Here is a 57,447-nt window from a genome sequence, read left to right as displayed (position 1 = left end):
GCCTGGCCCGCAGATTGCTACGTCCAATGGGGGACAAAGGGACTGGTCTTGCGCCGAGACGGCGGCGAGCCATACATCACAGCCTACTTCGAAGCGTTCCCCGAGACGTTCATCCGAGGAGAAGGCTCCAACGTAGAGGACGCGGAGCGAAACGCATTTGCCAAGTTCGAGCGCTATCAAGCTTGTCCGGGCCACGAGTTCGAGCGCCGGGGGTACACGAACGGTGCAGGGTTCTGCAAGCACTGCGGGATGTTCAAGGGCAAGGCGTTCCTTCCGGCGACCTCGTGCACCGTATGCTCAACGCCAACTGATTACAGCTACGGCGTCGATGCCAACAAGGTTTCCCATTGGTACTGCGAAGACCATGAGCAGCTGCGGCCGCGGGACACGCAACCGAGCTTCGTCGACCGCCTACGTGCCTCCAACGAGGACTAGGCCCCGGGCCAGCCCGCCTTCAAACTTCGATTTCCGAGTCATAGCCCCCAGGAGCACCATGCGCCCAATTGTCCTGCCAGTCATCCACTTTGCTGAAAAGGCCCGTGCCTTCCACAACGCCGCGGTTGCCTTTGACGCCGGGTGCGACGGGGTGTGGCTCATCTCGATGGACGGGCGAGATTCGTTGCTCGAGCCCGCTGCGCTTGAAATCAAGGCTGCCTGGCCGACCAAGCAGGTCGGCATCAATTATCTGACCCTGCCGGCCGTAGAGGCCATTAGGCGCAATGTCGCAGCCGGGCTGGACATGACCTAGGCTGACAATGCGCGCGTGAATACGACGGAGGACGACGCGCTGGGCCTTCCGATTGCCGCCGAGCTACGCAAGTATCCTGGGCACGCGTTTTTTGGAGGGGTGGCGTTCAAGTACCAGGCGGCGGAGCCCAACCCGGGCCTGGCTGCGCAGCGCGCGGTTGAGTTCGGCATGATTCCAACCACGAGCGGGGAGGCGACCGGCAAGGCGGCAGACGTCGAAAAGCTGAAGCTCATGCGCGCGGCGCTGGGTGAGGCCCCGCTCGCTATCGCCAGCGGAATCACCCCGGACAACGTCGACCTGTACGCCCCCTACCTCACGCACATCTTGGTGGCAACGGGGGTCTCGGCGAGCTTCCACGACTTCGATTACGAGTTGCTAGCTCTCCTCATGGGTCGGCTCGAAATGGGGCGTGCAGCATGAGCGCCGGCGCAAGGGCTGTCCGTGGCGGCCTCGAGAGAGTCTCGCTGACAGGCCCGGATGACAACACCTCCGTCGATGCGTTGGCCGAGCTCGGACGCCGCTACCCGTTTGTCGAATGGGCGCTACTTTACCTACCCGAGAAGGAGCGGCTGGCACGCAACCCGACGAGGGCTTGGCGAGAGCGCTTTTTCGATGCGGGGGCCGCCGGCGGTTCGGCCGTTCACCTGTGCGGGCTTCAGGCTTTTGCGGAGCTGAAGGCCGGCGCCCTGCCAACGGACATCCTGCAGGCTGGTCGGCTGCAATTGAACATCAATGCGCGCGGGGTGGTATTCAGCGTGAGCGAGACGCTCGACCTCTACCGGCGCGCGCTGGACCTCGGGCCTGACCTCATCCTCCAGCGCCATGGCGGCACTACCGCGGCAATCGAGCTATTCCTCGGTCACCTCGCCGGCGATGACCGGTCGCGCGTCCACGTGCTGCTCGACGAGTCAAAGGGCCGTGGCGTGAAGCCCGATGCCTGGACCATTCCGAAGGGGCTTGGGAGCGCGTTTCTCGGTTTCGCGGGGGGCATTTCGCCAGGCAACGTCGCGACCGTGGCGCGAGCAGTCGATGAACTGAGCGTAGCTTACTGGCTGGACATGGAGTCCGGTGTGCGCACGGAAAACGAGTTCGACATCAGTAAGGCGAAAGCCGTTCTCGAAACGGTCGCCGAGTTCGTGGCGAGCTAGCAGCTCAACCTGCTATTTCGCTGGCGCCAAGAGCTTCAACAGGAAAGCGGCGACCAGGAAGACAGCCCCGCCGCGCAAGCTCCAGCGGTCTACCCAGGACCATCGTGACAGTTCGGCTTCGAGTACAGCTATTACAACGGGCGCCATCGGGTCCTCGGGGCGTGACTTGGCCTTCGCGTCTGAGACAACCTTTCGAAGGTTGTCGACGAATCCATAGAGCCCGTCGTTGCGCCAAGCCGTCACCACGAGCAGGATGCCGCTGACGAGGCCGCACACGTCAGACCATGTTTCTAGGGACACGTGGCACGCTCAAAGAGATATCACCCGACGCGGCTCGCTGGTTTGGCCTTCCAGGTCTTCCAGGCCAAGGACCAATCGCTTTCCGGCTGCGTGTGCCAATCGGACGAGCGTCAGCAATGAAGGACCGCGCTCCATCTCTCCTGTCTCTAGGCGGCTGATTTCGGCCTGGCCAATCCCGCTGGCTGCCTCTAGCCCCTCCTGCGACAGCGCACCTTCCTTTCGCATCTCCCGGAGGAATGCCCCAATTTGCTTCAGCATTTCGTAGTTGTCGAACCCGAACCGGACTTCTGGGTCTTGAAGCAGGCTTGCTTCAAACTCCTCAGACTCGCGCGCTTGGGCAGCGGCATCGTTTACGTTCATTCGTCCCATGGTCTTCTCTCCTTCAGGTTGACCGCCCCCACGCGCGTGCACGCGCATCCGGCGCGGACTTTGGAAGACCGACTCGTGCGGTAGCCTGCCAGGCGTCGATGGCAAGAAGGGTCACTACGCCAGCCTCGACCTGATAGACGCACTCGACTCGGCCGAACAGGTTGTATGAATACTCCACCCCGTACAGCGTAGCGTAGCCCCCGGCACCGGAGGTCAGGTATTCGCTGGGGGCCAGGGGCTCGAGGCCGAGGTCCATGGCATGGTGGCGAGCAATCATCATCCCAGTACATTGTTTCACCGCCCGGCCGGGCGCCTTGAGGACGTCGAGCAACTCGAGCCGGGCGTCCGGGTGGTAGATGGGCAGCACGTTCAAATTATGGGCTTTTCCACATGGAATGCAAGTCTGCCCGCCAAAGCAATCCTGACCTGCTTTTTTGTGCCGGCTGCGCTCCTAGCCGCGCTCCCCCGGACGCCGGAGGGCTGCTGCTTCACAAGGCTCGGTTTCACGCCCCCGGACGAGCATCCCGACGAGTTGCGCTGGTCAGACCGGATTCGAACACCAAGGCGGAATCCATCTTCCAGTTCCTCGGGGAGCGCTACCCGAGCGATTTCACGCTCGAGACGGTCGAGCTGTATTAGCGGAAGCCTGCCCGGGCCAAAACGGCTCGGTCTTCCTCTACAGCCTTCGCTACCGCAGCGCAAACTGGCTCGTAGTGGCCCTGGAAGAACTCTTTGACCCGGGCGAAGCAGGACAGGGCGCGGTGAGCCGCCTTCTCGACATAGTGGCGGTCGAGCACCTCCCAGCTGGCAACCAACATGAATGCGCCGACCACGGCTTCGTTGTTCAGTTCGGCCAGGCGCTTCTCGGGCGTGCGCCCCGTCTTCCCCACCTTCAGGAAGTCCCGCTGAAGGGGATTCCCGACGACGTAGACGTGCCCTTGCGCCGCTTGGAGGTAGTCCCGCACCGCTTTCGTCGCGAAGTCGCGCCAGTCGTCCTCGAACGGGTGCGCGGTGAACGAGCGCATCACATCGCCCTTTCCCTGCCGTAGGGCCGAAAGAACGAGTTCTGCGGTACGGGGCGCGTCATTGGCGTCGAAGGCGCGCTCGAGGGCGGCGATTGAGACCAGGTGAGGAAGCTGAGGCATCGCCCGTGTAGGCGGTCCGTTTAGCCGCGGCGCCGCTCGGTCGCTACAGGTCTCAGGACCTATTCATCACACAAAGGAAAAGACATGGGATGCTGGAGCTACGCCATCATCGGCTCGGACGACGCGCTCGACTGGGAGTGCGACCTCTTGGAACTCGCCAAGATTGACCTGGAGAACGACGAAGCGAACACACCGCTCACGCGCGCCCGGCTCGAGGCAGCCATTCCGGAATTGTTCGCAAAGCTGGACGGTCGCCTCGGCGAGCGGGACGAAGAACGCGAGCGCTACAACCGCTCCATCGGCTACCAGGTCCTCGGCGTCTTGCTGATGGGCGCGGGTTGCACGCTGACGGAAGAGATGCGCGAAAAGCTTGTTGCCGGCAGTACCAACTGCGGCGAATACAAGATGGCGTCCTTGACGAAGGAAAAGGTCAGGGACCGCCTCGTGGAGGTCGGTTCGACGGAAGATGAAATCGTCAGCTGCCTGAGGGCCTACGACGGTGAACGCCTGCGCGGTCGCAAGGCCGCCATTGATGGCCTGGTCGCAAACCTTCGGGAATACGACATCGCCGGTGGCACTCAGCTGCACGTCGAGTCCCCCAGCCTCTTTGACAAGATGGCCGAGGTGCTCGGCGCATGAAAGTACAAGTTCTCGGTGACATTTCGCTCGTGTCGAGCGTCTATGTGGAACTGACGGCGCAGGGCTTCCTGCATCTGTTGGTCAACACGAAGGACCGGGGCGCCCCTTACCAGGTGTCGGGGGGCTGGTCGTTGTATGCGCAGATTGTGCAAGACGCGCAGATGCCCAAGCATCGGGTCGTCGCGATACACCCTCTCACGGACGACCGAGCCGAACTTGCCGCCATCCTGCGCGATGACGAGGGGGACTACCGGGTTGGCGCCGAAGTGGTGCTGATTGCGGAAGGTGAAGCCGAAGGTGAGCTCGTGCAAGGCGTCGCGTACGAGGCGCAGTGCAAGGACCAAGTCGAGGTTCTGTTCGTTCCCATTCAAGCCAACCTTGCCCCCAAGGAAGTCGCCGCCTGGAAGCCGCCAGGGGCATCAACCTGATTTCCAGCCGCTGACCCTGTGTCAGCGGCTTTATCTTTGGTGCATACCCCACTCCTGCTTGCTACACCAGCCAGGACAACCACCGAGATTCGCAATGACGACCGCTTCCCCCCAAACCCATACCGAGACCATCTACGTCGCACCAGGCCGAGCTCAATGCCGCGTCTATGCGATTCCCCACGGCATGCGGCCCAACCAGGCACCGCGCGACCTGGCTGCCCCGTACCAGGACCTCTGGCGCGAAATTGGCCTCCTGAACCCCAAGCTCGAGCTGGTTTGTATTGAGCCCGCATACGCGGACCTGTCGGACGACATCGCCGGCTTGATGGGCGGCACCTACTTCGAGACCACCCGTCCGGGAGAAGCTCCTGAGCTTCCCAAGGTAAACCTTTGCGCTGCATGAATTCCGAGGCCACCTAAAGGTGGCCTCTTCGCTTTCACAGCTAGACGCCGGCTAAACGCCGGACCTACACGTGCGCAGACCTACTGCTGCCACGTTGCCGTGAATTCTCTCCGACTACGCATGGGCCGGTGCGTTATCGCGCTGGCGCTGCTCTCCCCACTTGCTGCTCTCGCCGCCTGCCCCGAAGTTATCGGGACCTATGAGGTAACCTCCGCCCAGGTCGCGCCTGAGCTCAACAACACGGTCGCCCGCGACGAGCTGACCCGGGTGGCGCAGGCTCAGCGCCCTGGCCCGGCCGACGGCCTTACAGATGTCCAGTTCGGATTCCGCGTCAAGTTTGAGGCTGGCCCTAACCGCGACGGCTGCCCGACCACAAACATCAATGCCCGATTGGTGGCTGATACCGCGGTGGTCTACATCGCGCGCGAGCTGGACGTGAAGGGATGCCGATTCCGCGCGGTGTATGACCATGAACTGCTCCACGTGCAGATTGGCCAGCGCGCCCTTGACCAGGCGGCGTTGGCCCTGCGCGCGAGTCTCAAGCGAGCGCCTGCAGCTTTCGGGACGGAGTACATCGACGGGCTGCCCCCTGAAAGCCAACTTCGACCCTGGCTGCGTCGAGAGCTGGAGCGGGCACTGGAGGTTGCTCGAGCGCAGTACACCAGGCACAACGACGAGCTGGACGTGCCAGAGGAGGCCCACCGCCTGGCCAACATGTGCGACACGACCATCCGGTACCACCTCGGCAGTCAGGTGTACCAGCTAGACCAGTAGTGCACCAATGGCGCTCGGCGCAACGTCGGACGCGCTGCTGCCGGCCTGCAAGGGCCCGAGAATCGCAAGAAAACGACCCGCGCAGGAGAACCTGGCGGGTCGGTTGTGAATCAGTCGACCTGGGGCATCGCGTGGACAGCGCCACAGCGGGTGCAGCTCATTCGGTCAAAGAACTGGTCTCCTCGCTCCACGGTCTCGTAGCTCTCCAGCCCGAAGTCGTGGTCGCAAGCGGGGTCGCCTTCGACCCATGTCTCTACGTCAGCAGGGCGGACGTAGCTTGGAAGCAGCTTTTCGAACTCCCGTAGCTTTCGCCCGGGCTCACCCAAGGGACGAGGGGCAAACCACGCAGGCGCTTCCAAGCCTTCGAGCACAGCGTCGGGAATTTCTCCGTTCACGACCTCGAGAATGTAGTAGCCCTGCTTTTCCAGGCCCAGCCACTCGTCAAAGAAGACGGTAGGCACGAGGCCTTGGCCGGCGTTGTGGGTCAGGTAGCGGTAGAGCGCGCTTCCCAAGTCTTCCTTGTCGAAGCCGAAGTCGAAGGTTCGAGCCTTTGGGTGGCCCACCGGTCCGTAGCCTACGTAAAGGCGGGGAATTGCAATTTTCATGGATGTCCTTTTGAGGACGGCTCACGGCCGTCCGTAGGTCTGGATGGAACCGCAAGCCGTGCATTCGCGCATGCTGCAGGCGTTATCTTCATGGAGCAGCACGGTTTTGCTGCAGGGGCAGGCGACCCGTTGCCACCAGTTAGCAATGGCTTGCCTGAGACCCGCGAAGCGTTGTTCACTGGCTGTCGTTTAGTAATGGATGGCCGCGGGAATGCTGAATACGGAAGCCCATCAGCCGCGCAAACTCGGCAGGCTCGACGGAGAGCTTGAAAGGAACGCGGTCCACGACGCCGCGGCGGTAAATCGCCAGCGCTGTCTCCGCGTCTACAAACTGACCGTTCAGGCTGGAGATTGTGTCGGGCAGGTTCGGGCTATTGGGCGCGTACCAGCCGATTCGCAGCTCGTCGGCCGACGGTGTCGAGGTGTCGAAGCCGCCAACTTCAGTTGCGCCGCAGGCGTAGCAGTGGTACGGACCTGTCTGAACGTATCCCACCCCTACGTCTGTGAAATCAGCTTCGCAGTGAGGGTCGGCGCAGTAGGGGCAGGTTTCTTTGTCGAAAGGCACAGGTCGTCCTAGGTTGTTTCCTGTGACCTGTAGCGAACGACCAAAGGCGCTTGGTTACTTTGAAAACCATTGCTTGCCGCCCCGCGGAGGGAACAACGGGAAGACCAGATTCAGTGAGCCACCGGGGGCGTGCAATGCCGCTGGCGCCACCATTGCCTAGCATTGGGGTCGCTGCTAGCGTAGCGGCGTGCGTACTTCCCTTTGTCCACGATTTCGGCGTGCAAGAACTCGTTCGAAGTCGTTGTCATCGACCTCGTCGATGTCGTCATCATCATCGCCGTCGTCATCGTCGTCATCGTCGTCGTCATCCCCGCCGCCGCCGACCACCCCTCGAACCCGGAGTGGCGCAATTTTGTCGGCAGCCTGGAAGCGCCTTTCCAGTTCCATCAGCTCTCCTGCTGAAGCGCGGATTTTTGGACTTTGGGTCCCGCAGCGATAACTTCGACGCTGCGCCGGATGCTCTCTTAGCTGTCCGCGGCCAAGCGGTGCGCTTCAGCTGTCTTGCCGTAGTTCAGGAAGGAGCTCACGGCAGTGCACAAGGCTCCAAGGAGGCTGAGCCATCCTAGACCGAGCAAGACCATTGGGTCCTTCGAGACCTGAGCAACCAATGAGCTGCCAGCAATGGTGGCGGCAGCTACCGCGACGATGCCAAGCCACATATGTCGTCGCTGGAGTCTCGGCCAGAGACCGGTGCTCCACCTTTAGTGCCGAAGCGCGAGCTCCCCAATTGGAAAGGAGAGTTGACTGGAAACGGGTCGTCATGGCATCCGCGCCGCGCACCTTGGACGGGGCTGGGCAATGTGCAGCAATGGCGGCGGCAGGTGGCCGTTAGACTCGGAAGCCGTCGGGAAAATGGAGGTCATGGGCCACTCCTGCCCCTGGCTGAGGCGTACGGGCGATTATGTAGGACCCACCCGTTCAGGCCAATGGCGCAAGGCAGGGAAAGCGCGTGCGCCCTGCGCTTCGCCAGCGGCTCCCATTACTCGTTGGCTCACCGGCCTTGGCGAGTAGCTGGTCGTTGGGGCGGGCGTGGCACGGGTACGAACGTGCAGAGCTCCCGGACCTTTGGAAAGCAATTTGCCCGCCCGCGAACCCGCCCACTTGGGGCGGTCTTTCTCGCCTGGGGCATTTACAGGGCGGGACGCGGGCGGGAACCGCTCGGCACTCAAGTCACGGCACTGCGCACCAGGCGGCTCTCGTTTGGTGTTCTCCGCGGCGGCCGGCGGGCGGCCGCCCGGCAATGGAACTGCGCGCGTATGGACGTGCCCCTCTATATGCTAAGGGTTAACCCATCATTTTCCGGGGTGCCTATACGCAGTGCGACGGTTGCCTTAGGGCGGCCGTCTAGCTTACGACGATGACCCTTGCGCAAAACCGACGACCGCCTGTACCAGCGACGTGAGACCTTTTAAGGCTCACGATAGTCGGCGCAGCGCGGTCTCTTTTCCTTTCTGCCTCTACCGAAGCGTGTCTCTCAATACGTGGTTTCTTGGTTCCGGGCGGCGCTCTAGTTTTGCGCCCAATGCCGGGACGAGCAGATGTCGTTTTTTCGATTTTGACCCTCGTTCCTGTCAACCATGTACCCCTCTCTCGCTGCTTGGCCAAAGCTGGCCGACCCCGTCGCCCGATGCGATGCCTTTCAATACGGTGCGCCGAACGCTGGGCGGCGCTTCCTCGTCATCCCTGCCCGCATGCTTGCCGCTGCTGGCCTTTCAGGCCGCGCCGCTGTTTTCGTCTCCACCTTCGGGGACGGCGCCCTTGTGACCGCGAGCTCCCGCCACGGTGGCCAGCGCCGTGCGCTTGCCGGAAGCTCGGAGCGCGGCGCCGTGCTGCAGTTGACGATGTCGCGCCTGCCTTCCGTGCTTCACCGAGACTCCATCCTGCTAGCAGGCCCAGGCTTCGTTGCCGTCGTTTCTGGCTCGGAAGCCGCCCGCTACCAGCACCTGCCGGAGTTCGAGAAAAACGAGGGCTTGCTCAAAGAGGAGACCGTGGCCCACGTCGACGCGCCCCTGCCCGCGCGCAAGGGCCTGCTGTGGCGCGAGCTCACCACGGCGGCCTATGGTCGCGCACAGCGGTGCCTGGACGTCACCGGCAATGTGTGGAGCGTCGCAGGCTTCGAGCTTGACTCGCCGCTGCGGGTGACCCGCTACATGGACGGCGTCCTCATCGAGCAGGTCGCCGCAGAGGAAGCCAATAGCCAGCTGCGTTCGAAGATGGCTCGGGGCAAGCGTGCCTACGGCGGCAAACGCTTCGGCCGGGCGGTCTTGTCGACCATCGAAGGTGACACGGTACGGGTTGTCGCCATGGACGGCGCAATCGCATTGGTTGGCGTGGCCAGGTCGCTGCGCGACTTTGCCCTTATCGCCGACGACCGCCGCGACTATGACACTCCGGCGACCGCGGAAGAGGCGCTGCGGGTTTCGCCCGCGAACACAACGGTGGTGCCCCTTGACCGGGAGATGCCCAACCTCATCGTCACGGGTGCGTGGCTGACCAACTACGGCTTCCACCCGGGCCAGCGCTACTCGCTCGAGCAGGACCCGGTTGTCCGCTCTCGAGTCCTCGCCGTCCTGGATAAGGAGGGCGCGTTTCTTGTCGGGGAGACTCCTCTCAACGCCTCGCACGCGGCGCTCGATTTGCCACTGGAGACGGTCTCGCACTTCCGAAGCCCTGCCGTCAAGGTCATTGGTACCCGTGACGGACTGCATATCCAGCAGCACTTCGCGAGTTAGTACCGCGACGTGACGGTCAGCAAGGCGGTGCTATAAGGCGCCGCTTTCGTTTTAGGCAACAGTGGCGGTATTGCTAATGCATCTAAAAGACCCTACAATCCTGCTTTCCAACGGTCAATCCAGAAAGCAAGCCTGTGCGCGCTGTCCCCTATCCCGCCTCTCCGACCTGCCCCGAGCTCACCGCGCCCTTGCTGCAGCACGTGCCCAAGGTCGTGCAGCCTGCCGGCTACAGACAATTGCTCATTCCCAACGCGGCGCTGGCAGCCGCCAGCATGGCCCACGTGCGCGAGGTGTTTGTCACCTCGTTCCAGGACATCGCGCTTGTCACGGCCGGCGGCCCGGAGGCTCTTTGCGGCGATTCCGTAGCCGTCTCGCCCAGGCTTGGTGTGCGTCTGACCAGTTCTCGCCTGCCTGCCGGACTGCAAGAGCAGTCGCTGCTGCTGATTGGTAAGGGGTACCTCCTGTTGATGCCAAGCCGGCGGGGCGTCGCCGACTTCAAGTCCGTTCCGACCCTCCCCCTACCGAACAAGCAGGAACTGGCGACGAGCAAGGCACCTGTGCCTTCTCGCCGCGGGCTTGCCTGGCACATCCTGCTCAAGACGCACGGAGAGCGCAAGCACCTGACGGTCTCCGGCAAGCTGTGGGAAGTCGCCGGGTTCGGACCCCAGTCGCCGACGCGCATCACCCGCCATGCCGACGGCCTCCTCATCGAACGCGTGGAGGAGCAGCGCGCCAACGGTCGGTTGACCTACCGGCCTTCCGCGGGCGGCAAGGCCTATCCCTACTTCCGAATTGGACCCATCGGGGCCGCGTCCGTCGAGGGCGACGCCGTGCGGATGATTGCAATGGACGGTGCCGTTGCCTTGGTAGGCATGTCACGGCCGCTCTCCGACTTCGGGCTAGAGGCGCGCGAGGCCGCAGACAACGTGCCAGTGGCAACGAAGGCGGCTGCCGACGCTGGACCGTTTACGCCAGCTGAGGATAGCGAGGAACCGCCTCACGGTTGGTCGCGGGGCAGCGTTGCGGTCGGCGGTGTGCGCCTGATGTACCCGGCCCTCGCCAGCTGGCCAAGGCTTGCCAAGCCCGAGGCAGTGGTCCTGCGGGCCGATTCGCAGGGGTGCACGTCCCTGCGAGTGCCAATGCGGACGCTCCGTGCGGCCGGGCTCGAACCCCGCCAAGGCCTCAATATCGCTACCTTTGAAGGCAGAGCACTCATCTGGGCCGGCAACCGCGGCGGCATGTTTTCCGTCACCTCGGAAGGAGGCTTTGTGGTCAACCACGTTGGACTGAGCCCTGAAGTCACGCCGGCGAAGCACGCGCTGGTTCAAGGCCCAGGCTACGTCATCCTCACGACCGAAGAAGACGCGCGTAAGCTCGCCCGAGGTCTCGAGCCTACCCGGCTCGAGCGCAACCCTCGCGTAGATGATGACGTCGTTGACCTCGTCAGCGCGCCGTATCCGACCGCTGACGCTGTTGTTCTTGCGTGGAAGGACTGCAAGGTAACGGATGCCACAGGCAACCGCCTAGCCATCCTCGCCGGCCTCATCTGGAAGCTCGCAGGCATCGAGCTCAATGACCCGCTGGCCTTCACGCGATACACCAACGTCACGATGATTCGGCGCGGGAATGAGACGTCGTCGAAGACGCTGCGCCCCTACGACCAAACAAGGTCCGACATGCCCCGTCAATTCGTGGGCACCACGCTGTTCGACGTGGCGAGTACGGAAGTTGTCCGGGCGATTGTGACGCGCGACGGAATCTTGCTCACCACCCCTGACAGCGAGTTGGGCCGGCAGTGCAAGAAGGCACAACGCATCCCGCTCGGTTCCCTGAGAATTCAGCGCTTTGTTTCCAGGCACGAGGGCGCCGCCGTCCAAGGCTCCAAGGCCCCCACGGCTTCCATAGGCGGTCTGACGGTGCCCCTCCACGCACCTTCTGGCAAGAACACGTCGCTGTACGACCTCCCGCCAGGTGAAAGCCGCATTCAGGTTCAGGGCGCATGGCTCGCAGACTACGGCTTCGTGCCAGGGGCGCGATTCGAGCTGGTCCCGCATCCTCTGATGCCCAGCCGTCGATTGGCCAGGCTGAATGCGTGCGGGCCCCACATGGTGACAACCCACACTGGCAACACCCCGAAGCTCTACGTCCCGGCAGCGGCTGTTGCCGATTTCGACAGCGAGAAGGTCAAGGTGTTCGGCGCCGCCGACGGGCTGCACATCCAGCGACACTTCGTGAACCGCCCGCATGTGGGAAGGCCGCGGAAGCGTTCGGAGGCCGCCGTCGCCGCCTAAACAGCGACATTCCAAAAAGGCGCCCTTGGGCGCTTTTTGTGCTTTAGATGTGCAGTGACGGTGTTGATAGTGCATCTAAAAGGCTCTATAATGAACGCCGAAGCCCGCGGGACAGCTCCCGCCTTTCTCCTCTCCCCAGGCGCCTATGAGCCAATCCCCTGCCTATCCCATCCTCACGCCCGAAGAAGTCATCGCGCTACGGCGAAAGACGACTTCAGGGTCCACCGAACCCTGGTCGGACACCCTCGCCTTCGCGGACGCCCTTTTCAAGGCCCTGGCCGCGAAGACGAAGGCGCCGCAGGAGGAGCCTGTCGACTGGGATGCCCTCGATGCTCTAGGCTGGCAACGGATGCAGTGCGACGTTTGCGGTGACTTGGCGCGAGCCGCACCGTACCCGTCCCGAGGCCTTCAGGATAATGCGCTGCGCTACGTCCAGCTGCGCAAGCGGGTGAGGGTCGAAGAGACGGCCGCTGGCCCTGCGTTCAAGTTTGAAGGCCTGCAACCGGCCGCCGGCGCTGGTACTTGCATCGCAAGCGACGAGCTCGACGCGGCAGTTGACGCCTTTAGGAACAGAACCCCGCCTTCGCGTGGCCAACACGAGGGCGAGGAAGCGGAATCGACCGCTGTTGGAGAGCCCAGTGGAGATGCTGTCGCAGCTCGAGAATTCGACAGGCCCACCATCCGTGCTGTGCTCGACCTGTTCGAGGTGGAGGGCAACAGCGATGGCGTCTACTACAACGAGCCAAACGACTACGGCGTTGTGACGCTGCGCTTGCATACGGGTGACGGGGACCCCGCAAAGCTCTACCTTGGCGAGCAGGTCATGGGAGAGTTCGCGACCGGGCAGCGCGGCCTGGAGTGGCGGGGCACCGGCCGGTACAAGCTAAACGATGCCCTCGTCGACCTAGTCTGGGAGCAACTTCAGCTGCGCCAGGAGGAAAGCTGATGGGAGCCCGGCCCTCCTCGCTTGCCGAGCAGGTCGCTCGCGCTCAAGCGACCGTCGCAACCTGGTCGCCCGAGAAGTTGGCGTCTATGCAGCTGCAGGGCACCGACCCGTTCCATGAGCGCCGCCTGCGAGAGAAAGCCGCGGAGGGCCGCCCGGATGCGGCTGTGCAACCGAGGCATGCACTCGCGCCGATTCGAGCTTCAACGGGCAGGCAAGGCGAGCTGGCCTGCTTCGGTAGGCTGGCGTTCGAGCGCATGCAGGAAGTCTCCCCGCCCTTCGGGAAACCGTTGACCTGGAACGACATCAGCGACCGCACCCGTGAAGTGTGGGCGGACGTTGCGGGAACCATTGCAGCGGCCGCGGTTGCAGCGAACAAAACCAAACGAGAGGACCGCGAATGCCGTGCGAACTGACACGACTGCTTATGGCAGTACACCAACTGCCCTCGGACAAGGTGGCAGCTAGTCGGGAGAAGCTATTCTCGCTACTTATGTTCGCGAGCCACGCACTGGGGCTCGTGTTTGCGGCTGGGCTGCTGGCAATTCCTTGGAACGGCTACGAAGCGCCGCCGTCGGCCCTGGTTTTCCTCCCGGTGGGAGTGCTCTTGTCCGTCGGGGTAGGAGCCGTTTTCGGGGAAGCGCTTTCGGCCTGTTCGCCCTTGGCGGAATCGAAGTACTGCACTGACGCCCTCGACCTCGTGCAGCGGAGCAGCTGGGCGCGCCAGATACGCGATTCGGTGATTGCGTCGCATCGGCAGCTATACGTACGGGACTACCTGCTCATGAAGGAGGCCTCCCGGCACGAGGAAGTCGTGGAAGCGGCCTCCCTGCAGCGGCGAGCCTGTGCGGAACTGCATAGCGGGGGCTAGCCCAAGCCCCAATCACCTCAGGAACCGCCCTCATGAACCACCAATCGCAGCCCGACATTTTCGAGTCCTCCCCTGGCAACAAGTTCGCCGGAGTCGAAATGCGGGTCCTTGCCTGGCCACCGCTGCCAAGTCGCACGCGCAGACCCTTCGCTGAACGCAAGGCCGAGCGCGTCGCGGCGCGGTCCGGAAACCCCCAAACCACGGACGCGCCAGCCCTTGGCCTGGCCAACCAGCGATGACGGCGCAAGGAGAGAACACCGGCGCCGGAGGCAGGGCCTCCGGGGTCGAACTGCGTTCTGCACCGGCTGTGACGCCGGCCGTCAGTGACCTGGACATCCTCGTGTGCTTCGCTCGCGCAGTGGGTGAAAACAAGGCCGACTACCTGGTGTCGGTTGGCCGCGCGATTCTCGACCTGGGCGACCTCGCTGCCGGCCGCCAGACGCCGCCAAACAGGCCGGTGCAGGGGAGCGTATCTGCCGCTGTTGATGGCCTGGTCGACGCTTTGGCTGTCTCCAAGGGCTGGATGCGCGACTACGCGCGTGCCATCGTCGAGGACGCGGTGGACCGCGTCCAGCTCAGCCGGGTGACCCTGGCCACATCGGAGCGTGCCGCATTGATTCGCGCTGCGCAATGGATGGACATTCCGGCGGATGGTTCGACAGCCGCAATGGAAGCGGCGCAAGATATCGGAGTTCTGCGCGCCCTTGCCGCCCGTCTACTGGTTGATTTCGAAGGCGCTTAAGCCCGTCTTTCGGCTCTCGTTCGGTTTGTCCAGAACGAGAAACATTGCATGAAATGAGAAACGCTTTAGGCCGCGTCAGGCGCCTGCGAGCGACGTCTCCGCCAGATAAAGGTTCGTCATCAGCCCGAGCAGCTTCTGCTCTTCCGACTCCTTGCAGGCGACGACACCAGGTACAAGGTGCGGCAAATCGTGTTCGGCCTGGTAGTCGTAGGTTTCCTCGAAGACCTGAAAGGCAGTGCCCTCCCCCTTCAGCCCCGTGGCACGTAGGAGCTCAAAGGCCTTCACCATGCAGTTCAGGACCGCGGGATGGATGTCCAGGACGGGCCCCCACTGACGAAATGCCTTAAACACCGCCCGCTTCGCGCATATCCGGTGCGCCGCCCCGACATTCAGCAGCGCCGCGTGGCAATCGGTCCTCGATACCAGGCAAGCTTGGCCAATCTCTGACTCAAGCGGCGTGCCGAGCAGCGAGCGCAGTCTGATGACGTTGCGCGCATCCCCGACATACCTGGCGTGGTCCAGAAGCGCGTTTAGGGCTTGATACTCTGGGAACGCCAGAAAGGTATTGCGATTCGCGGTGAGAGCCAGGGTCTCGTCGAGCATCTTCAGCTCGGCCAGCAGTTCCAACAGCGCCGCCTCCGTCGGAGCGGTGCTGTATGCGAGATAGGCCGAAAAGGCCTTGTCGATGACGAGGGTTGCAGGTGTTGCGGACATGTGTTGGGTCGCGCGGTGCGCGTCGCGGCACGAGCTGCGCGGGCTTTGGGTTCCCCTCAGCGAGGGGGACGAGAGAATGAATCTTATCAAGGTCAGCTTTAGGTACTATGGGCTACATCCGTTTTAGTTAACACCCCATAAGCATCAGCCGGCTATCCGGAAGCAAATCCACGACGCTACACAGCTCACATCCGCTCAGAAATCGACACCATGGACCTCATCGACATCGGAGTCAACTTCCACACCAGCCAGCTCGCCGGCCACACCTCGGACATCCTCGCTCGGGCCAGGGAGGCGGGCTTGGTCTCAGTGATGGCTACAGGCACTTCCCATAAGTCCAGCGTGCAAGCGCTGCACCTCGCACGTGCGGAGCGCGGCTTCGTGTTTGCAACCGCCGGCGTGCACCCTCATTCTGCAGACAACTGGAGCCCTTCGGACCTCGAGCGTTTTGCACTCTTGTGGGAAAGCCCAGAGGTCGTCGCCATAGGAGAGTGTGGCCTTGACTACAACCGGAACTTCTCCTCCCGGGAGAACCAGCGCAAGGCCTTCTCAGCGCAGCTGCGCGCCGCGGCTGCGTTCAAGAAGCCGCTCTTCTTGCACTGCAGGGACGCGTTCGAGGAGTTCCACGCCCTGGTCACCGAGCCAGGCGTGGGTGCCGTGCGCGGGGTCGTGCACTGCTTCACGGGGACATATGACGAAGCGCTGGCCTTTCTCGCCATGGGGCTCGACATCGGCATCACAGGCTGGGTGACTGACCTTAACCGTGGTGGCGCCCTGCGCGAGGCGGTGAAGGGCATCCCGCTGGAGCGCCTTCACCTGGAAACGGATGCGCCCTACCTCAGCCCGAAGAACCTCAAACGCCGACGCACGTACAACGAGCCCGCCAACCTCCGGTGGGTGGCGCACGAGGTCGCGTTGCTCAAGGGCCTGCCCCTCGAGGAGGTGGCGCGACGCTGCACCGAGAACTCGGGGCGCCTGTTCTCCCTCAAGACGACTCGTCCAGAAATGAGATGACCCCAGCTTGCTGCCGGGGTCAAGAAATGAGTTTTTTACTCAGATGTAAAGGACGTCACGCGCTTGGCGCTCTTGCGCCTCACGGGTGTCGATTGCAGCCCAGTCGACCTTGTTCGCAACCGGCGGAAGGTCCTCCAAGCCCTCGTTCTCGACGAGGTACTTGGCGGCAAACATGCCCCAGTTGTTGGCAGCGTAGTCCTCGGGGTCGAGGTAGCTGCTGCTGGTCGCAAAGGCGAGCGCAAGCTCGTGCCCCTTTGTGCGCAGCTCTGGGAGGCGGTCAGCGCCGACGGGGAGGTAGCGCAGGTTGCGCAGGGCGGCGTAGACGTCGTGCTTGCCCACAATGCGGTGTTCGCGCGGTAGCGCTTCTGCAAAGCCGAGGCCGAGGTAGTGGCCAGCATCGCCTTGCTCGTCGGTGAAGAAGACGGTCGTTTCGGGATGGCCGTGGTCGACAGCTGCTCCCGTCACCGCGACGGTTACGATATTCTTGATGTCTTCGTATTCTCCCAGCGACGGGTGCAGCCGGAACAGCTGTGAACCTTCGCGAAAGCGGTTAAGCGGCGGGGTGCCCAGGGATACTGCAATTCCATGTGCCATTGGCATTCCTTCGTGTTGATGACCTACGCCGTGTAGCCATCGCGATGCGGCCGTCGTCCAACGAGGGATAATACGGAATGCCTCACGTGCCCCAGTTCTCCGACGACGACTTTGCCGAAGTCCGCGCGATGCTCACGTCCGACAGTCGCGAGATGGTCGAGCACGTCGCAGCCGATGTTCCCGAACACATCATTCGAATCCTGCCGCATGCACAGGCCGTTGCCGAGGGCAAGGTGGCTGAGATGCGCGCCCGCCTGAAGGCTTTCGAGGCCGAGATTCAGCGCGTGCTGAATGAGGTGCTGCGGCCGTCCCTTTCGCGAAAAGCTCGCATGACGAAGCTGCGCGACTTGGCAACAAAGTTCGGGCAGGCCTTGATGCCAATCACCGCTTGCGCCGCCGGTAGCTGCGCGCATTGTTGCCACATCCCGGTGTCGGTGTCCGAAACAGAGGCCTCCCTCATTGGGGAGGCGATTGGTCGCAAGCCGAAGCGCGTATCTGCCAGCAAGGAGATGTCGACAGAGTATGGCTATCACCGTCCGTGTACGTTCCTCAGGAACAACCGCTGCAGCATCTACGCCAACCGCCCTTTTGCCTGCCGGATGCACCTCTCGTTGGATGAATCCGATAGGCTCTGCGTCCTGATTCCAGGAGTGACCGTTCCAGTTCCCTTGGTGGACACGCGCGAGTTTCAGTTGGTGTACGCGCAAGCAAGCGGCGGCGAGACGATTGCAGACCTCCGGGACTTCTTTCCTGCTTCGTAGTCCTACGCAAGGCCTCGGTCGATACGCAATGAGCACGGCTGACCGAGCGGACGGCCACCTCGCCCAGATATGACTTAAGGAGCCGCCAGTGAAGTTTGGGATGCGAAAGCCCTCGGTACGCAAGATGATTGGCGCGCGTACGTCGCCCAAACGCTTCGTGCGGCACAGCCTGGGCCTGAAGGCTCCCCGAGGATGGGGCTGGCTCATCAACCCAAAGAAGGCCGCCTACAACCGAATCTACTCGCGAACGACTTTCAGCCTTTGGGGGGTCCTCAAGGCGCTGTTCGGAGGAAGGCGCGGGTAGTCCGCTGGCCCCGGGGCCGGCAGGTTTCGGTTGCGCGGCGGGTAGGTCTTCGAATATTCGAAAAGCGGCTGGGTCGAAGTTTGCGACTGCTCTGGCATCACTTGCCTGCCTGCGCTTGAGCGGCGAATTTCTCCGCTTGCAGGCGCTCACGCACCTGGTCCCATCGCATCCGGCGGCCCGAGGGCCCGGTGTTGCCGAACATGTGTCGGTTCACCAGCCGGGCACGGGCCGCGATGTTCGCTTCGCGGAGCAGGTTGTGTCCGGCGGATGAGTTGTAGTTCGAGATGCCTTCTGCTTCTGGCAGGAGGCGGTCGAGCAGCGCCAACTCGCGAGCTTCTGCATCGTCGGCAAATTCGCCAAGCGCGTTCTTCAACTCGTCGGCTGCCGCGGCTTCCGCAACCTGGTCGTACCAGGTGCCAATCCATTGCAGCGTGTGGACGATACCGTTCTTGGCCACATCGGCCAGGAACTTGGCTTGTACTTCCTGCACGTTCGTAACTGTCATGTTGTCCTTTGGTTGGGTTCTACGTGTGTATAGCCAGGCCGCACGATGGCGGGCTTTAAAATGGGAAAGCCGCCGACCTGTGAGGCCAGCGGCTCGAAAGAAGCAGTTTTTAGCAGTAGAGTTCTGCGTCGACCCAGCGGCGCGTGTCGGGGTCGAAGACCTTGATGACAGCCTCGCAGCGACGCAGATGAGCGGAAATCCGCACCCGGGCGCCTTCCCAGAGACTTTCTGAACGGATGAGGCTGTCAGCAGCCTTCGCGATTTTCTCGAAGAGGACCATGCCGACGGTGTAGCCGTCGCACTCAGAGAAGCGTTTCATGGCGCGGCGATAGCCGCGACGAATCCAGGCGACGAATGCGGCCTGCACCGTCGGTGACTTGTACTCGGCAACCTCCTCCTCGCTGAGCGAAGTGTCGGCAAGGATTTCATCCAAGTTGCCAAAGGCGGTCGCCACGCCGCGGACGATGGAGTCCTCGGTGTAGAAGTCCAGCTTTCTGCTGGGGATGAGCTTCGGAAGCTCGAGGTCGTCGTTGACGCAATCGCGCAGCATCCCCTCGATGTTCAGCGCCAGGTCCGCAGCGTTGTCTCGGCCGTAAGAGTGCCGCATGGCCCAGCCGTTCTCCAGGCGCAGCAGCAGAACGGAGCCGAGTGCCTCGCACTCCCCTTCGACCGGGGAGGTCTGGGTCGCGAAGTGCTCCAGCATGTCGTGCGCGCACGCCAGGCCGCTGGCCGGATTGGCGTTCTCAAACCAGGTCGGCTCGAGACCCATGATTCCAACCTCATCCCATTCCTTATAGATGAACTCACGAACGATAGGCACGGCTGCCCTCCTAAAAAGTAGTTGTCCTGAGCGGTATAGCGAGCGAGGCGTAATCCGAAATCGCGTTCGGCGCGTGACTACGCGAGAGGACGGACGCGGGATGAGGGAGCGCCCCTCTGCCTTGGTCGCGCATGACCACGTCTCATGGCACGAGGGGCGTGTCGTGTGGCCGAGAAGCGTGAAGGCGGCTATCTGCGGTGTGACGCACTTCCGAATTTGCGCCGCAGGCGCTTTGAAGCGGAGCGCACGAAGGCCAGGATGTGGGCAGAATGGCCGACTTTGGACTTTTTCGGACCAACTGCCTATGTCTGCTCTAGTCCTTCTCATCGCGCTCGTCCCAGCCGTCGCAGTCTTCGTGGTAGCGAGCACGACCCGAAGCGTCTGGTGGACTACCGTCGCGGCGGTCTTGGCGGCGGGTGTCGGCGTTGTGATGGGGCACCCTGCGTACATGGTGCTGGATGTCCTCGCGGTCGCCGTGCTGTACTGGCTGTCGATGCGGACGCTTCTCAAAACGAAGCGCGAGGTGAAAGCAGCGCGTGCCTCGGCACTTCCTCCAGCGGCACCGCCTCCGCCAGCCCCTTCCGCCGCCAGCGGCGGCCGTGGCAAGGGGCTCCCCGGGCTTGTCCTAGGCGCGCTGGGTGTGCTCGGCTACATCGGCTACCTCGTCCTCAGTTTGGGTCTTCTGGACCGAAGCGCCCCCGTTGCGCCGACGGCGGCCGCGACCCCCGCTGCTTCGTCGCAGCCGGTCGGCCTCCCGCCAGTAGCTCCATCTCAGCGTGTTCAGCCGCCGCGAACGGTCGCTTCGCGGCCCAAAAATCTGCCGCAGAACCGTGGTTCCGTCACGAAGCAGTCGGTGGCAGCCTGCCTCCGCCTTGCTTCTGATGAGAAAATGCGGGACTGCCTGGCGCGCGCCGAATGAAAGCGGTGCGAAGGGCCTCCCCGTCACGCGAGGCTCACCGATGAGCGCGCGTCCGGCGGTGGTTGGCTCATCAAGCCGACCATAGGCTGAGAGAAGGCGCAGGGCCTGCGCCAAGTCTTGTGGAGGTTCGCTGACGGGAAATCCCTGTCATGCAGCGGAAAATCATCGTTGGTAGACTGTGGCCCGCCCCTGGCCCGCCATGTGTTTTCGCCTCAGTGCGGAACCAGGGCATTGCTTTTGCCGATTCAGACAAGGAGAAGTCCCCTCGAGCATTCACGGCTAGTGAACGATTTAAGGTCCGTTGCGTTCGATTTTCCCCACCGAAAGGCGTTGATGTATCTCCACCCGCTCATCGCAGGCATTCCGCAGAGCGAACGGGCCGCTCTCGTGAAGAAGTCTGAGCTTCGTACGTTCAAGCGCAACGAAGTCATCGTTGCCTTCGATGAGAAGACCAGCTACATCTATTGCATTGCCTCGGGGCTGGCCAGGGTGGTGGTGCCGTCGGGCGGCGAGGAGGGGGTGACCACGGAGTTCGTTCGTCAGGACGACTTTTTCATGGGCCCAACGCTCATGGAGCCCTCGTACCATGCAGACGCCTCGTTGGTAGCTGCCTTGCCGACAACGGCATACGTGGTCCCGATAGTGGCCATGAAGGAGCTGTGTCTGAAGTACCCGGAGATATCGCTGGGTCTGTTCGAGCTTGCCCGCAAGCGGTTGGTCGTTCTGCGTGCGCAACTGCGCCGCATCGCATCTCAGTCGTCGGAGAAGTTGGTAAGTCGCATCCTTCACGAGCTGACGCAGCTCGCGCCAACGGCATCAGGCGGCTACGACAAACGCATTACGCAGTCGGTGATTGCTTCGTACTCCGGACTGTCCCGCGAGCAGGTGAACAAGACCATCCGGGACCTGGAGGGGCGGGGCCTTGTCACCAAGGACGCCGAGGGTGTCCACGTGCCGCCGGACTTCGCTGCGACCGACTTTCGAACGCTGCCCATTCAGGAATCGCTTCCGAAGGTGGAGCCCACCGTGACGACCTTCTTCCCCGACCTTTTCGACGAAGAGACGTTCGCCATCGCGCGGAAAAAGAGATAGGCGGCGTTCGCCGCGGCGTCCTGCGGCATGCCAGAAGGCAAATTTCAGTGACCCCGCACGCCGGCTGAGTTCTCACGCAGGGTCCTGAGAGCCTCGTGCCGCTGCGCAGTTGTCCCGCCGGCCGCAACGTCGTTCAACGGCCGCAGCAGGCGCATTGCGACGAACCGTAGCTCGCCTGTGTCGGCGCGCTGCGGGAGCTCCGTCAGCTTTTCGACGGCGGAAGCACTCCCCTGTCCAAAGCCAGCGCGTTTGCACCGTTCCTTCGTACAGCGGCGAGGCCTCCTCGACCACGAGACGACTCTGGACTGGCAAACGCGCGCTCTAGTCTGAAAGCCGCTCGGAAGCCCCGGGGCGCCCGCCTGGCTCCTGCCATACCGCGGCACCTCCTGCAGTTCTGCCCAGGGGGAGCTGCGCTCTCGCTACACGGAGCATCCAAACCCGCTTGGCTGCCCCAATGTCGCCGCACCCCCGCCTCCGCTCGCTCGCAGCCACGGTCTTGCTGGGCGCCGCACTCATCGCCCAGGCCGCCGAGCCTGCGAACGGCGTCAACGCTGAGGCCGCCGGGCTGATGAGCCAAGCGAACCATCTCACCCGCGCGTCGGTGCTCTATGCGCTGAAGGAAGGCCGCTGGCCATACGCTCTCACCCACCTCTCGCCGAGCTTTCTCACCGCGGTGCCAAGCCCCCCGAGAGCGTTCGGTCGCCAGGCGGAGTGGCGCACGGTCAGGCCCGGGTTCCCGGCGGCCTGGGTTCGGACCGGTGCACCAATCGACCTCTGCCGGGCGCTCAACCTCCAGGCTCGAGGCGATGACGGCATCTATAAAGCTGCGCAACCAGCCATGCCCCTGCAGTGCTACGGTCGCAGCGCACCGTTTACGGTGCTCGTGCTGTTCGCAGAAGGCGAGACCGCTGCCTTGCACAAGGCTCTTCGCAGAGCAGGCGGCTGGAAACACGGAGCTGCCGACAGGCCCCATGGAAGTTGGTCGGTGCCTCCGAACGTAAGAAGTCCGAGCTATTCGCCGGAGCACCACTGAGCCTTGGACCAGGCTGCCTCGGAGCCCTGGCCACGCGTCCTCCGAAATCATCAATGAGGGGCTGCCCCCGTCGGCTGGAGTTGGGCAGCGGGCTTGCCGTGGCCCCTTCTTCTTCGAAGCGGGCTAAGACGGCGCGAGCTCCGAGGGGGGGGTACCTAGCCCTCGTACAACTCCGCCCGGATGTGCTCGCCAGCATTGCCGCCAGCCTCGCTGTCGCCAAACGGGTCGCCTAGGGAGGCGGCAGCGTCCACCACGCGGGTCGCGAAGTCGACCACGTTCTGGTCGAGCTTGTCGCCAGGCCGGATGAGCCCGCGCTGTGTTGCGAACTCGGTAAAGCGCGAGACAGGTCCGCGCGCCTGTGAACCGTCTGTGCGGAAGGACGGGTACGCACTGCGTGGCACGCCGCAGCACAACTGCTCGCGGATGCGGTCGCCCGCACTCAGGCCTGACTTGTCGTCCGCGTAGGCGTCCCCAATGGCTGCGCAAAGGCCTGCCACGTCCATCGCAAACTCGAGGAAGTTCTTGTCGAGCTTGTCACCAGCGCGGGCCAAGCCTGAATCCACCGCCATTTCGGTGAGCCCCTCAAGGCACGCGGGGTCATCGATGCCTGCGCCCACCGGGTCGTCGTCTTCGTTCTCCATCTCGGAAACTCCTTTGGAACGGGGCATCGTACGGGAACTTCGAGCGTTCAAGCTGTAGGCGGCCTACCCCTCGTAGTGCGTTGCTGCCTGCTCGAGCCGCCCGGCCCATTCGCGCATGTGGTCCAGGCATTCCACCTCGGAAACGCCGCCACGAAGGGCGACGTGGAGCGCCGTGTCGATGAAGGCCCTGTGCACGGGCGAAAGTCGTTCGAGGTCCTGAGGCTTGACTGCTCCACCGAGGATGTCGCCCCCGCGCTTACCGACCCAGCGTCCAAGGGCTGTAGGGCTGGCATAGGAACGCCGAGCGATTCGGCAAGGGTCAGCAAGGTGCCGACGGGGACCTTGAGCTTGCCTCGCGAAATCTTGCTGATGGTCGCCTGGGGGACGCCTGAGTGCTCCAACAGCGCTAACTGGGTCTTCAGACAAGGATGCGCCGTCATCGCTGCCAGGAGCCGATGGGAAATCTCGCGATTCAGGTCGGTTGGAACCGGATTGCTCATGCAGTGAGGCTATCAGGATAGTGATAGAAATATCAGCATCATGTTTCTATTTCGGGTCGCGAGGTGTGGTTCGGACAGCGGCATCGAGCCCGCGGAGGTGCTGGAGCTTCTCCCCAATCTTGCCCTCGAGCCCACGGGAGACCGGCTGGTACCAGTCCATCTCCGGTAGGCCTTCCGGAAAGTAGTTCTCCCCTGCCGCGTAGGCGTCCGGCTCGTCGTGCGCGTACCGATAGCCCTTGTTGTGACCAAGCTGCGCCATCAGCTCTGTGGGCGCATTGCGCAGGTGCATGGGGACAGGCCTATTCGAATCCGTTCGCACGAACGCCCTGGCACGGTTCCAAGCCTTGTACACAGCGTTCGACTTCGGCGCCATCGCGATGTACACGGCCGCCTGTGCGAGGGCCAAGTCGCCCTCGGGCGAGCCGAGGCGCTCGTAGGATTCAGCAGCGTTCAGGGCTAGTTGCAGAGCCCGAGGGTCTGCGTTGCCAACCTCCTCGCTTGCCATGCGAACAAGGCGTCGTGCCACATAGCGCGCGTCAGCGCCGCCGTCCAGCATGCGTGCCAGCCAATAGAGCGCGGCATTGGGGCTTGAGCCCCGGATGGACTTGTGAAGCGCCGACACGGTGTCGTACAGGTCATCGCCGAACTTGTCGAACCGGCGCAGCGCTGCCGGGGAGGCCTCGCGCACGAATGGTTCTGTGACTTTGGTCACCCTGGCGGCCTTTGCCGCGGTGCTGAGCTGCTCTAGCAAATTGAGGAAGCGGCGGGCATCCCCGTCAGCGAAGCCGATGGCAGCAGCGAGCGCGCCATCGTCGAACTCGAGGCCTCCGAGGGAGGGCTGCGCGCGCTTGAACAGCGCCGCCAGCTCGTCGTCGCTCAGGGACTGCAAAACGTAGACGTGCGCACGGGAGAGCAGAGCGGAATTGACCTCAAAAGATGGGTTCTCAGTCGTGGCTCCCAAGAAAACGAAGGTTCCTGCCTCGACGAATGGGAGGAGTGCGTCTTGCTGGGCCTTGTTGAAGCGATGAATCTCGTCGATGAAAAGGATGGTCTTGCGGCCACGGTGATTCAAGGCCTGCTCAGCACGCTCGACCGCCGCGCGAATCTCCTTCACGCCGGCCATGACCGCTGACAGCGCAATGAACTCGCAGTCCATGACCCGGGCAGTCAGGCGCGCTAAAGTCGTCTTGCCGACACCTGGGGGACCCCAAAGGATGAAGGAGTGCAGGGTTCGGGCCTCGAAGGCCAGGCGCAAGGGCTTGCCCTGCCCCACGAGGTGCTGCTGACCCACGACGTCATCCAAACAAGTCGGGCGAAGCAGCTCCGCAAGGGGAGGAGTTGGGGCGGTGGAGAAGAGGTCCGACATCCAACTTGTAGCGCATGCTGGTTATCTCCGGCGCCCACCTATAGCTGCATGGTCGCCACGGCAGTACCATCCCGAGCATCTTGGGTGCTACAGGGAGGCTAGGACAACGAATGGAATCAACAATGCCTGAAGAAATCAAAAATATCCCCGACTTCCTCGACCCGCACGCTGAAGAGCTGATTGCACGTGCAGGCTGGATGGTCCAGGGCGTCTTCCCGACAGAGGAGCATCCCGGCCCGTTCTTCTCGTACACCATCGGTCTTCACCAGCGAGGGCTTTCTGAACTCATCGTGATGGGGCTTCCCCTCGAGTACGGCCACCAGCTGCTGAACGACATCGCACGTTGGCAGCAAGAGGAACCGGTCGACGCGACACGACAAATCGGCAAGCACACGCTCGGCAGATGGCCCATGCCCTTTCACTTGGTGCCGGTGGCGCCCGAGCAGGTGAGCGACATGGTCGGACGGGCGATTCATCGCAGTCGCGGTCAGGCCAGCTTCAGCCAGGTGGCGCTGCCTGACCGTAAGGGCCACTTTCCGTGGGAGCCGGAGTGTGAAGAAGGCTGGAAACAGCATCAGCACATCCGGCGAGCCGTGCACTGAGCCAAGTCTATCGATTCAGTACTTCAGACCGTCGGCACGCCCGGCGGTCTTTCCTTTTCGCGTGCTGGTCGCGCAGGACCGCCCGACGTAAGGCAAGCCTTCGGCCATTCCCCTGCGGCTGAGCGGCAATAGCCCTTCGGAGCCCATTTCGGCGCACCTGCAACGCGGCAAAGTCGAGCAGACGGTTATACGGTGCAGGACCACTCGAAATGACGAAATGACACTCACCGCTCCCTCTCTGCTCCTTCTTGCACTGGCCTTTGCGGGCATCGCCTTTCTTGGCGAGTACGTGGCGCTGGCTCAAATGCGGCGTTGCGCCTTCAGCTCCGTCCCGCTCGTGCGTACAGCACGCCGCGCGCTGTACCCAGCTCTGCTGGCTTGCGCTGGCTTCTTGCTCTACGCAGGTTCAGTCAACTTCCGGCTGACTGTTGTCTCAATGGCCATCGGAACGTTCGTGGGCTGCATCATTGCCCTTCCCTCGTTGTCGCGGGGCTTGCTGTATCAGCCGACGATGCGCCTCATCGCGCCTGTGATGCTGGTCTTCGTCGTGGGCAGCCATATCGATGGGGTAGGCGCGGCCCCGACGCTGGAACTGGGCTTGCTCCCAGCCCTATCGACCCTGCTGGTGTGCGGCCTGCTCTGGCTCATCGCGGAATACCGGCATCACCAGGACATGGAGCGCCTTCGGGACTGAAATCTCCGACCTCCGACGACGCCACTTCCATTCTGAAGCCGCCCTTCCCCGGGCGGCTATTCTTTTGGGCTACCGGGTACGCACCAGTGGCCCGGGAGCAGGTAAATCGCACGTCGCCATCGCTATACGTCGCATCAAGCAACCCAAGGAGGTGACCATGCGCAAGCAAAACGGCGGCGGCAGCGGCTGCTAGGCCAAACCCAACTCCATCGCCCCTTCACGGGCTCAACTGCATATTAAGGAGGTCTCGATGCGCAAGCTGCACGACGGTGACGGATTCGCATGAATCCGCGCCACCTGCCCTGCAACCAACCAAGGAGTGCTTCATGCGAACTGAAGGCTACGGCCTAGGCTGATTCCAAGCCCCCGCTATCCGGCGGGGGTTTCTTCTTGCCGGGAGCCCCTAGCTTTGGCCCTATCAGGCCTATACGGGACTGCTAGGCACGGGCGGCGCGCATCAGGCATCGCTAGACGAATCAGACCATTGACCACAAAGGACCTGAAGCATGACCATCAACTCCTGGACCAACCTGCCCGACCCCTGCGAAGCGCCGCCGGCCGCGGTGAGCTACCGCACCTTGTTTGACGTAACTGGCGACGAGAAGGATAAGGACACACTCCTTGTGCCGCGCGAGGAGCTGCCGCCGTCGCCTGTCCTTGCCCGTGACGCTGTGCTTGAAGAAGCCGGGGCGCTCTGTGACCAGGTTGCGCTGGAGTACGGAGGCGTCGCGAGGAGCAAGTTCGCCACGGAGTTCGGCAAGCAAATCCACCAAGCCATGGCGAACGGCGCGCACAACGCAGGCACCCGTATTCGCGCGGCGCTCTCGACTGCCCCCAAAGCCTCACCCTCGGACGAGCCCGAGTTCATTGAAATCGGCTAGCGCTTGATTTCCGGTCCCCTGCCTGCGCGAGCCGCAGCGGGGGATTTCTTCTCGCCTTTGCGGACCGTCCCAGCTCGGGCGTCAGCCGTTGCCTAGACGAGGAAGACCCCCTCAAGACAAAGACACACATGACCACGAAAGCCACCCTGTTGCGGCGCATTGACGCATTCCTCAAGACCAAGAAGAAGTCCGATGGCGGCTTTGCTCCCGTGGACCCGAAGGAGATGGAGGACCTGTACGCCATCGTGCGGGGCCTCATCGAAGTCAAGTACGAAGAGGACCCCGACGGTGACGTTCCCGTCGAAGTCATCCTGACCGACCGCACGCGCTTCGAGCGACCGTTGCACTTTCCGGTGCAGTACGCGCACAAGCCGGTTGATGGCAAGAGCGAGTTCGACCTGCACCTGACCGCGGCATCCTCGTATGGCGCCCTCTCGAAATGGGCAGGCGAAAATGCAAGCCGGCACCTGGATGCGGTGAAGTCAACGATACGCGATGCGACCGAGAAGCATCGACCCCTTGTTGTGCAGGGCGTGCGCTACCTGGCCAAGCAACAAGCCCCTGTGTCGGCCGTCGATGTAATCGACGTGATGACCAAAGAAGCCGTGAAGGCGTACAAGCGCAACCCCTGCCCGGTCGACTACAAAGACCGCAACCGCTGGGCGGACGCCTTGGCGAGCGCTGGAACCAAGAAGCTGGGCATCAAGCTGCACGCGGGTTCCTGCATGCATACGACAGGCGGTGTTCGCATGTACTTCGAAGTCCCCTCGCTGGACACCACAGTCCGCGTCGAGACCGGCAGCAATCCGGAGTTCAAGCCGGCTGCCAAGAAGCCCTCCAGCCAAGACTGATTTCAACCTCCCCTCCTTCTAGCTCCCTCGGCAATGCCCTGGGAGCTTTTTCCCGCTTGACCGCGGCGTGTTCGCTAGACGAAGGAGGTAAACAAACTTCAAGGGCACCCAATGACTACTCTCGCATTCCAAATCTTCGACTGCCTCCGCGGTCACACGATAGAGCCTTTCGAATACAAACCCGGACGCCACGGCCGCCGCGGAATTGGCCTCAGGCTCGAGCCTCAGGATGCCGAGGCCTCCCCGGGCGCGCGTGCATTGCACCACGCGTGCTTCGACTACTGGCAATACTGGCGCGGGACTTCGCAGGCGCTTCTAGTCGACAGCCTGACCGCCGACCAGCGCTACCGATGGAAGGGCGACCTGACTCGCATCTACGCCAAGCTGGAGATGGCCCGCGGTGAGCTTCGGCAGGCCACGGGCGAACCCGCAACTCCGTGGATTCGGGCGCTTCTCGCGCTTCCCGCTGGCATGGACCTCGGCAGTCAGCGCGTGCTGCTGCGTGGGCCGTTGCGAGACCGGGCCGCCCAGCACCAGCGCGAAAGTGGAAAAATCGTCCTGACGGCGGAGCCTGAGGACCATCGGCGAGGCTTTGACCTGGCCTTCCGCCTTTCAGAAGGCAATCTGGTGCACACGGGCAAGATGTCGCTCTCCAAGGGAGCGACTGAGGTGCCGCCGAAGACCTTGGGCGATGACCTTGACCGAATCATCCGCCTACGCCGAGAAGGTATTCGCGGCATCGACCACCTGATGGCGCAGTACCTGGCTGGTGAAATCTTCCCCAGCGCAATGCGTGAGGAGCAAGACCGGAGAGACGCAGCGGCCCTGGCACATCGACTGGTGCGCGGGCTGAGCATGCGGGACAAGGCCTTGCTGAAGGGCCAGATTCATTTGCTGAGCGACCTGCTCTGATTTCCCTAAAACGGACGCGCCTAACCGCCGTCCGTTTTCTTGCGCGAGTCACCCTAAAACGGTTCTAGCTCGAAAGCTTTATAGCTGCTATAATGATGGCTTTTAGGGCTCTTAGGCACGCGAACCCGCGAGCCTGGAACGGGTACCCACGGGCACCCAACGAGCTCCATTCAAACAACAAATTCAGGATGTGACTATGCCCGCTACCCAAGAACTGGCAAGAAAAGCTGCAGTGGACGACCACATCACGAAGGAAGTCGAACTCCTGATTCAGCGTTGCACGGCAGCTGGGATTTCCGCCGGCGAGGCACATGCCTCGCTGTGCTACCGCGTCTTTCGAATGAACATCGAGGCGGGCGCCGCCGAGGAAGCAGCGCGCGAGGGTCCGTTGAATCGACTCTTGCAGGACGCCTACGACTACCTGATGGCGGGCAAGAAGAAGCTTCACCTCGAGACGTGCGAGGCGTGGCTGCTCGCAAAATTCGGCGCCCGCATTGGCGATGTCGTTGAGATTAACCGGGACACCTGGGAGGAGCCGCGCCAGGTACTGGTGGACCGCTTTCGCATCCTGTGGATGAAGTACGACGGCCTGCAGACGGGCTATATGTGGTTTCAGGGGCCGTGTTCGGCGACTCCCGCTTTCATGCCTAGAAAGGAATCGGGCGAGCAGGGCGTCTCCGTGTTGACTCCGATTGAGGTCGTGAGCCCCAGCGCACGGATGCGCAACTTGTACCCGGACCGCTTCGCCCCTCGGATACGCCTGGACGACTGAACGGATTCCACCGCCAATAACAGATGAGCGCCCTTACGGCGCGCCTCATTTTCAATTTCTTGAGTTTCCATGAGAGAGCAACCAGCACGCCCGCACGTCTACCTGGCCGGGCCTGACGTCTTCTTCCCCGAGCGCGCCGAGATTTTCAAGGCGCTGAAGGCCCATTGCGAGCAGCTCGGGATGGTTGCCCTAGTGCCGTCCGATGGCGGCCTGCCGGACGGGTTCGGGGGCACCGAGGATGAAATCGCCCAGCGAATCTACGACGCGAACATCGAGCTCATCCAGCGCGCGGACGGCATTGCAGCCAACCTGGTGAACTTTCGGGGGACCGAACCGGATTCCGGAACCGTCTATGAGGTGGGCTTCGCTGTGGCGCTCAAGAAGCCGGTCGTTGCCTACGGCGTCCCTGCCGGCACTTACGCATCCCGAGTAGCCGCCACTCTTCCCTGCGAATCGGACGGCCGCGGTGGCCAGTGCGAAACCGCCACGAAGGTTCACGTCGAAGGCCTCGGGCAGCGCCTCAACCTCATGCTGTCGCGTTCCGCCGAGATTGCGCCGTCTGCGCGCGCAGCTCTAGACCGAATTGCCAGCCACTTCCAGCAGGTTGGGCTGCTTCAGGCCCAATAGATAAAGCTCGCTGGGTAGTTCAGTACCCCTTGTGGCGCTTAGTGAGTAATCGCAGTTGCATTCCGCGCGGAGAACGCCAGAAGCATCGCCCCGACGGCTTGAAAGCCGGCGGGGCGAAATAATCAGGCGGGGAAATCCGGCATTGGGCAGGGCGCTACATAGCGCCAGTAGTCGGAGTTCAGGTACAAGCCTGTTCCGACGTTGCCGGAATGGCTCCATTTGCGCGCCCCCGGATTCCATTGCGCAACGACCAAGCCGAAGGAATGGCCGTCCATGTCTTTGACCTCCAGCCAGTGATGCTCGGCGGTCTTCAAGTTCGGCGGAACGGGTTGCTGGGCTTTGCGAGCCGCGAGGTCGATTCGGGGGTGCAGCATGATTGAGGGGGTGAGTTGGCCTCCTTCGTGTAGCACCAAGGCGGGCCGCGCCCTCTGGGGGCGCCGCACACAGAAACAGGGCACATGTCCAACTTTCCCGTAGCTCAGACACACGAAAGTGAGACCCTTGCTCCTCGGCTGGAAGGCTCCGGCCAAACCCGACTCGCCTGGAGGGGCTGCTGTACGCGCCTGAAAAGGCGCGTAAACTGGACGTCCATACAGTACCGGAGCCCGTCATGGCCGCCCTTCTGGAATGGGCCGACGATGACGACGCGCCGGCCCTGCCGTCCCGCCGCGTCAAGCCCGTCCTGAAGCCGGGCGAGTTGCCCGCCTCCGTCGAGGCTGCCCTATGGCGCGGCGACCAGCTTGGCTCGCCTGTCACCAAGGTGGTTCCCACCGGCTTCGCCGCACTCGATGCAGAGTTGCCGGGCGGGGGTTGGCCGGCCCGCTCCCTGACCGAACTGCTCCAGGCCCAGCCGACCGTGCTCGAGTGGCGCCTGCTTGCCCCGGCAATGCGCCAGGTTGTGGCTGATGGCAAGGATATCGTCATCGTGGGACCGCCGAAGGCTCCCCACCTGCCAGGCCTGCGCGATGAGGGCATCGATGAGCGCCGAATGGTCTGGATTCAGGCGGCGACGCCGGCGGAGCGCCTATGGGTCACCGAGCAATTGGTGAAGGCGAACGCAGCCGGAATGCTAGTGGCCTGGCTCCCGCAAGCGCGTCAGGAGCAGATTCGACGGCTTCAGGTGTGCGCCCAGGGATGCGACAGCCCAGTGGTCCTGTGCCGGCCCGCCGCGGCCCAGCACGAGCCCTCCGCGGCGCCGCTGCGCCTGCAGGTGAGCTATGGCGTCGACTGGGAGCTTCAGGTGCACCTGCTGAAGCGCAAAGGCAGCACCCATGACGGCGTGCTGCACCTGCCGTCAATTCCCCGCGGCCTGGCGCCGCTCATCACGCCCCGGCTGTCGAAGCCGAGCGTGCTCCTCGCCGCGCGCAAGCCTCGCGTGACCGCTGGAGAACCATCAGATGCTCTGGGCAGCGTTACTTCCCGACAGCCAGCTCTCCGACACCCAGCGCACTGAAGCAATCCGTGGCCTGGCGGTCTGGTGCCTCCAGTTCACCCCGCGCGTCAGCATCATCGATGCGGCTTCCGCTTCTGCTGCGGTGGTGATGGAGCTGGAGGCGAGCGTGCGCCTGTTTGGCGGCAAGCGGAAGCTCGTCGAGCGGGTGAAAACCGAGGCGGAAGAGATGGGGGTGGGTCAGCTTGCCTGGGCCCCGACCAGTCTCGCCGCGGTGGCGGTCGCGCGCACGGGTCAATCGAACGGGTTTTCCAAACCCCTCCAGGCCCTGCTGGACGCCCTCCCCGTCGAAGTTCTGGCTTCCGCCGCGGCGCATGCCGCCATCCTTGAACGCATCGGATGCCAGACCCTCGGCCAAGTGCGCGCCCTCCCCCGTGGCGGGCTGAGCCGGCGCTTTGACAAGGAACTGTTGGGGGCTTTGGACCAGGCCTATGGCCTCAAGCCGGAGGCGCATGCCTGGGTGCAACTTCCCGACACCTTTGCTGCCAAGCTCGAGCTGATGTCTCGCATCGAGATGGCGCCGGCGCTTCTCTTTGGCGCCCGTCGGCTCCTGCTCCAGCTGTGCGCCTGGTTGGCCGCAAGGCGGTCCGGGACGACAGCTTTCACGCTGAAGTGGTGTCACGACGCGATGCGCGCCAAGGCAGCCGGAGATGGCGGCGAACTGTCGGTTCGTACAGCGGAGCCAACGCGCAACATCGAGCACTTGAGCCGATTGCTGGCCGAGAACCTGGCCAAGGTCGAGCTGCTGGCGCCCGTGGGGGACCTCGCACTGGTGGCAGACGACGTTCGCCCGCTCGAAGAAAACAGTTTTTCGCTGCTGCCTGAGACGCTACCGGACGGCGAAGGCCTGGCATTGGTGCTGGAGCGCATCGCCGCGCGGCTGGGGCCAGAGCGGGTCTTGCGACCTGTCATCCTGGAGGACCACCGGCCGGAATGGATGTGCCATTGGCAGCCTGCTCCGGACAAGCGCCCAAGGCAGGTGGCGCGCCTACTCGACTGCCCTCAGCCCACCTTCATCCTGCCCAAACCACTGCGCCTGGCCTCCCGTGAGTCACAACCCCTGTACCAAGGCCCCCTTAAGTTCTTGATAGGCCCGCATCGCATCGAGCATGGTTGGTTCGACCGGGTCGGTGAGAGCTTGACTGACCAGGCGTCGCCAGGAAAGGCCGCCACCTCCGACCAGGTCGAAACACGTCACGTTGCGCGTGACTATTTCGTCGCGCTGAGTGAGCATGCTGGCTTGCTATGGGTGTACCAAACCCGCCTTGCGAGCGAAGAAAGCGCATGGTTCCTCCATGGCGTATTCGCTTAATCGGGCGCACGACCCACCCGTTGCGAGATGCATCCGAGCTCAAAAGAAAGCCCCTACTCGAGGGGCTTGGAAGGAGTTCATCGGGTGCGCAGCAATGCGCGGACCCCGGGGTGTACGAGTCCTGGGGCGCTGCGGCAACTCGGCGTGGAGGTGCGGGGTTGAGGTACCCGCTGTGTTCCGACCCTGCGCCAAGCAGGCGGAGCACTCCATAGGTTTACGGGTCCGAAAGTCAATGCCGGCCATGAAACCGTCGGGGCGGAAGTAAGAGGCATGGATATTTCCTAGAGGGGGCACATGTCCTGTATAGAAAGTCGCGTCGCGACGCGTCGGGCCGCAGGCCCGAGCGGTGGCCCCGGCAGCGTCCCGAAGGTCCAAGGAAAAGCCGCCCTAGAGAGGGCGGCCGAAATGGTTACAGCAGCGGGATGTCGATGCCTTTGCTCTTCAGGAGCTCGTGGAAAAGTTCCGCCTCGATGGCCACCGCCAAATCATCGTCGAGGTTCGGCAGCAGCTGTGGTTCACCGACCGGCTTGCCTTCGACGGTGTAAACCTCGAGCCGCAGCGTGTTGGCGGCAGCCATGAAGCCCGCTGCTATCGGGTCCTCGGGGTAGGCAATTCGGATGCGGAAGTCGGGCAGGCCAGTCGAGCGCCGAACCGCGGCTTGCACCTCGGGAGAGCGGAGGACGAATCGATGCAGGCCGTCGTTAGGGGTCTGCGCCCCGCCCCCTCGGCACAGTCGGGCCAGGGTTCCGGTTGACTGCAAAGCACTGAACAAAGAGAAGTTCTTGACACTGAAGAGATGACTCATGGGGTTCCTGAAAGATGGACGTTGCCTGCCGGCCTATAGCCATGCGCTGTTCATCGGCCGAAGAAGCGAACCTCCTCAGCCGCGACATACCGTGCAGGCCGCGCTTTCAATTCCGAAGCGCCTCGTAGCCTGCTGGCTTGCAGCGGAACGTGCCGCCCTCACCTTTGGTCAGCACCATCGACTTGGTCGCATTACTGTTTATGACGGGGTACCACGCCGAAGTGTCAGCCAAAGCCTCGGGCTTCGGGGAATACGACAACGCCTTCGCACAACCTGAAGAGGTCTGAACATAGATGTCCAACCTCCGGTTGTCGTAGTCGATGGCAATGCCGTATGCCTTGTAGGTCTCCAGTTTCAGTCGAGCGTCGGTGGCGACCGAGTACCCCGCCGGGGTGTTGTAGCCCGCGCTGAACTGGGTCCAGTATCGCGAGGTTCCGCTTTGGTAGTCATAGAACACTCCTGGGGCGAGTGCCAAGGTGTTGGTAGCGCCAGGCGTGCTGCTCCCAATGCCAACTCCCACTTGCATCAGATTCGTCGCGTAGGTGTAGTAGTTGCGCGAGCCGTCGCCATTCGTCGTCGGGTTGACCACAGGCGGTGGCGATGCATCCGTCACCTCGAAGTACCATTTGCCGGCGCGAATCCCGCCGGCTGGCCCGATGCCCACGTAGTTGGGAGAAACAGCTGTGGCAATCAGATTGTCTTGCGAGAGGTTCCACGAGGCCTTGGGACGGAAGCGGGCAAAGCCTTGGCCGTCCGAAGCCACGGAGCCCGTGAGCTGCACGCTCTGCGAGGCGAAGCCGGCCCTGCTGACCGTCAGCGTCGCAGTGTGCCCGCTTGCGCCTGGCGTGCGCGATGGCCGGTACACCACGTTGACTGCCCCAGTGGCGCCGGCCAGCGAAGCGTTCACGGCTGCTGATTGGGCACCCTGCGAATCACTCCACAGGCTGGTACCCTGCGTACCAGCGTTGTCCGTCACGTTCACCACCGACAAGATGGAGAACTGGTCTGCATCCGGCCCACTGAGCTCGACCGTACCCACTTGGAGAGGTGTCGTGCCGGTGGTGCGCCGGATGTACACAGGCAAGGGCGCGGACACTTGTGCCATGCTCGACAGCGAGGCACCAAACTCATAGTCGGCAATGTCGGGACGCGATGACAGCTGCATCTCTGTTTGAGCCGCACCGTTCACGCGGAACGACGTCTGGCCCCCAGGCCCGTCGTGGAAGACGGTCAATGTCGCCGTATGCGCGCCGAGGGTGGTCGGGGCGAAGGTCACGTTGAGGCCGTAGTCACTAAGAACGGCTCCGCCGGCAACGTCAGCGCCGACGTACGGCGCGGCGCCTTCCGTCACGCCTGGCGCGGCGTAGGTGAAGAGCTGCGTCTTCGACGCACCGGTGTGATGGACAGCATAGACCGTCGTGACCGCAAAGGCCGGCGAGCCTTCGACCTTGAAGCCGCTGTAGGTGACGCGTCCGCGGGACCCGGCGACCCGAAGGTTGACAAGCTTCGTGCTGGAACCGAACGCACTGTTGGCAATGCTGGCCTGTGGTGCGAAATCCGGAATGAGTCCGTTGTCAGCAAAGTCCACCGTCGCGAAGACTCCCGTCACGTCACGCTCGCCCGCCCCGGAGAGGTCCAAAGTCAAGGGCGACGTGTTAGCCCCATTGTGGTCGATGAGCAATTGCGCGGCGTGTGCCCCTGCTTTGGTTGGCTTGAACTGCAGCCGCACGTTCAGATTGGTGCTGACGTTGTTCTGCTTCAGCGAGGTGGGCGAAACATCCTGGCCTGTGTTTTCTGCACTCGAGTAGTTTGTCCAGGTCGCGAACGTGAATGCAGATGCATCTGCGCCGACGATGCGCATGCGTGGCACGCTCGCGTAGCCGACCTTGTTGGTGTTCACGAGGTAGAGGTCCTTCAGCACCGTGCCTGCTGCCGCACCGGTCGGGCCGTTGTAAGTCGCGACCCCCATGTCGCCCGATGCAGCCGTAGGCTTCGAAACATTGGTACCAGAGAACTGCACGATGGGCTTAATGCTGCTGCCAGAGAGAAGGAACTCGGTCTTACCCCCTGGGCCCGTATGGAAAACCGTGACTTTGGCTGTCTCAGTGCCAACTTCGGTGGGCGCGTAACGCACCGTGATGCCCAGGTCCGTGACGGCTCCGGACTTGCTGATATCCTCGCCCGCCCACGAGAACGCATCTTCACGAACGACATCAGGGTTGTAGTTCTTGACGATGCCGCCATAGCTGGTCGTGCCCTTGGGGTACTTGTTCAACGAGCTAGTCACCCCAAAGCTTGGAGAGCCCTCAACCTTGAAGCCCGTGTAGGTCACTTGGCCCTTCGTTCCAGTGACGCGGAGATAGATGAGCTTGCTCGCCGTGGTTCCAGCAACTGTCACAGGGTACGGCGCCGGGGCTTGGACGGAAGTGGCGAGGTCGCTCACCGTGACGTTAACATCGCTCGCCGCCGTGCCGGAAATTGGCAGGACCAGGGGATTCGTGTTGCCCCCGTTGTGGTAAATGGCGACCTGCGCGGTGTGCACGCCCATGTGTGCAGGGAGGAACGTCACCTTGAAGTGAGGCCCTGTGCTGGTGGTCTGGACCATGCCTATCGGGGTTACGTCGTTCGCAGCCGGAGCCGTCCCCTGGCCTGTCCAACTCGTGAACTGGAAGCTGCTCGCATCGGGGCCGGTGATGACCATGCGGTTCACCCGCAGGCTACCGACGCCGGCGGTGTTCACCACGTAGTTCGTCAGAGTGGTGGGGGTGGGTGACGGATTGCTCGCGTTGTACGACACCACGCCAAAGTCAGAAATTGGTGGCGCGGGATTGGCCGCCAGGGCGCTGGCCGCTGAGAGGGCCGCAATGGGCTGCACGCCATTGCCGGTCAACAAGAACGTCGTCTTGCCGCCAGGCCCGTTGTGGGTCACCGTTACCTTTGCCACTTGCTGGCTAAGGCTGGACGGCTGGAAGGTGAACTTCAAGACTAGGTCCGTGTAGCCGCCAGTAGGAGCGACGTTCGCGCCCACGTAGTTGAATTCGGCACTGGCGACCCGGCTGTAGAACGCCGATGCAACGGCAGCCGTTCCGCCTTGGCGGACCAGGCCGGAACCGGTGAGTGCAATGTCCGTTGTCCCCTCGATTGAGGCACCTGTGTAGGTCACGGCACCCGCGGAACCCGTTGCCCGGAGGTAGAACGACCTTTCGTTCGAGGTGTTGCCAACAAGGGTGTCGGCAAACGGCGTTGGCTCAACGATGGTCGCGCTCGTGCCCTCGGACACGGCGAGCATCACATCACGCGAGGCCGTGCCAGACAAGGGCAGCACAACGGGCGAGATATTCATTCCGTCGTGGTAGACCTCGAGCTTTGCCTCGTGCGCCCCGAGCTTGACGGGGAAGAACTTGACCTTGAACGGCAGAGAAGCCGAAGCGGTGCCCTGGACCATTGCGGCCGGGGAGACATCGGGCGATGGGACGTAGCCCCCCGGCTGATTCGGGTACGACTCGATGGCGAATGCGGACGCATCGGCGCCCGTAATGCGCAGACGCGTCACCCTGAGCAGCCCCAGCGTGTTCCAATTTACCACATTCAGGGTCTTCGAGACGGAACCGTTGCTCGCATCACCGGGGGCGTTGAACCCAGCAACGCCAAGGTCGCCGCTGGCGGGCACATAGGGCGCGGCGGCCGTCGAGGAGAGGGCTGCCGCTGCACGGCGACCTTCACCCGTCAGGGTGTAAGTGGTCTTTCCGCCGGGGCCATCATGAAACACCGTTACCGTTGCCGTTTGCACCCCGGTGGTCGTGGGAGAGAACGCGAGCAGGGCACGCAGGTCGGACAGACCCATCGTGCGGGCGTCAGCGCCCACGAGATTCATGTTCACGTAGCGCGTCGAGGCCGGTTGCGCCTGCAACGCGCTTGAGCTCGTGCTACCCGTGTTCGTGAGACTCACCCCTTTGACCGAGAAGGCCTGCGAGCCGACGATTTGAATCGACTTCCAGGTGACCTGACCGAAGGTGCCGGTGTTGCGGACGTAGGTGTCCAGGGTCGAACTCGCGCCCACGCCCGTGACAGGGAATGGCGGAATGTCCGCGATGAATGGACCGCCCGAGGCCTGAACGGAGACGTCATACGCGCCGGTGCCTGTCAAGTTCACGACGGCTGGCTGCGCGTTGTCGCCGTTGTGCTCCACAACAAGCTGCGCCTCCTGGGCTCCTGCGCGCATGGGCGAGAAGGCAATTTCGACTAGGAGAGCCTCCGCGACGGACCCTTGGCGCATGTTCGCGGGGCGAACGTCCTGGGCCGGGAGCGTGCCGTCGGCGGTAGCCCGATAGGAGTACCCGGTGATGGCAAAACTCGCGGCGTCGGCGCCGATGATTGAAAGATGTGTTGCTTGCAGACGCTTCCCAGCATTGGAAGTGCTGACCAGGAAGAACTTGCGCTTGAGCGCATCGGACGTGAGCCCTGCGCCGTCGTTGAACGTCAGCGTGCCGAAGTCACCATTGGGTGCGACCACAGGATTTGCGGACGCCGTGCCAGAGAGCGCGGCGTAGCTGAAGTATTCGGCCACGCCGAATAGTGGCAGCTGTGCTCGGCTCCCCCCGTTGTAGTCAATGTTCAACTGAGCATTGAACGTGCCCTTCGCCTTGGGGGCAAAGGTCACCACAACGCCGAGGTGCGGGTACGTGCCCGAACCCGCGTCAACCGTGGCACCGGTGGCCGTGAGGCGGTCGCCCGAGATGCTTGCCCCGCTCGAGCTGTACGAGCCGCTGTTGCTCGACTTGCGGACCTCGGTGATAGCGAACTGCCCCGCATCCGCGCCGGTGATGGTCACGGTAGCCGCGTCAATGCGCGTGCCTGCGGCCTTCAGGACGTTGTTGAGGTAGATGATTTTCTGCTGCGTTCCATTCGCGCCACCCTCTTCGCTCATTGCGATGATGGTCGGATAGTTGCCGCTGACGAGGGCCATGGACCCTGCCGTGCCAGAGAGCGCGTAGTCAGCCTGCACGAAGGAGGCAGACAGGCTGACGGAGACCTGGGTGCCCGTAGGCCCACCCGTGGAGGCGGTGAGGGTGCCGGCGACCGTGCCTTGCGCGGCATTGGAGGCAAGCACCTCGACCGTGCAACTTGCACCGACCGCGAGTGGGGCGGGAAGTGCCGTTGGGCAGGTCCCGTTGGTGCCAATGGAGAACGTTCCGCTCGGTTCGGGGGAGAGGCCCACCAGCTGCGTCGGCAGGTCTCCTGTATTGGTCAATGTGAAGATGCGGCCATAGGTTGCGCCAACTGCGATGTTGCCAAATGCGCCCTGGCCCAGGAGCTTAAGCTTGCCTTGTGGCAGGACATAGGCCAGCCCCTTGGAGAGCGTCCCGTTGCCGACGGCGGTGGTGGCGACCACGTCGACAGTGCCTGCCTCCGGGGAGAGCCGCGCCGGCACGACGACTGTTGCGCTCGAGCCGTCTGCCGAGACGGACGTCACTTGAGCGGCTTGCCCGTCGACCAGGACCTTCATGCCCTCGGCGAAATCTCGGCCCTGCAGGAGGGTGGGCCAGCCGCCGGCGACGGAGCCGGTTGCAGGAGTTGTGCTCGCGATGACAGGGGCACCGGCGTATCGCAGGGCCTGCGGCAGCGTTGCGGTGAGGCCCGCGTCGTTCGTCATCGTGACGTCGACCACGCCAGTCGCGTGGGCAGGGGCCACGACGTCCAGCTGCGTGCTGCCACGTACCTGGATGGTGGATGCAGCAACGTCGCCAAAGAATATCCTTGTCGCGGCGGTGAAGCCTGCACCCAGGACGGAAACGAGAGTGCCGCCGTTGCTGTCGGCAATCGAGGGCGTCACGCGCGTGAGCTTGACCCCTTGGCCCGTGGCGCCGAGCGTCGCCGTCAGCGTCCCTGCGGTGGTCAGGACAGTCAGCGTGCTCGATTGAGGGCCAGCGGTGGTCGGAAAGACATTGAGCGCGATGTCGCAGGCCTCTCCCGCTCGCAGGGGCTGGCTGCATGCGTTGTTTTGCTGAAACCAGGTGTTGTCGGGGATACCGATGGAGTTGACCTTGACCGGGTAGGCTCCGGTGTTCTTCACCTGCACCACGCTCTCAGCGGTTCCGCCGACGTAGACCGTGCCGAAGTCGACGCTCGGTTGGCTCAGTGCGGCCTGCGGCAGCAGGCCTGTACCGGTCAGCGCGACATCCAGCGGGCCGCCGGAATTCGCCGTCTTCAGGCGGAGCGCGCCCGTCAATGCACCGCCAGACGCCGGCGTGAAGGACACGTACAGTGGACAGGATTGACCTGTTGCCAGGGGAGAGACGCAGTCGGACGAGACGCCGAAGCTCTCTGCGCCAGTAGCCATCGAGATGTCGTAGACGTTCAGAGGGCCGGTGCTCTCGTTTGTCAGCATGACGGTCTGGGCAGCGGAGCTTTCGCCAACCACGACCGAGCCGAACGCGAGGCTGTTCGAGTCAACCGATGCACGGGCGGTCGGACCGTTGCCTGTCAGAGGAATCGTCAGCCGATTGCCGGTCTGTGGCACCACCGCGAGGGCTGCCTCGTGAGCACCGCTTGCCTGCGGCGAGAAACGCACCGTGACCGAGCAGGCCTTGTCTTTGCCAAGTTGAGGGCCGCAGTCGCTGGTGAACGAAAAAGCGGTTTTGTTCAGTCCGTCCAGGGCGATGCTGGAGATTCCCACGCCACCCGGGCCCGGGTTGTAAATCGACACGACCTGCGCGGCGTGCTCGCCCATCGCAACTTGGCCAAAGGCCAGCTCGGTGGGCGTCGCGGCGACGCTGCCGAGCAAGCTGAGACCCGCGAGCGCCACCGAATAGGTGGGCATCGTCGGGTCGTTCGACGAAATCACCAACGTGCCCGCTTGTGCTCCTCCGCTGACGGGGTTGAATCCCACTTGGATTTCGCAGGTCGCGGACGGGGCCAGCTCCGGGCCGCACGTGTTCGACTGGGTGAAGGCACCGCTGATGCCGACACCACTCAGGGCCAGGCGAGCGTTGCCGGTGTTTTGGACGGTCACGGTCTGCTGCGGGGCCGTGGCGAGGAAGTCCACGCTCCCAAAGTCCAGCGCCGTGGGGGCGACCGAGATGCGCGGCGTCGGCCCCTGGCCCGTCAGGGCAACGGCAAGGGGCTGCTGATTCTCGGCGCGCAGGTTGAGCTGTGCCGTTACCAGGCCGTCTTTGCCCGCAAGGAATCGTACGGGAAGGTCGCAGTGGGTGCCCGCGGCGATTGGCTCCCGACAATCGGTCTCGCTTGACGTGAAGTTTGTCGGGTCCGTGGAGTCCACGGAGACCAGCGATACTGCTTCAGGCCCGGCGTTGGAGATGCGCAGTGCCGCAGTAGCAGGGCTGGCCGGCGTTGCTGCTCCGAAGGAGAGCGGGTTGGGCGAGGCAGTCAGCACGGCCGCGGGCACATGGTCGACCCCCTTCCCGTAGAGCAGGACCTCGCGCTGGACGCCGCCGGCCGTCGCTACGGTCAATGCCGCAGCATGCGGCTTCAGGGCCTGTGCGGAAAAGGCGACGCTGACAACACAGCTCTCAGAGGAGGCGAGCGTCGCGCCACAGGTCGTCGACGTCGTGAAAGCGGCTGCATCGGCGCCACTCAAGCTTGGCGCGTTGAGTGAGAGCGCTTCGCTGCCGGAATTCGACACCTGGATATCAGCGCTGGAGCCTTGGCCGACTTCGAAGGACCCGAAGTTGAGGTACCGCTTGTCGACGACCAACGCCTGGTCGGCCGTCAACCCCTCCCCGCTCAGGGAAGCCATCTGGACTCCCTGAGGCGAGTAGACGCGAAGGTAACCAGTTTCGCTGGCCGCTGCGGTGGGGGTGTATGTCACGGTTACGGTGCAACTCTCGCCCTTCGGCAGTTTTACGCCACACGTGTTCACCTGAGAGAACCCTGAGCCCTGGATGTTCACGCCAGAAATGAGCGCATTGCCGGCTCCCACGCTGGAGATGGTGATGTCCTCGGGCGCGGAGGACGAACCCATCGAAACCGAGCCGAACGCGAGCCGCGACGGAGTGAATTGCAACTCGCTGCTAAGGCCAACGCCTCTGAGGGACACGGAGGCGGCCGGATTCACCGGGTCATTCGAAACAACGAGCAGCTCGGTTTCTCGAGTGCCACTCCCGTTTGGCGTGAACTGCACGCGCACCGCGCAGGATGCGCCAGGGGCTAACGGCGACCCGCAACTGTTTTCCTGGTTGAACTCCACCGTGCTGGCGAGGCCGACGTTCGTGACCTCGAGCGGCGCGGAGCCGACGTTCGTCACCGTCACCTCTTGATAGTTGGAGGTGTCCCCCTGCGACATCGCCTCGAACTGGAGTGAGCCGGGGGCAACTTCCAGCACGGGTGCAGGCACATGCCCTTTGAGGTGAACGAGCAGGTTCTGCCCGGCCTGGGAGGCGATGACCAGGTCGCCGATGGACCGTTCCACGGAGCTGGCCGTGTATTGCACGGTCAGGTCGCAGTATTCCCCGGCTGCCAGCGGCGCGGTGCAGCCGGTCGTGACCACAAAGTTCGCCGAGTTCGTCGCGTACGTGTGCGTGACCTCCGCGACGTCCGGACCAGCATTCGTCACGCGCACGACGCGGCTCACCGCTGTGCCGAGCGTTGTCGTGCCGAAGTCGACCTCGGACATGTTCGTGCTGAGTTGGCCCTTGGCGGCAGACGAGACGCCCTTGCCAGACAAAGCGACAGTTTTGGTGAGCGTGGTCTGTCCGGCGCCCGTCGGGATGGCCAGTTGAGCGCTGAATGTTCCGACCACGGCAGGCGAGAACGCGAGGGCGAGCTGGCAGGTAGCGTACGCGGGAAGAGTTGCCCCGCAGGTCGAGCTGGACGAAAACAAAGCCGCGTCTGGGCCACCCAAGGTGGGCGAACCCAGCGTGAGCTCCTTGGTTCCGGCGTTGGCCAAGGTGATGGTCTTCGTCGCCGGCGCTTCACCGACAACGACGTCGCCAAGCGAGACGGAGTCGGGGGCTGACAAGCGGCCGTCCACGGCACCTTCGCTGGGGTCCGTGTGGTCGCCGCCGAAGCCGAGCATCCCAACGTCACGGATGCTGCCGTCCCCACTCTTCACGCGGAGCGCGCCCACGCGCTGCCCCATGGCGGTCGGTATGAAGTTCACGGCAACAATACATGCGGCGCCTGGGCTGAGGCTGGTGCTGCAGTTGTGGCTCACCTTGAAGTCGGAACCCCCGTCCAGGAAGTACATCTGGCTGATGATGGCAGGGACATTCCCGACGTTCTTGACTGCAAGCTGCTTGACCGTGCTCGTCGTGCCGAGCTTCCAGGTGCCGAAGTTCCAGCCGTTTTCCGAGATTTCTAGGTCCGTGAGGAGACGTACGGCGTTGCCGATGAGAGAGCCCTCGGCGCGGCTGTTCGAGCCCTGGAGCACCAGGCTTCCGAATTGTGGGCCGGCCTCTTGTGGCATGAAGCTGACCAGCATGGTGCACTCGCCATGTGCCGGCACGGTTGAGCAGGTCTTCTCCACGGCGAAAGGAGCCGTGGCGACCGCGGTCACGTCCGTGGCGGCGCCGCCCCCGTGGTTGACGACCTTGACGGGCAAGGTCCGCATTTGGGTGCGAGCCACGTCCCCAAAATCGGTGAGCTCGGGCTGAATCTCCAGGTCAGCCTGGCCCGTCAGCTTGATGTCGATTGGAATGCGATACCGGAAATCGGACGCGGCTGCGCTGAGCGCGGGCTGGAGGACAATGGTTGCACTGAGGAGCGCGCAGACGAAGCGCTTGAAGGACGGACGCATTTTTCTAGACAGTTCGGACAGCGGCCCCCTGACGGATTCCGGGGGCTTTGGGCCTATAGCCAGGGACCGTCTAGTGCGGGGTTTTAGGCCCCTTCTTTTCAGGCCCATCCGCGGCGCGCAGAGAGGGCACAGCCGCGTCCCTCGTTCGGGGCGGCCTGCGCACGCGCGACGAGCTCTTGGCGAGGAGTTGGCGGCGGTACTGAAGCGCGCGGTGCCAAGACCTCGCCCCACAGGGTGTTAGGGGCCGTTGCGGCGACCTTGGGCCTTCCGGAGGTCGGTGGCCGCCTGTGCCTGAAGTCGGTAGGGGCCTTAGGCGGTCACGATGCGGGAGCGCCGCACGTCCCCGACTTGCGCGCCGCTGACTGGCGCCGTTGAGGGCGTTGCGCGCTTCCAGGCACGACGCGACAGCTCCTTGTTGACAGAGGCGACGTCGCCACTGTCGAGCAAGCCGGTTGTGAACATGGCAACGAGATTGTTGACAAGACTTCTGACCGTGGCAGGCAGGCCCGCGAGGTAGTCCGCTTCGGATTGCGCCGGGGCGTCAATGGGGGTAGCTGGCGCGTAGCGCAGGCCTTCGGGGTCAAGCCAGTCAGCCGGCACGTCAAAGGCCTTTGCAATGCTCTGCAGGCGGTCGCTCGGCAAGCCGCGCACGCCGGATTCTGCGTGGCTGATAGCAGTGCGCAGTCCCTGAAAATCGAGCGGCTCGACCTTCATCGCAAGCTGGTTGCGGGAGACGTCGGAAGCATGACGAAGTGCGCGCAGGCGCATCGATTGAGTCGGCCGCGGGGCCTTTCCCTTGGCGCCAAGAATGAGCCAACTACCCGAAACGCCGAACTCGGTGGCAATACGGAGAATCGTGTCGGGACGAGGGGTGGCGAGGCGCTCTTCCCACCCCTTCAGGACTGTCGCGGTGCTGTGGCCGAGGCGCGTCGCCATCTGCGCCCTGGAAAGGCCGAGCGCTTGCCGAAGGTCTCGCAGGCGGAAATGGATACCAGGCGCGATGTCGTCGAAGGACCATTCCCCTGTGACCTCAGGCAGTGCCGCGGTTTCGACATCGCCAGTGCCCTTGAGCAGAGTGGCCGAGTCCGTGGCGTAGCGGGACGCGAGCTTGTCGAGGTGGTCGAGGTTGACAACGGAGAAGACGCCTCGCTCGAGGCGGGAAACAGCGGCATGGCTGCCCTGATAGCCCAAGACCTCCTCGGCAATTTCGAGCGTGGTTTTGCCAGTCGCTTCGCGCAGCTTTCGCAGACGCGCGCCCAGCTCTAGGCGGTCGGCGAGGTCAAGCTTACGCTTGCGGGAGGTTGCATCGACCTGGTTGGCGGTGGCGGGCATTGGGTCCTCGAAACTACATTGAATTTAATGCGCTGCGGTTGCGGCGCTTGGGGTTATTGTACGACAGTGCTTGAACGAGCACCATCAGTATCAGATGCAAGCATTTTAGATTTAGCCGCACCGTAGTGGCGCCGGCGCCACCTGGTTTTTCTCAGGCCCGATATGGCCCAATCTGATTGCCGCCATCGCGCCCGTCGAACCGCCCGTGCAGGCCGCGCAGGCGCGGTCCCGGTCCGATGCCGCAGGCCTGCAAGCTGTGCGATACTGTACGGCCATCCAGTATCCTGGCCGCCGGCAATGTCCGCCCTTCCCGCTTACGCCGAGCTGCGCTGCGTCTCCAATCACACCTACCTGCGCGGCGCCAGCCAACCGGAGGAGCTGGTGGAGCGCGCTTCGCAGCTTGGCTATTCCGCTCTCGCAATCGCTGACGAGTGCAGCCTGGCGGGCATCGTGCGCGCGCACGTTGCTGCCAAGGAGCACGGCCTCAAGCTTCTGGTCGGAACCCAGGTCCAGGTTGCTTGCGGCCACCCCTTCACGTTGCTCGTCCTTGCGTGCAACCTGAACGGGTACGGGAACCTTTGTGAATTCATCACCAAGCTTCGGCGTGGCTCAGAGAAGGGAAAATACGAACTGCAGTTCGCAGACCTGACCGCCGCGGCCCTTGAGGACTGCGTCGTCGTCGCCTGCCCGAAGCGGATGTCGACCCCGGAACAGCTGGAGACAACAGGACGCTGGCTCCTGTCAGAGTTCCGGGGGCGTTGCTGGTTCGGCGTCGACCTTCTGCGCCTCATCGACGACGAGATGTGGTTGTACCGACTCCGCCAGGTGAGCGAGCTGACGGCAATTCCCTTGGTAGCCGCCGGCGACGTTCATTTTCATGTTCGCTCCAGGAAACCACTCCAGGACGTACTGACCGCTACGCGAGTTGGCCGCCCGCTGACGGAGTGCGGCCTCGACCTTCAGCCAAACGCAGAGCGGCACCTAAGAACGCGTCTTCGGCTGGCGCAAACCTACCCGGAGGATTTGCTTGCAGAGACGCTCAACGTGGCCGCGCGCTGCCAATTCAGCCTCGAGGAGCTTCGATACCAGTACCCCGACGAAGTGGTGCCGGACGGGGAGACGCCCTCCTCCTATTTGCGGCGCCTGACCTACGAGGGCGCCGGCCGACGGTGGCCAGAAGGGGTGCCGGCGAAGGTCCAGCTACAGATTGAGCACGAGCTGACATTGATTCAGGAGCTCCGGTACGAGCATTACTTCTTGACCGTCGCTGACATCGTCCAGTTCGCGAGGTCTCGCAACATCCTGTGCCAAGGGCGCGGGAGTGCCGCCAATTCCGTCGTCTGCTATTGCGTGGGCGTCACTGAGGTCGACCCAGCGCGCATGAGCGTCCTTTTTGAGCGTTTCATTTCCAAGGAAAGGAATGAGCCGCCGGATATCGACATCGATTTTGAGCACGAGCGTAGAGAAGAAGTTCTCCAGTACCTGTACCGGCGTTACGGACGCGACCGTGCCGCCATCACCGGTGTGGTGACCAGCTATCGGCCCAAGAGTGCGGTGAGGGACGTGGGCAAGGCGCTGGGATTTGACCTTGAGGTGGTAGACCAGCTTGCCAAGAATCATCAGTGGTTTGACGGCAAGGCGGTCATGCCGGAGCGTTTAGTGGAACTAGGCCTGTCGCTTGATGACCTGAAGGTGCGCCAGCTGATGTTGCTTACAGGGCAACTGCTAGGGTTCCCAAGGCACCTCAGCCAGCACACCGGCGGGTTCGTGCTCACAAGGACGGCGTTGTCTCGGCTGATTCCAATCGAGAACGCCTCGATGAAGGACCGAACGGTCCTGGAGTGGGACAAGGATGACCTTGACGCTTTGGGGTTTCTCAAGGTCGACTGCCTGGCTCTGGGCATGCTGACCGCCATCCGCAAATGCCTGGATTTCATCGGTCAGCGTAAGGGGTTCGTATTCGCGATGCAGGACATCCCGGCGGAGGACCCCGAGACGTACGAGATGATTTCGCGCGCGGACACCGTCGGAGTCTTCCAAATTGAGAGCCGCGCGCAGATGAGCATGCTGCCGCGGTTGAAGCCTCGGTGTTTCTACGACTTGGTGGTCGAAGTCGCGCTCGTGCGCCCCGGGCCCATCGTCGGCGGAATGGTGCACCCGTATCTGCGGCGTCGGCAGGGGCTCGAGCCCGTGACGTATCCAAGTGAAGCGCTCAAGGAGGCGCTTGGCCGCACGTTGGGCGTGCCCGTATTTCAGGAGCAAGTAATGCAGATTGCGATGCTTGCCGCGGGGTTCACCGCCGGGGAGGCGGACGGGCTCCGCCGAGCAATGGCTGCCTGGAAGCGCAAAGGCGGTCTGGAAAAGTACCATTCCAAAATCGTCGAGGGCATGACGACGCGGGGCTATGAAAAGGCGTTCGCCGAGCAGATTTTCGAGCAAATCAAGGGCTTTAGCGAGTACGGATTTCCCGAAAGCCACGCGGCGTCGTTCGCCCTCCTCGTCTATGCGAGCTCGTGGATTAAACGGCACCACCCGGCAGAGTTCCTGACCGCAATGCTGAACTCCCAGCCATTGGGGTTTTACAGCCCAAGCCAACTGGTACAGGATGCCAAGCGGCATGGAGTCGTCGTCCGGCCGCCCGACGTCATGCACAGCAACCTGGACTGCACGCTTGAAGACCTCCCGCATGCGCCGGCGGTGCGACTTGGACTTCGGCTTCTCGCAGGGCTGCGGTGGGAATCCGCGCAGCGCATCGTCGATGAACGCGCGCGAGGGCCGTTCGACAATGCTGAGGACCTTGCCAGGAGGGCGCGGCTCGAGCTGGCTGAGATGAAGTTGCTCGCAAGCGCAGATGCCTTGATGTCGCTGAGCGGCCACCGGCGGGTCGCGGTCTGGGACGCCGCGGCTCTCCGCTCTGTGCCCGAGCTCCTGCAGGAGGCGCGCGTCGACGAAGACGTCCTGGAGCTGGCGCCGGCGCCCGAGGGTGAAGAGGTGATGTTCGACTACGCTGCGACGGGCTTGACGTTGCGCAGCCATCCACTCGCGCTGCTTCGACCGTTGCTCGCAAAACGGGGGCTGGCCACGGCCGCCGACCTGCAGGACGTTGAGAACGGGGCGGAGGTGCGCTATTGCGGACTGGTCACTCTGCGGCAGCAGCCTGAGACGGCGAACGGCGTCATCTTCGTATCGCTCGAGGATGAGACCGGCGTGGTGCAGGTGATTGCCTGGCGCAGCATCAAGGAGGCGCAGAGGCAGGAGCTGCTGAACGCCCGACTACTTGCCGTCAAGGGCACTTGGCAGCGCGAAGGTGAGCTCCGGAGCCTAGTCGCAGAGCGGTTGAAGGACCTGACACCATTACTTGGTCGACTGCGAACCACTTCCAGGGACTTCCATTGATTTCTCAATGCCACGGCTAAACCGCTGAGCTATATCGATAGGGACATCCGCACCCGCGGGAATAGCTCGAGCGCAATCCGCGATGTTGGGGAACGCATTCGGAGAAGCCCCGCGTAAGCGGGGATAGCTCGTTCGAGAGGCACCGCAGCTCGGCGTATTGAGGGCACCTCCCGCGTCGGCGGGGATACCTCGTGCCATCACCCAACGGAGTTCATAGCCGCAACGTTCCTCCAGCGTAAGCAGGGATAGCTCGTAGTGCTCGTCCTGCAGCTCTACGATGAGCTTGTCTGCCCCGCGAGAGCGGGGATGTGCTTGGGCATAGCCCGCCCAACTCAACGCCCCTGGGTGTCGGGTTCCGGGACGTTCGGGCTTATAGCTTGATGCCTATCACCGTCGCCAAGGCGTCCAAGCGATTCTCTGGCAGTGCGGCCAGGTGCATCGCGATGCGCTCGAGCTTGGGGGGACTTTAGGAGGCTCTCCTGCTGCGTCAACGCCAGTAACGAGCCAGCGCGCACTCACCTGAAGGGCGTCTGCCACTGCAAATGCATTGACTGCTGATACCCCGCCGGCGTCTGACTCCATCTTGCGCACGGCCTGCAGCGTGACGCCCACGAGGGCAGCTAGCTCCTTCTGCGTCATTCCGAGCCTCTCGCGACTAGTGATGATTCTTTTCGGGAGGTTGTCCATCTCCAAACTGTATTCGAAGTGTTGGCTCGGCCGCGCCAGCGAACGACGTTTGTCGCCGTTCCGGCGTTTTAGGACGGCCCAAGCCGCACCTGGGCGCGCAATCAGTTTAGACCGCTAAATACTCACTCTAGACGGAGCTCCACCAGGAGCTTCGTTTGACTGCAGATTTTCTAACCTATTGGGGCAAGGCGCACCCATTGCCCGGCACAACTGTCGCTTGGCACCCCCTTGCGTATCACAGCTTGGACGTCGCTGCGGTCGTTGGCGAGTACCTGCGGGTCAATCCTTCGCTCAGCTCGACGCTGGCTCGACTCCTGGGGATGGCCGAGGACGCTGCAATCAAGGTGGCCATGTTCCTGGCAGGCAGCCATGATGTTGGCAAGTTCGGCCCGTTTCAAGCGAAGGTCGAGGAGCTGTTTGCTCAGCTGCAGCCGGACCAACCGGTTCCCTCTCAAGCTGCACAGCACCACTCCCAGGCCGGCATTTCCACCTTACTCGACTGGGTGTCGGCCCGGTGGTACCCCGATTCCCTCGAAGACGCGGAATTAGCGCTAGAGCCCCTTCTGAACGCTTCTTGCGGGCACCACGGCAGGCCAGTTGACCTCTCAAACTCGACAGGGGTGGGGAAGCGCACGACTGCGGCAGCCCACGCCTACCTTGATGCCGTTGCCGACGTATTGGGGCTCGACAGTTTCGTCGACCTTTGGGACGGAGGCGGCTACCGCCAGGCGTCATCCTTGCTCGCCGGCGTGCTGACCCTCTGCGACTGGGTCGGCTCCATGCAGAGGTTCTTTCCCTATCGAGCACCGACGATGTCCTTGAAGTGCTATTTCGTCGAGGCACAAGACCAAGCGCGTACCGCGCTGGTTGAGCTCAGCCTGGCGGAAAAGCGCCCAAGCGCCAAAGCCGGGCTCTCGCACCTATTCCCTGCGTTCACGGCGAGTGCCACACCGCTACAGCGATTTGCTGATAGCGTCGAGTTGGACCGCGCCGGCCCTTCCCTGTTCATCCTGGAGGATGAGACCGGTGCCGGCAAGACCGAGGCCGCGCTGACCCTTGCTTCGCGGCTGCTTCAGGCCGGAAGAGGCACCGGGGTGCTCGTCAGCCTACCGACACAGGCCACCGCCGATGCTCTTTGCGGGCGGCTGCTGCCTTTGGCCAACATGTTTTTTGAGGCAGAAGGCGGAGTTCCGTCGTTCTCGCTGGCACACGGAAGTGCGTCTCTGTCGCTGGCGCGGCTGCGCTCGGAGCATCTCGAAGCTGGGTCGATTTGTGCCGACCTCGACAGCTGGGCCCAGGACAGCAGCAAGACTGCCCTGCTTTCGGACGTCGGGGTGTGCACCATCGACCAGGTCGCGCTGTCTATCCTGCCGGTGAAGCACTTTTGCTTACGGCAACTGGGCATCGGGCAAAAGGTCCTGGTTGTTGACGAGGCTCACGCATGCGACGCCTACATGCTCAAGCTTCTTGAAACAGCGCTCGAGGCACATGCCATGCGCGGCGGTAGCGCCATCCTGCTGTCGGCAACGCTACCGCGGAAGCACAAGGCCGCCCTTGTCGCTGCCTTTCGGAAGGGCGCCCGTTGGACTGGCGCGCAGGCCGTCCCTGTCTCCACCGACTACCCTCTTGCCACTGTCGCCTCTTCGGGCGGCATGGTTGAGACGCCGATTGCCGCACGACGTGTGAGCAGGTTCACCCGCATTCAGCGAATCGGGGATAGCGCAACCGAAGCCCTCGTCCTGAGGCTACTTGCAGCAGGCAAGTGTGTTCTCTTGCTGCGCAACACAGTCGGCCGTGCCCAGGCGGACTTCGACACGTTCTTCGCCCTGTTGCCAGGCCAGGTGCAGCTGGCGCACGCGAAGTTTGTCGGCAAGCATCGCTCGGAAAATGACCGCAACCTGCTGGAGCAGTTCGGCAAGCGCTCGACATCCGCTACTCGCAAAGGACAGCTGGTCATCGCTACCCAGGTGGCGGAGCAGTCACTCGACGTGGACTTCGACGAGCTCATCACCGACTTGGCCCCAATCGACGCCTTGCTGCAGCGTATCGGCCGCTGGCGCCGGCACGTTCGGGACGCCGACGGGAAGATGGCGATGGCAGGCGACGATGCGCGCGGGGAAGGCCTGGTGTACGTAGTCGCGCCCGAGACTCACGGCAATGTCGACTTCCTTGCGGAGCTCCCTGCGAACACGATGTTCGTCTATCCCCTTCCTGTGGTGCTCTTTCGCACGGCACAGTTGGTTGAGGAGCGCGGTGGCTTGCAGATTCCCGCAGGCGTTCGGGAAGCCGTCGAGTTCGCGTACGACGAAGAGGCCGAGGCGCCAGCATTTCTGGCGTTTGCGGAAGAGCGGTCAGAAGGGAAGATTGAAGCAGCCAAGCGAGCGGCTAAAAACGTTCGACTGAATCTGACCGTGGGCTACTCCCAGTTGATTGCAGACGTGGCGCCTGAGCAAGCAGTGACCCGGCTGGGGGAGAAGTCGGTCCGGGTAGTGCTTTGCGACCAAGGCGGCGCCCCCTTGTTTGGCAGCATGGAGTTGTCCCGCCTAAGCCTACGAGCAAGCCTACTTGCTCTCGAGGTCGACGACACCGGGCACGCAAAGTTGAGGATGGGCGCAGCCGGCTCGGGTGAGTGGGAGATGTTGGCGGTCGACCATGCGAGCAAGGAGCGATTGGTCCGCTACAGTCGGACCCGTGGGTTTTCGGTGGGCCCACCACAGCGGCGGAGATGAGAGCCGCGGCGCACGTACGTGCGCCAATGAACGGATAAAGCCGGTGGCTAAAAAATGCAGGTGCGAAAGACGTTGACCGCGCAAGCGGGGATAGCTCGCCGTAGTTTCGGGTGTCGAACGACGCGTGCGTCTCTCCCCGCGCAAGCGGGGATAGCTCAGGAGCATCGGACCGATGCCAACCGTCGCCATCGTTTATCCCGCACAAGCGGGATGATGCGCACCGGATACGGAGGCCGCAAGCCGGCTCCCCCCCCACCAGCGCAAGCGGGGATAGCTCGGCCGGTCTCGTTCACTGATATCGCACCGAACGGCTCCCCCCCCCCCGCGCTAGCGGGGATAGCTCGGTCTGCGATGCCGTCCTCTTTCGGGGTGACCGGTCTCCCCCGCCTACGCGGGGATAGCTCGGGTTGTCGCATCATCACTTGCGGTGGCGTTGAGACTTCCCCGCGCACGCGGGGATAGCTCAGGCTGGAACCGCGAGCGCGAGCAGTATCAGGCGTCTCCCTGCGCAAGCGGGGATATCTCGGACTTGAGGGCTGCCATTTGCTTGTCTCCTGCGTCCCCTCCGCGCAAGCGGGCATAGCTCGTTCTGTAGGACGTCGTGCACGCCGCCGCCCTCGTCTCCCCCGCGCAAGCGGGGATATCTCGGGAAGCAGCAAGTAGTCGCTCTCATTTGCGTCGTCGGCCCCGCGCGAGCGGGGATAGCTCGCCCCCCCACCAGAACGTCCGGCCGCGCATCAGAGTCTCTCCCGCGCGAGCGGGGGTAGTTCGTGCGATTGCTCGTGCAGTGGCGAGAACCATGGGTCTCCCCCGCAAGCGGGGACAGCTCGCTCGCCCACAGGAAATGTTCTGGATGGGGCATGTCCCCCCGGCGCAAGCGGGGACACTCGAAACGATTGCCGTCGTGCTCGCAAGCGGGAATCGCCGGGTCACGTCAAGGCGCCCTCATTCGGCGGGATATTTGCTCTCCGCGTCAGCAGAAGACCTGGTGGTAACGCAGCGCTACACCTGGGTATGAACGCCCCGCTAAAGCCTATCTATCGCCTTCAGAAGGAACGGATACCCTTCATTTTCCTGAGCTACGGCCGCCTTGACGTCAAGGACGGCGCATTTGTACTGGAGGATGCGAATGGAACTCGCGTGCAGATGCCAGTGGCTGCTTTCAATGTCTTGTTTCTTGAGCCCGGGACGAGCGTGACCCACGCTGCCTTCCAGCTCGCGGCCCAGTGTCACACTCTCATTTGCTTCGTTGGCGAGCAAGCGTGCCGTACATACTCTGTCGGGCGCCCTTCCGACGGAAACCCTACCAACCTTAAAGTGCAGGTCTTGGCATATGCCGACGAAGCCCGGAGGCTTCAGGTGGCCCGCAAGATGTTCGAGATTAGGTTCGGCGAGGCGATTCCGGCCCGACGCAGTATTGAGCAACTTCGAGGCATCGAGGGGGTGCGGGTCCGCGAGTCCTACAAATTGCTGGCTCGACAGTTCGGAGTGGACTGGAAAGGCCGAACCTACGAGCAAGGAGAGTGGGACGCTGCCGATAGCGTCAACCGGGCCCTGTCCGCAGCGAATGCGGTGGCTGTTATTCTCGCCTGCGGATACAGCCCACGATAGGGTTTGTCCACGACGGAGGGGCCAAAAGTTTTGTATACGACATTGCAGACCTCTATAAGTTGGAGATTTGCGCACCTCTTGCGTTCAGGGCTGCCGCGGGGAGCTCGGCATTCGCGGTGGAGACTCAAGTAAGGCGGCACCTGCGTGACCACTTTAAGCAAACGCGATTTGTTGCGCGGGTCGTGGATGACCTCAAAGGCCTGTTCGAAGAGTCGACCGCATGATGCTCGTCCTCGTCCTGACTGGTGCGCCACCTCGCTTAAGAGGCCGGCTATCAACGATACTGCTTGAGGTGCGGGCTGGCGTCTATACCGGGCACGCGACACAGAAACTGCGTGAAGAACTATGGGCGTTGACTTGCGGCAACATCGAGGATGGCGACGCCCTGATTGTGTGGCCAGACCAAACTGAGGTTTGCGGCGTCTCGTTCCGGACGGTAGGCGTGAATCGGCGCCGGGCGGTCGAAGTCGATGGGCTGCAGCTGGTGGATTTCCCTCGGTTGAGCACAGACGAGGTCCCTGAGTCCATTATGGATTTAGCAGGTCTAGCGGAGGTGGTTTTCCCCGGTGGACAGTGTGACAACTAAAATGTTTCGCTAAATCAACGGGTTAGGGGAAGAGTCTCCCCCGCGCAAGCGGGGATAGCTCGCGCAGCGTCAGGCTTTGGCGTGCTGCGTGCGCGTCTCCCCCGCGCAAGCGGGGATAGCTCGTCTTGTGGGGCGCTGACGGCCGCTGCAACGTCGTCTCCCCCGCGCAAGCGGGGATAGCTCGTAAATCCGTTCGCACCAAGGTGAGCCGCACGCGTCTCCCCCGCGCAAGCGGGGATAGCTCGCCGTGCTGGGGCGCGCGTACCGCGCAGCTGCTGTCTCCCCCGCGCAAGCGGGGATAGCTCGCAGTCTTTGCTTCCATCTCGAGACGTCGAGTAGTCTCCCCCGCGCAAGCGGGGATAGCTCGCCGGCGTCCACCGCGTTCGACATCGTGCCCCTGTCTCCCCCGCGCAAGCGGGGATAGCTCGCGAGGCTTGTTGCATGCAAAGAAGGGGGCTTCGTCTCCCCCGCGCAAGCGGGGATAGCTCGTCGACCATCGAGAGCATCGCCATCCAGGAGCCGTCTCCCCCGCGCAAGCGGGGATAGCTCGCCGACGAGGAAGCCACCCAGACATCCGTAGACGTCTCCCCCGCGCAAGCGGGGATAGCTCGCGGCTGGTGATTGGCCTCGAGGACGCCGAGGGGTCTCCCCCGCGCAAGCGGGGATAGCTCGTGCGCTATCACCTGGCAAGCGCGCTGCATTGAGTCTCCCCCGCGCAAGCGGGGATAGCTCGCCCTCTTCGAAGTGGTCGATGCCGGTGGACACGTCTCCCCCGCGCAAGCGGGGATAGCTCGTGAAATTGGTCGTCCTCGATTTGCTCACGCGTGTCTCCCCCGCGCAAGCGGGGATAGCTCGGTACGGGCTGCGGGCGATGAGCATTTGCTGAGGTCTCCCCCGCCCAAGCGGGGATAGCTCGCCCTTGATGGCCAAGTTCACGCCAATGAGCACGTCACCCCCGCTTGCGCGGGGATTGGAAGTCTCGGTCGACCGCCAACGGACAGCCCGTGCCAGGCTCTTGTGCTGCGGCGTGGAGCCTGGCCTCAGCTTTTAAGGCTGTAACCTATACTCGAGCGCATTGCGCTATCAGTGTCCTTTGTGATACAATGAGTGACGCTTTAGCATTCGTCGCCTACGTCATCAAGCAAGGCGGCATAATTTCACTATTCCGCTGTGCGCATGAACGTACTCTTAGACCCTTGGGTCCCCCTCCTGCTGCCAGACGGTACTGTGGCCAAGCAGCGCATGGTGGACATCCCTACCTCCGGTGCGCTTCGTGTGGAGCATGCCCGAGCCGACTACTCAGCGCTCATCACTGAGCTGGCGGTGTGCGTTTACCAGACCCTTGCGGCGCCGCACGACAGGATTGCGCGACGAGCTCTGGTGCGGGCCCCCGACCTTGCATTGCTGGACAAGGCGTTTCGAACTGCCGCGCCTGCGTTTGAAATCTTTGGTGACGGTGCACGATTCCTGCAGTCGCCAGAAGCTATTGGCGGAGAAATCCCTGTGCGTGGCCTGGTACCAGAGGGGCCCGGTGCGAACGCTGTTGCCAAAAACACCGACCTTTTCGTTCACCGCTCGGCACTCGACTCAATGTGCCCACATTGCGCCCCGGCGGCCCTCTTTGGCAACCAGGCGCATGCGGGCCAAGGAGGTTCCGGCTACAAGGTTGCCCTGCGCGGGGGAAGCGCCCTGGCCGCGCTCATCGAGGCACCCACCTTGTGGGAGACCATCTGCCTCAATCTACTGGACCGCGACACGTACACCGACCGCTACTGCCTCGAGGGTGGAGCGGAAGAGGATTTCCCCTGGACGACGGGCCTGAAGGTCTTCAGCAAGGAGGCAATCGGGCCAAGGGAGCTGGGTGCGCACGCGGCGCTCTGGTGGATGCCCCGTGCCCTGCGACTCCATGAAAGCGCGAACGCGGACGGCACCTCATGCTCCACCTGCGGAGAAGTTCACCCCACGCATATTCGAACCGCGAGCCGTGACAAGACGGCCGCCCGTCCGCCTGAGGGGCTCCGCCACCCTCACACGGCGTGGTGCATGCTCAAGAACGAGAAGGAGATAGACGGCGTCAAGACCAAGGTGGACGTTGAGGCCGCGGTCATGGTTCCGTCGGAAGGCTACATGCTCGGGGACTGGCTCGCGCTGACGCTGGGCGCACAAACCCCGACCCGCCGAATCTTGGCCGGCCTGCCCGCGATGGCACACCTGTCCCGCGCAGAGGCCGCGCGCGCTACCCTTCGCGTCTTCGGTCCGCGCTACGCCACCGCCACGTTCCTGACCTGGTTCGACGAGGCGGGGCCACTATTGGCCGCAGCTGACGCGGAGCACCTTCGTCAATTGCGAGCAGAGGCCGAGAAGCTGGTTGCCGAAGCGCAGCGGGTCCTCGTCATCGTCCGGACGGCCGCCCGGAAGAACCTCGGTAGCAAGAAGCGACCCCTTGCGGTGCCGCTTTCCAGCAGTCCCGGGCAACTCGAATCCGAACTTGCCGGCCGCGCACGCTCACTCATCAGCCGTGCACTGGCGAAAGTCGACGGAGCCGGCGGCAGCCTCACGCAGGATGACTACGAGCAATTTTGCAGTCAGTTGCGCAAGGCGGCAGTATCGCTGTTCAACAGAGCGCTAGTCATCGACTTCGCGAATGAGACCTTGAGCCACAAGCTCGTTCTGCTGAGCGCCAAAACGTACTCACTGATTTACCCCAAGGCCAAGCCGGCCTCCAACCAGGACGCTATCGCCGCATGACTCCGCCAAACCCTTCCCTGTCCGCCGCCAACATTGTGGTCAGCGCCATCTTCGCCCTGAAGGCTTCCCGGAATCCGGAGTACTTCAGGTTGCGCCGAGGCAGCGAAGCGCTCCACGCAATGTTCGAACCCACTTTCCCCCAGACACGGCAGGCACTCTCCGCTGCGGGTCACCGCGTGCGTGACGAGAACCTTGCATGCGCGCTGCTTCTGCTTCCGCACGTCGGGCAAGGCAAGGCGAGCCTGGGGCAGGCTCTTGGGGACAAGAAGCACCCCTACTCCGCGCTCCGTTTCCAGCAGCTCGTTACCGCCGAGGGCCCGGAAGAGCTGTTTACGCATGTTCATCGTGCCATCCGCTTCGTTGAGGGCCAAGTGTCGCCCTTCAGCATCGCCGACCTCGCGCTGAACTGGACTGAGGGTTACGCGGACGTCCTGCGCAAGCGGCTCGTTGCGGACTATCACTCCGTGAAGCTCACAGCCGCCTGAGCCGCGTCGCACCCACTCCGTCTCCGTTTTCATCCAATCCAATCGGCATCTCTTATGACCAAGAAGTTCATTCAAATCCACGCACTGACCGCGTACGGCGCCAACAACCTCAACCGCGACGAGTTGTCGCGTCCGAAGAGCGAAGTGTTCTGCGGAGTTCCTCGTCTTCGCCTGTCCTCGCAGTGCTTGAAACGGGCTTACCGCACGAGCGAAGTTATGGCCGACATCATGACCGGCACGCGCAGCC

General features: G+C 63.2%; 50 protein-coding genes and 1 CRISPR repeat array (2 of these 51 running past the window's edge). Of the genes, 34 read left to right on the top strand and 16 right to left on the bottom strand.

From position 1 onward, the window contains the following. The 4 genes in view from WDLP6_RS30170 to WDLP6_RS30155 are tightly spaced (at most 58 nt apart) and all read left to right on the top strand, a layout consistent with a single transcriptional unit that may run on beyond the window. A protein-coding gene (locus tag WDLP6_RS30170; RefSeq protein ID WP_068673996.1) for a hypothetical protein crosses the window boundary here: on the top strand, nt 1-435 show its 3' portion. It extends 66 nt beyond the left edge of the window; only the last 435 of its 501 coding nucleotides appear in the window; the start codon falls outside the window, past its left edge; its stop codon occupies nt 433-435. A gap of 58 nt (nt 436-493) precedes the next feature. After that, on the top strand, nt 494-748 hold the full coding sequence (locus WDLP6_RS30165) for a hypothetical protein (RefSeq protein ID WP_162570928.1): 255 nt from the start codon (nt 494-496) through the stop codon (nt 746-748). Between the two features lie 15 nt (nt 749-763). Further along, nucleotides 764-1,168, top strand: a complete 405-nt coding sequence (locus WDLP6_RS30160; RefSeq protein ID WP_162570927.1) for a hypothetical protein — start codon at nt 764-766, stop codon at nt 1,166-1,168. Continuing rightward, the gene (locus WDLP6_RS30155) at nt 1,165-1,896 is read left to right on the top strand and encodes a hypothetical protein (protein WP_162570926.1); all 732 of its coding nucleotides are present in this window, start codon (nt 1,165-1,167) and stop codon (nt 1,894-1,896) included. Before WDLP6_RS30160 ends, WDLP6_RS30155 begins: the two co-directional genes overlap by 4 nt. A gap of 309 nt (nt 1,897-2,205) precedes the next feature. Here WDLP6_RS30155 and WDLP6_RS30150 read toward each other — a convergent pair whose 3' ends face one another. The 3 genes from WDLP6_RS30150 to WDLP6_RS30140 form a co-directional block, all read right to left on the bottom strand. After that, nucleotides 2,206-2,565, bottom strand: a complete 360-nt coding sequence (locus WDLP6_RS30150; RefSeq protein ID WP_162487218.1) for a helix-turn-helix domain-containing protein — start codon at nt 2,563-2,565, stop codon at nt 2,206-2,208. Nucleotides 2,566-2,578: 13 nt separating this feature from the next. Next, a complete protein-coding gene (locus WDLP6_RS30145; protein WP_162570925.1) occupies nt 2,579-2,932 on the bottom strand; it encodes a hypothetical protein in 354 nt (117 codons plus the stop codon). A gap of 268 nt (nt 2,933-3,200) precedes the next feature. Further along, a complete protein-coding gene (locus WDLP6_RS30140; protein ID WP_068674008.1) occupies nt 3,201-3,710 on the bottom strand; it encodes a GIY-YIG nuclease family protein in 510 nt (169 codons plus the stop codon). A gap of 84 nt (nt 3,711-3,794) precedes the next feature. Between WDLP6_RS30140 and WDLP6_RS30135 the strand changes: the two genes are divergently transcribed. From WDLP6_RS30135 to WDLP6_RS30120, 4 genes are all read left to right on the top strand, one after another. After that, nucleotides 3,795-4,349, top strand: a complete 555-nt coding sequence (locus WDLP6_RS30135; RefSeq protein WP_068674010.1) for a hypothetical protein — start codon at nt 3,795-3,797, stop codon at nt 4,347-4,349. After that, entirely contained in the window at nt 4,346-4,777 is a 432-nt protein-coding gene (locus tag WDLP6_RS30130) for a hypothetical protein (protein WP_068674012.1), read from the top strand. The genes WDLP6_RS30135 and WDLP6_RS30130 overlap by 4 nt, the downstream gene beginning before the upstream one ends. 94 nt (nt 4,778-4,871) lie before the next feature. Beyond that, on the top strand, nt 4,872-5,180 hold the full coding sequence (locus tag WDLP6_RS30125; RefSeq protein WP_068674014.1) for a hypothetical protein: 309 nt from the start codon (nt 4,872-4,874) through the stop codon (nt 5,178-5,180). Between the two features lie 99 nt (nt 5,181-5,279). Then, the gene (locus WDLP6_RS30120; RefSeq protein ID WP_162570924.1) at nt 5,280-5,954 is read left to right on the top strand and encodes a hypothetical protein; all 675 of its coding nucleotides are present in this window, start codon (nt 5,280-5,282) and stop codon (nt 5,952-5,954) included. Nucleotides 5,955-6,064: 110 nt separating this feature from the next. On the opposite strand, the gene WDLP6_RS30115 is transcribed toward WDLP6_RS30120, so the two are convergent. Together WDLP6_RS30115 and WDLP6_RS30110 are read right to left on the bottom strand one after the other, a co-directional pair. Then, nucleotides 6,065-6,559 (bottom strand): hypothetical protein, encoded by a 495-nt coding sequence (locus WDLP6_RS30115; protein WP_162570923.1) that lies wholly within the window; start codon nt 6,557-6,559, stop codon nt 6,065-6,067. Nucleotides 6,560-6,734: 175 nt separating this feature from the next. Then, nucleotides 6,735-7,124, bottom strand: coding sequence for a hypothetical protein (locus WDLP6_RS30110; protein ID WP_197893622.1), 390 nt, complete (start codon nt 7,122-7,124; stop codon nt 6,735-6,737). Between the two features lie 201 nt (nt 7,125-7,325). Here WDLP6_RS30110 and WDLP6_RS30105 point away from each other — a divergent pair, with 201 nt between their 5' ends. From WDLP6_RS30105 to WDLP6_RS30080, 6 genes are all read left to right on the top strand, one after another. Then, nucleotides 7,326-7,526 (top strand): hypothetical protein, encoded by a 201-nt coding sequence (locus WDLP6_RS30105; RefSeq protein WP_162570922.1) that lies wholly within the window; start codon nt 7,326-7,328, stop codon nt 7,524-7,526. A gap of 1,175 nt (nt 7,527-8,701) precedes the next feature. Continuing rightward, nucleotides 8,702-9,856 (top strand): hypothetical protein, encoded by a 1,155-nt coding sequence (locus WDLP6_RS30100; RefSeq protein ID WP_068674024.1) that lies wholly within the window; start codon nt 8,702-8,704, stop codon nt 9,854-9,856. Between the two features lie 188 nt (nt 9,857-10,044). Further along, nucleotides 10,045-12,147 (top strand): hypothetical protein, encoded by a 2,103-nt coding sequence (locus WDLP6_RS30095; RefSeq protein ID WP_162570921.1) that lies wholly within the window; start codon nt 10,045-10,047, stop codon nt 12,145-12,147. A gap of 145 nt (nt 12,148-12,292) precedes the next feature. Next, a complete protein-coding gene (locus WDLP6_RS30090; RefSeq protein ID WP_162570920.1) occupies nt 12,293-13,093 on the top strand; it encodes a hypothetical protein in 801 nt (266 codons plus the stop codon). A gap of 86 nt (nt 13,094-13,179) precedes the next feature. Further along, on the top strand, nt 13,180-13,506 hold the full coding sequence (locus tag WDLP6_RS30085; protein ID WP_146039562.1) for a hypothetical protein: 327 nt from the start codon (nt 13,180-13,182) through the stop codon (nt 13,504-13,506). 690 nt (nt 13,507-14,196) lie between these two features. Continuing rightward, on the top strand, nt 14,197-14,703 hold the full coding sequence (locus WDLP6_RS30080; protein WP_068674036.1) for a hypothetical protein: 507 nt from the start codon (nt 14,197-14,199) through the stop codon (nt 14,701-14,703). 75 nt (nt 14,704-14,778) lie between these two features. On the opposite strand, the gene WDLP6_RS30075 is transcribed toward WDLP6_RS30080, so the two are convergent. Beyond that, complete coding sequence (locus tag WDLP6_RS30075) at nt 14,779-15,417, bottom strand: hypothetical protein (protein ID WP_162570919.1); 639 nt, start codon at nt 15,415-15,417, stop codon at nt 14,779-14,781. Nucleotides 15,418-15,627: 210 nt separating this feature from the next. Between WDLP6_RS30075 and WDLP6_RS30070 the strand changes: the two genes are divergently transcribed. Continuing rightward, entirely contained in the window at nt 15,628-16,431 is an 804-nt protein-coding gene (locus tag WDLP6_RS30070; protein WP_068674041.1) for a TatD family hydrolase, read from the top strand. Between the two features lie 39 nt (nt 16,432-16,470). Here the strand turns inward: WDLP6_RS30070 and WDLP6_RS30065 are convergent, their stop codons facing one another. Continuing rightward, nucleotides 16,471-17,025 (bottom strand): hypothetical protein, encoded by a 555-nt coding sequence (locus WDLP6_RS30065; protein WP_068674044.1) that lies wholly within the window; start codon nt 17,023-17,025, stop codon nt 16,471-16,473. 86 nt (nt 17,026-17,111) lie between these two features. Here WDLP6_RS30065 and WDLP6_RS30060 point away from each other — a divergent pair, with 86 nt between their 5' ends. Together WDLP6_RS30060 and WDLP6_RS35255 are read left to right on the top strand one after the other, a co-directional pair. Then, nucleotides 17,112-17,786, top strand: a complete 675-nt coding sequence (locus WDLP6_RS30060) for a YkgJ family cysteine cluster protein (protein ID WP_162487216.1) — start codon at nt 17,112-17,114, stop codon at nt 17,784-17,786. Between the two features lie 88 nt (nt 17,787-17,874). Continuing rightward, entirely contained in the window at nt 17,875-18,090 is a 216-nt protein-coding gene (locus tag WDLP6_RS35255; RefSeq protein ID WP_162570918.1) for a hypothetical protein, read from the top strand. A 97-nt stretch (nt 18,091-18,187) separates the two neighbouring features. Here the strand turns inward: WDLP6_RS35255 and WDLP6_RS30055 are convergent, their stop codons facing one another. Continuing rightward, nucleotides 18,188-18,595 carry a hypothetical protein gene (locus tag WDLP6_RS30055; RefSeq protein WP_068674047.1) on the bottom strand — a complete coding sequence of 136 codons (408 nt, stop codon included), beginning with the start codon at nt 18,593-18,595 and terminating at the stop codon, nt 18,188-18,190. A 109-nt stretch (nt 18,596-18,704) separates the two neighbouring features. Continuing rightward, nucleotides 18,705-19,415: a hypothetical protein gene (locus tag WDLP6_RS30050; RefSeq protein WP_146039560.1), complete on the bottom strand. Its 711-nt coding sequence runs from the start codon at nt 19,413-19,415 to the stop codon at nt 18,705-18,707. A gap of 1,252 nt (nt 19,416-20,667) precedes the next feature. Between WDLP6_RS30050 and WDLP6_RS30045 the strand changes: the two genes are divergently transcribed. Then, the gene (locus WDLP6_RS30045) at nt 20,668-21,426 is read left to right on the top strand and encodes a Crp/Fnr family transcriptional regulator (protein ID WP_068674523.1); all 759 of its coding nucleotides are present in this window, start codon (nt 20,668-20,670) and stop codon (nt 21,424-21,426) included. A 1,188-nt stretch (nt 21,427-22,614) separates the two neighbouring features. Here WDLP6_RS30045 and WDLP6_RS30040 read toward each other — a convergent pair. Beyond that, complete coding sequence (locus WDLP6_RS30040; protein WP_068674055.1) at nt 22,615-23,100, bottom strand: hypothetical protein; 486 nt, start codon at nt 23,098-23,100, stop codon at nt 22,615-22,617. A 546-nt stretch (nt 23,101-23,646) separates the two neighbouring features. Continuing rightward, entirely contained in the window at nt 23,647-24,966 is a 1,320-nt protein-coding gene (locus WDLP6_RS30035) for a replication-associated recombination protein A (RefSeq protein ID WP_068674058.1), read from the bottom strand. A gap of 122 nt (nt 24,967-25,088) precedes the next feature. Here WDLP6_RS30035 and WDLP6_RS30030 point away from each other — a divergent pair, with 122 nt between their 5' ends. From WDLP6_RS30030 to WDLP6_RS30000, 7 genes are all read left to right on the top strand, one after another. Beyond that, nucleotides 25,089-25,568 (top strand): DUF4262 domain-containing protein, encoded by a 480-nt coding sequence (locus WDLP6_RS30030; protein WP_068674060.1) that lies wholly within the window; start codon nt 25,089-25,091, stop codon nt 25,566-25,568. Nucleotides 25,569-25,785: 217 nt separating this feature from the next. After that, nucleotides 25,786-26,262 (top strand): hypothetical protein, encoded by a 477-nt coding sequence (locus tag WDLP6_RS30025; protein ID WP_068674062.1) that lies wholly within the window; start codon nt 25,786-25,788, stop codon nt 26,260-26,262. A 506-nt stretch (nt 26,263-26,768) separates the two neighbouring features. Next, entirely contained in the window at nt 26,769-27,143 is a 375-nt protein-coding gene (locus WDLP6_RS30020; protein ID WP_068674064.1) for a hypothetical protein, read from the top strand. Nucleotides 27,144-27,271: 128 nt separating this feature from the next. Beyond that, a complete protein-coding gene (locus tag WDLP6_RS30015) occupies nt 27,272-27,994 on the top strand; it encodes a hypothetical protein (protein WP_068674066.1) in 723 nt (240 codons plus the stop codon). Nucleotides 27,995-28,105: 111 nt separating this feature from the next. Continuing rightward, complete coding sequence (locus tag WDLP6_RS30010) at nt 28,106-28,906, top strand: hypothetical protein (RefSeq protein WP_068674068.1); 801 nt, start codon at nt 28,106-28,108, stop codon at nt 28,904-28,906. A gap of 232 nt (nt 28,907-29,138) precedes the next feature. Then, the gene (locus tag WDLP6_RS30005) at nt 29,139-29,678 is read left to right on the top strand and encodes a hypothetical protein (protein ID WP_068674070.1); all 540 of its coding nucleotides are present in this window, start codon (nt 29,139-29,141) and stop codon (nt 29,676-29,678) included. 69 nt (nt 29,679-29,747) lie between these two features. After that, a complete protein-coding gene (locus tag WDLP6_RS30000) occupies nt 29,748-30,305 on the top strand; it encodes a nucleoside 2-deoxyribosyltransferase (RefSeq protein WP_068674072.1) in 558 nt (185 codons plus the stop codon). 122 nt (nt 30,306-30,427) lie between these two features. On the opposite strand, the gene WDLP6_RS29995 is transcribed toward WDLP6_RS30000, so the two are convergent. After that, nucleotides 30,428-30,619: a hypothetical protein gene (locus WDLP6_RS29995; protein WP_146039558.1), complete on the bottom strand. Its 192-nt coding sequence runs from the start codon at nt 30,617-30,619 to the stop codon at nt 30,428-30,430. 296 nt (nt 30,620-30,915) lie between these two features. Between WDLP6_RS29995 and imuA the strand changes: the two genes are divergently transcribed. Together imuA and WDLP6_RS29985 are read left to right on the top strand one after the other, a co-directional pair. After that, the gene (gene imuA / locus WDLP6_RS29990) at nt 30,916-31,758 is read left to right on the top strand and encodes a translesion DNA synthesis-associated protein ImuA (RefSeq protein WP_083944143.1); all 843 of its coding nucleotides are present in this window, start codon (nt 30,916-30,918) and stop codon (nt 31,756-31,758) included. Next, complete coding sequence (locus tag WDLP6_RS29985; RefSeq protein WP_068674076.1) at nt 31,703-33,067, top strand: Y-family DNA polymerase; 1,365 nt, start codon at nt 31,703-31,705, stop codon at nt 33,065-33,067. Before imuA ends, WDLP6_RS29985 begins: the two co-directional genes overlap by 56 nt. 409 nt (nt 33,068-33,476) lie before the next feature. On the opposite strand, the gene WDLP6_RS29980 is transcribed toward WDLP6_RS29985, so the two are convergent. The 3 genes from WDLP6_RS29980 to WDLP6_RS29970 all read right to left on the bottom strand — a co-directional run bounded on the left by WDLP6_RS29980 (nt 33,477) and on the right by WDLP6_RS29970 (nt 44,958). Further along, entirely contained in the window at nt 33,477-33,872 is a 396-nt protein-coding gene (locus WDLP6_RS29980; protein ID WP_146039557.1) for a hypothetical protein, read from the bottom strand. A gap of 106 nt (nt 33,873-33,978) precedes the next feature. Next, nucleotides 33,979-43,626, bottom strand: coding sequence for a choice-of-anchor D domain-containing protein (locus WDLP6_RS29975; protein WP_162577721.1), 9,648 nt, complete (start codon nt 43,624-43,626; stop codon nt 33,979-33,981). Between the two features lie 309 nt (nt 43,627-43,935). Further along, on the bottom strand, nt 43,936-44,958 hold the full coding sequence (locus WDLP6_RS29970; protein WP_068674082.1) for a helix-turn-helix domain-containing protein: 1,023 nt from the start codon (nt 44,956-44,958) through the stop codon (nt 43,936-43,938). A gap of 297 nt (nt 44,959-45,255) precedes the next feature. Here WDLP6_RS29970 and WDLP6_RS29965 point away from each other — a divergent pair, with 297 nt between their 5' ends. Beyond that, a complete protein-coding gene (locus WDLP6_RS29965; RefSeq protein WP_162570916.1) occupies nt 45,256-48,354 on the top strand; it encodes an error-prone DNA polymerase in 3,099 nt (1,032 codons plus the stop codon). A gap of 387 nt (nt 48,355-48,741) precedes the next feature. On the opposite strand, the gene WDLP6_RS35565 is transcribed toward WDLP6_RS29965, so the two are convergent. Next, nucleotides 48,742-49,041, bottom strand: coding sequence for a helix-turn-helix domain-containing protein (locus WDLP6_RS35565; protein WP_083944145.1), 300 nt, complete (start codon nt 49,039-49,041; stop codon nt 48,742-48,744). Nucleotides 49,042-49,196: 155 nt separating this feature from the next. Here WDLP6_RS35565 and WDLP6_RS29955 point away from each other — a divergent pair, with 155 nt between their 5' ends. The 6 genes from WDLP6_RS29955 to cas7e all read left to right on the top strand — a co-directional run. After that, nucleotides 49,197-51,770 carry a CRISPR-associated helicase/endonuclease Cas3 gene (locus WDLP6_RS29955; RefSeq protein ID WP_083944146.1) on the top strand — a complete coding sequence of 858 codons (2,574 nt, stop codon included), beginning with the start codon at nt 49,197-49,199 and terminating at the stop codon, nt 51,768-51,770. 1,014 nt (nt 51,771-52,784) lie between these two features. Continuing rightward, the gene (locus tag WDLP6_RS29950; protein ID WP_068674089.1) at nt 52,785-53,381 is read left to right on the top strand and encodes a CRISPR-associated endonuclease Cas1; all 597 of its coding nucleotides are present in this window, start codon (nt 52,785-52,787) and stop codon (nt 53,379-53,381) included. A gap of 220 nt (nt 53,382-53,601) precedes the next feature. Then, nucleotides 53,602-53,967 (top strand): type I-E CRISPR-associated endoribonuclease Cas2e, encoded by a 366-nt coding sequence (cas2e, locus tag WDLP6_RS29945; RefSeq protein ID WP_068674091.1) that lies wholly within the window; start codon nt 53,602-53,604, stop codon nt 53,965-53,967. 33 nt (nt 53,968-54,000) lie between these two features. Next, a CRISPR array of direct repeats spans nt 54,001-54,883; the repeat unit is 29 nt; unit sequence GTCTCCCCCGCGCAAGCGGGGATAGCTCG. A 260-nt stretch (nt 54,884-55,143) separates the two neighbouring features. Next, on the top strand, nt 55,144-56,715 hold the full coding sequence (gene casA / locus WDLP6_RS29940; protein ID WP_068674093.1) for a type I-E CRISPR-associated protein Cse1/CasA: 1,572 nt from the start codon (nt 55,144-55,146) through the stop codon (nt 56,713-56,715). After that, nucleotides 56,712-57,200 carry a type I-E CRISPR-associated protein Cse2/CasB gene (gene casB, locus WDLP6_RS29935; protein WP_068674095.1) on the top strand — a complete coding sequence of 163 codons (489 nt, stop codon included), beginning with the start codon at nt 56,712-56,714 and terminating at the stop codon, nt 57,198-57,200. The genes casA and casB overlap by 4 nt, the downstream gene beginning before the upstream one ends. A 54-nt stretch (nt 57,201-57,254) precedes the next feature. Then, nucleotides 57,255-57,447, top strand: partial view of a type I-E CRISPR-associated protein Cas7/Cse4/CasC gene (cas7e, locus tag WDLP6_RS29930; RefSeq protein WP_068674097.1) — the 5' end (the start) only. 977 nt of this gene lie beyond the right edge of the window; the window shows 193 of its 1,170 coding nt (coding positions 1-193); it begins with the start codon at nt 57,255-57,257; its stop codon lies beyond the right edge, outside the window.

The sequence above is a fragment of the Variovorax sp. PBL-E5 genome, from assembly GCF_901827185.1.
In the GTDB taxonomy this organism is placed as follows: Bacteria; Pseudomonadota; Gammaproteobacteria; order Burkholderiales; family Burkholderiaceae_C; genus Variovorax.
The sequence above is the reverse complement of the archived record's forward strand: the minus strand, read 5'-3'. Positions and strand labels throughout refer to the sequence as shown.

Bases quoted from the DNA above. Each gene is read 5' to 3' on its own strand.
- WDLP6_RS30130 (WP_068674012.1), top strand. From the start codon at position 4,346: ATGAAAGTACAAGTTCTCGGTGACATTTCGCTCGTGTCGAGCGTCTAT.
- WDLP6_RS29985 (WP_068674076.1), top strand. From the start codon at position 31,703: ATGCTCTGGGCAGCGTTACTTCCCGACAGCCAGCTCTCCGACACCCAG.
- cas2e (WP_068674091.1), top strand. From the start codon at position 53,602: ATGATGCTCGTCCTCGTCCTGACTGGTGCGCCACCTCGCTTAAGAGGC.
- WDLP6_RS30070 (WP_068674041.1), top strand. From the start codon at position 15,628: ATGGACCTCATCGACATCGGAGTCAACTTCCACACCAGCCAGCTCGCC.
- WDLP6_RS30010 (WP_068674068.1), top strand. From the start codon at position 28,106: ATGACTACTCTCGCATTCCAAATCTTCGACTGCCTCCGCGGTCACACG.
- WDLP6_RS29975 (WP_162577721.1), bottom strand. From the start codon at position 43,626: ATGCGTCCGTCCTTCAAGCGCTTCGTCTGCGCGCTCCTCAGTGCAACC.
- WDLP6_RS30165 (WP_162570928.1), top strand. From the start codon at position 494: ATGCGCCCAATTGTCCTGCCAGTCATCCACTTTGCTGAAAAGGCCCGT.
- WDLP6_RS30075 (WP_162570919.1), bottom strand. From the start codon at position 15,417: ATGTCCGCAACACCTGCAACCCTCGTCATCGACAAGGCCTTTTCGGCC.
- WDLP6_RS30155 (WP_162570926.1), top strand. From the start codon at position 1,165: ATGAGCGCCGGCGCAAGGGCTGTCCGTGGCGGCCTCGAGAGAGTCTCG.
- WDLP6_RS30065 (WP_068674044.1), bottom strand. From the start codon at position 17,025: ATGGCACATGGAATTGCAGTATCCCTGGGCACCCCGCCGCTTAACCGC.
- WDLP6_RS30140 (WP_068674008.1), bottom strand. From the start codon at position 3,710: ATGCCTCAGCTTCCTCACCTGGTCTCAATCGCCGCCCTCGAGCGCGCC.
- WDLP6_RS30135 (WP_068674010.1), top strand. From the start codon at position 3,795: ATGGGATGCTGGAGCTACGCCATCATCGGCTCGGACGACGCGCTCGAC.
- WDLP6_RS30085 (WP_146039562.1), top strand. From the start codon at position 13,180: ATGCAGCTGCAGGGCACCGACCCGTTCCATGAGCGCCGCCTGCGAGAG.
- WDLP6_RS30055 (WP_068674047.1), bottom strand. From the start codon at position 18,595: ATGACAGTTACGAACGTGCAGGAAGTACAAGCCAAGTTCCTGGCCGAT.
- WDLP6_RS30045 (WP_068674523.1), top strand. From the start codon at position 20,668: ATGTATCTCCACCCGCTCATCGCAGGCATTCCGCAGAGCGAACGGGCC.
- WDLP6_RS30020 (WP_068674064.1), top strand. From the start codon at position 26,769: ATGACCATCAACTCCTGGACCAACCTGCCCGACCCCTGCGAAGCGCCG.
- WDLP6_RS30030 (WP_068674060.1), top strand. From the start codon at position 25,089: ATGCCTGAAGAAATCAAAAATATCCCCGACTTCCTCGACCCGCACGCT.
- WDLP6_RS30090 (WP_162570920.1), top strand. From the start codon at position 12,293: ATGAGCCAATCCCCTGCCTATCCCATCCTCACGCCCGAAGAAGTCATC.
- WDLP6_RS30040 (WP_068674055.1), bottom strand. From the start codon at position 23,100: ATGGAGAACGAAGACGACGACCCGGTGGGCGCAGGCATCGATGACCCC.
- WDLP6_RS30115 (WP_162570923.1), bottom strand. From the start codon at position 6,559: ATGAAAATTGCAATTCCCCGCCTTTACGTAGGCTACGGACCGGTGGGC.
- WDLP6_RS30035 (WP_068674058.1), bottom strand. From the start codon at position 24,966: ATGTCGGACCTCTTCTCCACCGCCCCAACTCCTCCCCTTGCGGAGCTG.
- WDLP6_RS29950 (WP_068674089.1), top strand. From the start codon at position 52,785: ATGAACGCCCCGCTAAAGCCTATCTATCGCCTTCAGAAGGAACGGATA.
- casA (WP_068674093.1), top strand. From the start codon at position 55,144: ATGAACGTACTCTTAGACCCTTGGGTCCCCCTCCTGCTGCCAGACGGT.
- WDLP6_RS29980 (WP_146039557.1), bottom strand. From the start codon at position 33,872: ATGAGTCATCTCTTCAGTGTCAAGAACTTCTCTTTGTTCAGTGCTTTG.
- casB (WP_068674095.1), top strand. From the start codon at position 56,712: ATGACTCCGCCAAACCCTTCCCTGTCCGCCGCCAACATTGTGGTCAGC.
- WDLP6_RS30100 (WP_068674024.1), top strand. From the start codon at position 8,702: ATGTACCCCTCTCTCGCTGCTTGGCCAAAGCTGGCCGACCCCGTCGCC.
- WDLP6_RS29970 (WP_068674082.1), bottom strand. From the start codon at position 44,958: ATGCCCGCCACCGCCAACCAGGTCGATGCAACCTCCCGCAAGCGTAAG.
- WDLP6_RS30015 (WP_068674066.1), top strand. From the start codon at position 27,272: ATGACCACGAAAGCCACCCTGTTGCGGCGCATTGACGCATTCCTCAAG.
- WDLP6_RS30025 (WP_068674062.1), top strand. From the start codon at position 25,786: ATGACACTCACCGCTCCCTCTCTGCTCCTTCTTGCACTGGCCTTTGCG.
- WDLP6_RS29965 (WP_162570916.1), top strand. From the start codon at position 45,256: ATGTCCGCCCTTCCCGCTTACGCCGAGCTGCGCTGCGTCTCCAATCAC.
- WDLP6_RS30000 (WP_068674072.1), top strand. From the start codon at position 29,748: ATGAGAGAGCAACCAGCACGCCCGCACGTCTACCTGGCCGGGCCTGAC.
- imuA (WP_083944143.1), top strand. From the start codon at position 30,916: ATGGCCGCCCTTCTGGAATGGGCCGACGATGACGACGCGCCGGCCCTG.
- WDLP6_RS30080 (WP_068674036.1), top strand. From the start codon at position 14,197: ATGACGGCGCAAGGAGAGAACACCGGCGCCGGAGGCAGGGCCTCCGGG.
- WDLP6_RS30125 (WP_068674014.1), top strand. From the start codon at position 4,872: ATGACGACCGCTTCCCCCCAAACCCATACCGAGACCATCTACGTCGCA.
- WDLP6_RS30150 (WP_162487218.1), bottom strand. From the start codon at position 2,565: ATGGGACGAATGAACGTAAACGATGCCGCTGCCCAAGCGCGCGAGTCT.
- WDLP6_RS35565 (WP_083944145.1), bottom strand. From the start codon at position 49,041: ATGGACAACCTCCCGAAAAGAATCATCACTAGTCGCGAGAGGCTCGGA.